This is a genomic window from Acinetobacter sp. TSRC1-2 (genome assembly GCF_049895885.1).
Classification (GTDB): Bacteria; Pseudomonadota; Gammaproteobacteria; order Pseudomonadales; family Moraxellaceae; genus Acinetobacter.
Genome location: NZ_JAFCTF010000001.1, coordinates 115,344 through 173,014, shown reverse-complemented (window position 1 = coordinate 173,014; position 57,671 = coordinate 115,344). Strand labels below are relative to the sequence as shown.

Genomic DNA, 57,671 nt, shown 5'->3' with positions numbered 1-57,671 from the left:
AAGCGCAGGTGAGAAATGGGAAATATTACCAAATTTTTGAGCCTGTTCCGCAATCGCATGTTCAATAGAGGTGGCAATCCCTAAACCAATCTGTTTGGTCCTTAAAAAATAGGCTGCACTTAAATATAAGCCAACGCCTCCGACTTCTCCGCGACGAACGCTGTTGGATAAATTTTCTGGCAAAAGCAAAATACCATCTGCTTGCTGGGTCTTCACTATCATTTCCGCTTCAGCAAAATTACCTGTGACGGCCTTGATTTTCACATTCGGGCTTTTAGAAACTTCGCCAATGATTTTTGATGTGATCAGACTTTGTTCCTCATCCACAATCACAATTGGTAAGGACTCGGCATGTTCGGCTTTATAGGCGGTGGGATAGAAGAAGCTATACAAAATGACCGATAAAACCAAGGTAGTAAAGATCGAGCTATTACCCACAATATTTTTAAAGGTTTTGAAATAAAAGTATAGGAAGTCTTTGATGCTATTTTTCATGCTTTAACTCCCTTTACATATTTAGTCAGGAAGAAATAGGCAATGCCAAAATAGAACAGACAATAGATAGCCAATACTGCAAGCGGTAACAATGAAATGGATACAGGACTGCCAATCACCCATTGTTGTGTTTGTAATTTTGCATAAGGGGTGTAGGGAATGATATTGGCCCAGAATTGGGTAAAAAGCGGCGCATTATTTAAAGGTAAAGTGACTCCGGCAAAACTTAAGGAAGAGCCACCATATACTGCAATGAAACCGAAAGATTTGGCTAAGTCACGAGTGGCTAAAACCACCGTACTACTCATAAAAGCATAAGCGCTATAAAAGAGAAACTGTCCGAGTAGCATTACCCACAAATAACCTGCAACAAACCAGCCGCGGATTTCAATCAGCCAGAACATCCATGCCCAAGTCCATGCGGTAAAAATCAGTACATAGGTTAAATTTTTGGATAGCAATGCCTTAAAAATACGGGATTGGCTGAGCCATTGTGCTGTGGTGTTAAATTTCAGTTCTTGTCCAACTGCAAAAGCTACACAGCAACACAGCAATAAATGCAAAATCGCAGGAATCATAAACGGTTCTAGGTAGAACTCGTAACTTAAACCCGGATTATATAAAGGTGATATTTTGACATTTGGTGTCGGGGCATCCACATAAGGAATTTTATTTTCCAGATAATTGTGTCCGGTAAAATCGGTCATTGCCTCTACGGTACTGACCAGCATCGCAGAGGAAATTGAATTTCCTACACTAAAATAGCTTTGATTGAAGGCAATACTAATTTCGGCGTCTTTGGCTTGAACCAGTCGTTGTTCAGCACCAGCCGGGATAGAAATATAGCCCCAAATTTTAGTTTGATTGAGTAGCTTTTCGACGTCATCGGGGCTTTGCGAAATGACTGCAATTTCTAAAGCGGTATTGTGACTGACATATTTTTCAATATTCCGGCTGAGTTCACTTTGGTCTTGGTCAATGATTGCAATGGGTAAATGTTCAGGCTTTCCTTGAGAAAACATGCTGCTGAACAACATAATCATACATAAAGGGGCCAGTGTGACTAAGCACAAGTCCCACCTATTGTTCAGTAAATAGCGCAGTTCACGCAGCATGCCAGACCACATTATTTCGGCTCTTTAATTTTAAACAGCACACTCATACCCACTTTTAAATCTGCAATCGGTTGTGTTGGTGCTAAATGAACTTTAAAGCTGCGAATGTCATAACCACCGGTTTGGCGTGTGGTTTTAATGGTGGCAAATTCACCTTCAGCATCAATATTTTTAATTTTAAAAGTGGCTGTTTGATTTAAGGCCGGAATAAAGCCCTCTATACTTTTGCTTTTATAAATTTGGGCATATAAATCTTCACGGACATTCACGCTCACCCATAAATCATCATCCTGAATAATGCTGACTACGGGTACACCCATCGCCACCAATTCAGAGACTTTGCCGTAGGTTTTAGAAACCGTGCCATTAATTGGGGAAAGCAATTGGGTTTCAGCTTCCAAGGCATTGGCTTCGCTAACTGCTGCTTTGGCAATATCGACCTGGGCATTGGCTGAAGATTTTTGTTCAGGTGTGCTGCCACGTTTTGCACGTGCATATTGTTGATATGCTGCTTCAGTCATTTGACTGGCTGAAACTGCTGCGGCCTGCATTTCGTCACGACGCTGTCGGGAAATCACGCCTTCTTTAAACAAATTTGCCCCACGTTGATATGTGGTTTGAGCCAAAGCCTGTTGCGCTTTCAGGCTTTGCCAGTTGGCATACAACGTGTCAATATTTTCCTGCTGCGAACCCCGATCAGCAGTGGATTGCAAGGCAAGGGCAGATTGCAAAGAAGCGAGAGCCTGCTGTTTTTTTGCTTCAATTTCAGGGCTAAATAGACGCACCAATTGCTGACCTTTTTTGACTTTATCGCCATCGTGAACATAGACGTCTTCAATGCGGCTCGGCACTTTGGTACTGACATGAATGGTTTCCGCTTCAACCCGACCTTGCAGTTCAACTTGTTTCGGTTGATAGCTTTTCCATAAACCGAAAGCAATCAAGCCTAATAGTAGAATCAGACCGATAATGCCTACAACTTTAATACCCGCTGACTTTTTTGAATTTGGCGCAGGATCTTCACGGGTCGGAGCTTGTTCTGAATAACTGAAAAATTCATGATCTGTATTGCTTTGCTGTTCAGCGATTTTTTGCGTATCTACCTTGCTGCTTTGAGCTGACGTATCTGTAGAGCTTCCGTCCGATGAGGTGTTTTCTACATCTTGATCAGACTTTTTTTGATCTTGATTCATGTTTTTCCCCATCAAAAATTAACGGATATAGTAAGTTTGAGCTTGATTGACATAGCTTTGGAATTGATTAATTGAGCCATGACTTTGTAATAAAGTTGCCAGAGACATCACATATTTATAAGCATTCAGCGCCATTTCACTTTTCAATCCGCTCAAAGTATTTTGTGCATCAATGACTTGGGTGGCTGTACCCATATCTTCTTTAAAAGACAGGGTTTGAATACGCAGGTTTTCTTGAGCAGCTTTCATATTTTGCTGTAGCAACTGGTGACTTTGCTGTGCGGTGGTCACTTCGCTATACGATTTATAAATAATATTTTCAATTTCCTGCTTGCTGCGTTCAGTCATCAGTTCAGAAGCATAGCGTTGTAATTCGGCAGCCTGAATATTTTTATTTTTATCGACCCCTGAAAACAGGTTGTAACGTGCCACCACACCAATAATCCAGTTTTGCTTTTCATCCAGACTATATTCACCAAAGGCAAAAAGATTGGGCTTTTTCGCTGCACTTTGTGCTTTGACGTTGGCATTGGCCAGTTGAGTATCTATTTGCATTTTACGAATCAGGGAAGATTGATCCTGATAGGTTTTCAGCAAGGTACTTAATGATTGGCTTTGTGTAGAATTTACAAAGAGAGGGGTGCTCAAGTCTGTGATTTGACTGCTTTGCAAAAGATTATTCAGTTGAAAAAGACTCGATCTGAGACTGGCTTCAGCATTTTGGTAAGTCCGCTGCGCATTATTTTTTGCCACTTCAAACTGCATCCGTTGCCCTTTGCTAATAAAACCCTGATTTTCCAGTTTTAGCGCATTGTTATAGTGGGTTTGCATGGCATTAAAGTTGGAATGGCTTGAATCGAGTAATTGCTTTTGCAATTGAGTATTAAAATAAGCCTGAATCAGTTCAAAACGTTGTAGATCTTGTTGCTGTTGGGTGTTGAGCTGACTACGTTGTGCTTTAATATTGGCCACTTCTTTGGCACTTGAAGTGAGTCCGCCAGTATAAAGCGGCATTAATACTGAAATTGTGGGACGAATCACTTGATCTTCTAAGATCACATTGGCTGAATCAGGAAATAGACCCACACCGCTATGAATGGTTTGATTAAGACCTTGTTTTAAAGGATCAGCTATTCCTGAAGGAAGGTTTTCTTGATTAATACGATCATTAATGCCTTGAGAGAGCGTTTGTTCCAAATTTTTTTTAAATGAATCGAGCGGAATATCTACTTCATTATGAAATGCATAAGCCCGTACATTTAAATCGACACGTGGCAACCCCAAACCTCTTACTGCTTCTGCTTCAAGTTTTGAAGCCTGTTGTAAGGCTTGATTGGCTTGGGTGCTATATGAATCCGTTAAAACCAATTGTTCAGCTTGTGCATAACTGATGTTTTGAGCCAATACCGTTGTCGTATAAAAAGTTGAACTAGAAAATAAAGTAATTTTAATAAGCGTTTTGATGGTCTGGTCTAGATTTTTTTGTGCCCATGTCAAATTCAGTAACATAGATTCGGCTCTCAACATCGTTGTAATAAATTATACATCGCTTAAAAATAGGATGTCTTTAAAGTTGGTCAATATATTGTTTAATATGCATTTGTATATTAAGCACTATTTATTTTTCAGATCAGACTGGTTTCGCATAATAATGCGATAAAAATATAGTTATCGCATAAAAAGAAATCTAAATATAGACAAAACAGAATGTTCTGAATTGATTTTTTGCTTGCGTGCTTTTAGTAAAATCCTTTAAGTTTTCTATACACAGTCAATATTTTGAAATATTAAAATAACGAGCAGATTGACTTGGACTAATCAAGTATTTGCAAACTGGTCATAGACGTCAGGTTTCATCAGTCAATTTAAGATGAAGCAATTTGGTTACACGCTCGACTGATTGAGTTGTAACACTCAAAGTTATCCTTTGGAAATCTTCAAATTGCCAAGACGATTGATTTAATTTTTAGCTACATTTATTTAGGTTGTGATTCTGAGTCCAGCTTTAATTGGGCATAAAGTCAGTTATTTAATCGCGGGTGAAACGTTTTTTGAAATCACTAAAGCAAAAACAACAACAGCTCTTTATTGAACTTTTGACTTTAAATGTCCGACAGCATTGAAATATTTTCAGGATAATTTACTGCAAGCACAGGCTATCTGTGGTTAAATGCCGTTATTTTATTGTGTTTCACTTTGAAAGGAAAAATCATGCGCGCGTACAATTTCTGTGCTGGCCCTGCTGCATTACCGACTGCCGTTTTAGAAAAAGCCCAAGCTGAAATGCTCGATTGGCATGGCAAAGGTCTTTCGATCATGGAAATGAGTCACCGTAGTAGTGACTATGTGGCTGTGGCAGAAAAAGCAGAAGCAGATTTACGCAAATTGATGAACATCCCAGAGAACTATAAGGTATTGTTCTTGCAGGGTGGTGCTTCACTTCAATTCTCTGCAATTCCTTTAAACCTGTTAGGTAAAAATAATAAAGCAGATTATATCCATACCGGGATCTGGTCTGAAAAAGCGCTCAAAGAAGCACAACGCTATGGCGACATCAATGTCGTGGAAGCGGGCACAAGCATTAATGGTAAATTAGCGATTACGGATCAAAGCCAGTGGAACTTGTCTGATAATGCGGCTTATGTGCATTATGCAGATAACGAAACCATTGGCGGTATTCAATTTGCAGGCATTCCTGAAGTAAAGGCTCCATTGGTATCTGATTTATCTTCAAGCATTCTTTCAGCACCGATTGATGTGTCCAAGTTTGGTTTAATCTATGCAGGTGCTCAAAAGAACATTGGTCCTGCTGGCTTAACTCTAGTGATTATTCGTGAAGATTTGCTTGATCAAGCCAAACCTGAAATTCCAAGCATTCTGAAATATTCTGCCCAGGCGAAAAATGATTCAATGGTAAATACACCATCAACTTATGCTTGGTATTTGTCAGGCTTGGTATTTGAATGGTTACTTGAAAATGGTGGTGTTGAAGCCATTCATAAAGTAAACCTTGAAAAAGCCAAATTGCTTTATGGTTATATTGATGCAAGTGATTTCTACGCGAACCCGATTGCGGAACAAAATCGTTCAATCATGAACATACCATTTACTTTGGCTAATGCTGATCTAGATAAATTATTCTTGAAAGAAGCTGAACAAAATCATCTTCTTAATTTGGCAGGTCACCGTTCAGTCGGTGGTATGCGTGCCAGTATTTATAACGCCGTACCTTTAGAAGGCGTACAAGCCCTAGTGAACTTTATGGATGACTTTGCAAAACGCAATGGTTAAAGCATATAGCTTAAAAAGCCCATCACATGATGTAATGCCAGTCAGTTAAGAAATTGACTGGCATTTTTTATGTTGAATTCATCATTTTTTGATACGCGGAACGTCATTCGTAACTTGAGCAAGAACAAAGCCATACTTTGTTTACAGCGCAAAGCAAAACTAAATTTAAAAAATACAGTTTTTGCAATTTTTCTTAATTTACGCAGTGGACGAGTTTTGCGATGAAAAGACTTTAAATAAATTACTTAGAGTCTTTGCAAGATGCTTTTCTTGTGAACACAAAATATATTTTAAGGCTTATCATTTGGCTAATGAGAAGCAAAGCTTCGCAGGGAACAAACGAGCTCCAAATATTAGATTTGAAAAGATAAAACTCCGCTGTGAATGAGCCAGAAGCTAAGGAGTTTATGGTAAAACCCCTTAACTGATTAGTATTAATTACATGATGGGCTTTATATTGATTAAAAAGAATTTTGTTAAAAATAAGGCATTAAAATGAGCATAAAGAATAATAAGCTTAAAGAATAAAGTGATGTAAAAGATAGGCAGACATAAACATGCCTAATACAAAAAATAAGCATGAGTTGGTGTCTAACTGGAAGCGTTTTCCAAGTTGATGTTCAACTTGTTGTATATTTTCTTCTTGCACGATTTTCATGGAAAGCTCTATTCCGATTTATTTATCGTTAATTCCTATTTGTAATTTGCATTTTTAGCATAAAAAATTGATTAAATAAAGTACTAAATAAAAATATGCAATTAAAATATTTATTTTATCGAAAGAAATATCTCATTTATTCTCAGCTTCTTCTTAATCAAAGGGGGAATTGGATAAAAAGCTTAAAAATTAATCACTAAAATATAATGGAGAACGTATTTTTTAAATATAAAAATTTGAATTTAAATTGTGGATAACTGTGTTTTTAATTGAATTTAAAAAGGTTAAATATAATGTCGAGCTGTGAGTAAATCAAAAGTTAATAGTTGATGAGATAATAAAAAATGACATAAAACAGCAGCTAAACCATGATATTGATCATCACAATATTGAGCTGCTGTTTATAGCTGATTATTTTTTAGAATAAATATTCACTTGAATCCACAAATTGCCTCGAATAAATTGACCAATCTGAAAATCTTTATAGGCGGCATTCTTGGTCGCAATACGGATTAAAGTGGCTTCCTGATTTTCATCATGAATTAAGGCAACGTCATAAAGGGTGTAATCTTGATCCATAAATGACATTGAAGTTTTACCGACAATATTGCCCTGGAACCAGGCTTCATCTTCTTGCCCCATATTTTCGCCATACAGATAGGCCACCATTTTTGAAAAATCGACGGTGACAGGTTCTATATCATCTTCCGATTTAGGTTCCCAAGCATCAATTTGCTCTTGTAAATTCGGTGGGGCAACGCCGTCATTGGCTGCTAAAATATCGTTTAAAGCCCGGTGGTGTTTGATTGAGGCAGGATCATCGACCACCAGTTGTTCGTGGTCTGAAACCACTTCCAGTTCATAAGCCCAAGCATTTAACTGGGCAAGATAAGTCTGACCTTTTTCATAGTGTGCATGGTTAACGCTATAGAGCGTATCAAAAGCATAAACAATGGTATTGTCGCCTAGGTTTAAGCGTAAAACAGCCTGGGTATTTGATTTACAGCTAATAATTCGTTCAATTGTGGCATCGACTTTATAGGGGCCTTCGAAACTTGGAAAAGCAGTTTTCACCGCTTGTGGCTTGTTATTTTCAACTGCAATAACCTGATTCATTTGCACTGCGGCTTTTTGGGGTCCTTGAATTAGCCATGCCGTTTCGTCCATATCACATTCTTCGGCACATAAACCCATAGGCATAACCGGTGCATTTAATGCTAAACCAAGCCATTTCGGTACGTCTGTAGTGGGATTGTCTGTGAGTAAATTCCAGTGTTCGACATGACTGCCAAAGTTTTGATCTTCAATGGTGATAATTTCTGGTCTATTTTGATTTTTCATATTCACAATTGATGTTGGGTTGTATTTGTATATTAAATCGAGGGTTATTTTAAAATTTCAAGTCATGTGGCTAAATTTAACCATTAAACCATGAGAAATGGCCTAAATATTCAGTGAAAGAGAGAACTGCTAATAGAAACTAAGCTTAAAAATGAGTTCATCTTATTCAAATTCAAAGTGGGCAATTCACTAAATGGATTTATCCATCATCTTGTCACACGAATTTGTTAAACTAGTTCTTCATATTTTCTTGCTATGGATGCTTTGTGCTGCCATTTAAACTTTGGGTCGATGCCGATGCATTACCTAAAATTCTACGTGAAGTCATTATTCGCGCTTCAGATCGTTATCAGTTAGAAGTTACCTTTGTTGCCAATCAAAATGTAGGCATTACCCCTTCAGTTCGAATCAATTCCATTCAGGTGATGAGCGGGGCCGATGCGGCTGATAAAGAAATCATAGATCGCATGAAAGAGCATGATATTGTGATGACCCAAGACATTCCGCTTGCGGCTCTGGTGATTGAAAAGGGTGGAATTGCGATTCATCCACGGGGTGAAGTGTATACCACGGCCAATGTCAAAGCCCGTCTGCATTTACGCGATTTTATGGATTCTTTACGTGGAGCAGGAGTTAACACGGGTGGTCCTCCACCAATTTCCGAACGCGATAAACGTGAATTTTCTAGCTCACTCGATCAAACCATCCAAAAACAAAAACGTAAAACTGCCCACTAAGCCGAGCTTGATATGCCTTCTAAAGCCAATATTGTTTCAACCTATGTTTTATTGGTGTTTATTTGGGCCACGACACCACTGGCAATTGTCTGGAGTGTTTCAGATTTAAATAATATGTGGGCATTAGCATTGAGGTTTCTGATTGCGTTACCCTTAGCATTCAGCTTGTTGCTATTACTTAAGGTGAAATTACCAACAGATAAAATTTCAGTCCACAGTTATATCGCCGGTGCCTGTAGTTTTATTGGATCGCAATTTTTTACCTATTTGGCAGCTGCATATTTAAGTTCAGGGATTATAGCTTTAATGTTCGGTTTGGCTCCGATCATGGCGGGCTTAATTGGACATTTTGGCTTTCAAATTCATTTGAATCGTTTGCAATGGGTAGGCATGTTCATTGCAGTAGCGGGATTAGCGATTATTTGCTTGGGTGGGAGTGATCATCATATCCAACCGATAGGAATCGGGCTAATGTTGATCAGTGTATTCGTCTATTGCTCTTCAATTTACTGGGTCAAAAAAGTTAATGCACCGCTAGAACCTATGGCCCAAGCTACCGGTTCAATTTTAGTCTCTGCACTGTTTGCTTTGGGAATGTTGCCGTTTATCTGGCAGCATGCGCCTACACATATTCCAGATACCAAAGCTTTGGTAGGCCTGTTTTATGCAGTAATCATGGCCTCGGTAGTCGCCATGATCTGTTATTTTAAACTCATACAGAATATTAAGGCGACGACATTATCGCTGACGACTGTATTGACTCCAATGTTGGCACTGTTATTTGGTGCCTTACTAAATGATGAAAAATTATCGGTGATGATTTTTGTCGGTGCATTTGTCTTAATCTTTGGTTTATTTATCTATTTTTACCGTGACATTAAGGCGAGTCGAAACCTCGCCCACAAGATTAAATCTGGCTCTTAAGTTATCAATCTTTATTTTTGGTCAACGATACGCATTCAGAAAGTTTCACCCGATCTTGTGGATGCAAGGTAATGAAATAGGCACCGGTACGGAATTTGCCATTGTCTTCTTCACGGCTATACACCACTTGTGCGGTTGCCGCGATATGAAAGAAATTTTCAGGATGGCTTAAGGTCACGTGAATATAAGTTCCTTCCTGAATAGCGCGATCACCAAAGAAACTGAAACCGGTTTCTGAAAAATTGACATTTTCCGGAACAGGTAACATGGATTGTACAATTGCGTCGTACAAAGAACCGGTAATAAGGTTTAATTTTTGATTGAATAAGGATAAGATTCGAGCAATTTGTTGATCTCTTTCATTTAATTGTTCTAATTCGTAGTTTATTGCGTGATCAAATTGATCTAATTCTGCGAGTAGTAGAAAATAGCGTGGCAAAACAAAGTTAGGATCGTAAGGGTCATTAAGTGCGACATCATCAGAAATAATCTGATAATTAATTCGCAAGGCAGCATCTATACGCGACATAACGCGACGTTCCATATTGCCGCTTTGATGCTGTGAATTTTCCATAATTATTCCTCGGACTAAATGGTATGTTTAAACCAATCTCGCTGTACATAGGGTTGAGATATACTCGCGCACGGCGTAGTAACCACTTTATTTCTTTTATTGCTTTGGTTTCTATGATCGGTCTCACATTAGGTGTGGCTGTACTCATTACGGTGTTATCTGTGATGAATGGCTTTGACCGAGAACTGAAAAACCGCGTCTTAGGAATGATACCTCAAGCTACTGTTTCTTCAACACAAATTTTAACAAATTGGCCAGAACTTGCAAAAAAAGTTGAACAACATGAGCATGTCAAAGGCGTAGCACCCTTTACCCAATTACAAGGGATGCTGACAGCACAAGGGCAGGTGGCTGGCATCATGGTCACAGGGATCGAACCTGAATATGAAAAGAAAGTTTCGATTATCCAGAACCATATGATCGAAGGTAGTATTGATAGCCTGAAAAAAGGTGAATTTGGCATTGTTTTAGGTAAACAAATGACGGATTCGCTTGGTCTAGGCTTGAATGACAATATCACTTTAGTACTTCCTGAAGCAACGCCTTCACCTGCCGGTGTAGTGCCACGTTTCAAGCGTTTTAAAATTGTCGGGATTTTTAGTATTGGGGCAGAAGTAGATTCAATGATGGGCTATATCGCCTTAAATGATGCTTCGACCTTGTTACGCTTACCTGATGGCGCGCAAGGTGTTCGTCTAAAACTGGATGATATCTTCCTTGCACCAGAAGTGGCGGATGATATTGTCAAAGACTTACCAAGCAATTTCTATGCATCCAACTGGACTTTTACCCACGGGAATTTGTTTAGTGCGATTCAGATGGAAAAAGCCATGGTGAGCTTGCTTTTATTCCTTATTGTTTTGGTCGCGGCATTTAACATTGTGTCCTCACTAGTAATGGTAGTGACAGACAAAAAATCCGATATCGCGATTTTGCGTACCCTAGGTGCTTCACCTTCAACCATTACTCGAATTTTTATGGTGCAAGGAACCATCATTGGGGTAATTGGTACCGTATCTGGTGCCATTCTCGGAATTATCTTTGCCTCAAGTATTAGTAATGTGATTGGCTGGCTGAATACCACATTTGGTTTGAACCTGTTTGATGCCTATTTCATTAATTACCTGCCATCTTATTTACGTTGGCAAGATGTAGTGGTGATTGTGTGTTTATCATTGCTTTTAAGCTTCCTTGCGACAATTTATCCAGCTTTCCGTGCTGCGAAAACGCAACCTGCAGAGGCCTTACGTTATGAGTAATATTGTCCTCGAAGCGAAAAATATCTCGAAAAGTTTTACTGATGGAAAAACCACGGTTGAAGTGATTAAAGACTTGTCTTTACAAGTCAAAGCCGGTGAGTTTGTCTCGATTGTAGGTTCAAGTGGCTCAGGTAAAAGTACCTTGTTACATGTGTTGGGTGGACTGGATTGCCCGACAGAAGGACAAGTGTTTTTAAATGGCAAGCGCTTTGATACTTTAGGTGAAGCTGAACGGGGGTATTTACGGAACCAGCATTTGGGTTTTGTGTATCAGTTCCATCATCTATTGCCTGAATTTACCGCCTTGGAAAATGTCGCAATGCCACTGATGCTGCGCGCAGGAACGACCTACAAACAATCTAAGGAGCAGGCAGAATACTTGCTAAATCGCGTAGGATTGTCGCATCGGATGACTCATAAACCGGGCGAGTTGTCTGGTGGTGAACGTCAGCGTGTGGCTTTGGCGCGTGCTTTGGTGGCGAAGCCTGAACTGATGCTGGCCGATGAGCCGACTGGGAACTTAGACCGTAAAACCGCAGTGAAAATTTTTGAACTGCTGAGTGAATTACGTAGCGAGTTCAATATGGCGATGCTGATTGTGACCCATGATGAACAACTGGCTCAGGCAGGCGATTCTATTTTGCATATGCAAGATGGAATCTGGATTGATGCCTAGACGCTGATCGAGAAGTTTAAAAAATGATTGAAGCTCACTGCGGTGGGCTTTAATATGGCGGAAAATAAAAAAACTTATAAAAATAATGATTCAATTAATGTGTTTGGGTTGGGTAATCGGTATTGCGACTATGGGAAAAACTTTCCCGATCTTACAGTCGTTGCTGATTCCGTGTCTTGCTGTTTTCATTCTGTCTTGGTTTTTAAAGCTGTCTGTATTAAAACAAGTTCATTCTTTGTGGTTCAAATTTTTACAGCTCTGTGTAGGATTCAGCCTGGGCGTCACGCTGGGCTATAGCTATGCCTACCATCAACTGAATGACCGTTTACAGTTTCGAGAAAAGCAGCCTGAACAAATTGAAGTGGTTGTTCATGTTAAAAACTTAAATGAATTGGGTGAACAATCCATCCAGCAAAAAATACAGGTACTGAATCGACATGCCGAAGTGGTGCAATGGCAGGCATTTTTAAAAAATAAAATAGATACTGGTTCAGAATCTGTAATTGAACTGGGTCAATATTATCGCTTGCAAGGAAAAACTCTGCCAGCGCATAGTTATGCAACGCCAGGTGTCTTTGATCAAGAGCAATGGTATCTCCAGCAAAATATTATGTCGGGCTTTAAGGTGACCTCGGTGCAAAAGCTGTCTGAACAGGATATTTATGCCTTGGGTTATGGCCGATATTTAAGGCAACAGCATTCTTTTTCGAATCAAATCCAGCTGTGGATGGAACAGCAACGTTTAGCGTTACGCAATTTTATTCAGAAACACCCGCTGCAACATAAAGGGCTACTTCTAGCGTTGTTAACAGGAGATAAAAGTTTACTCCAGCCGGAAACTGAACAATTATTTCAGCGTTTTGGCATGAGTCATTTACTAGCCATATCAGGGCCGCATGTGCTGATTTTTGCTTTACTCTTCTGTTGGACTTTACATCAACTTATTCGCCGTTATTGTCCGCAAGTTTATTTAAAGTGGCCGAAACAATATTTATTGATTGTACCTTTTTGTATTTGTGTCCTGCTGTATTGTGCTTTTGTCGGTTTTGAAATTCCCGCCTTAAGAACCTTGCTTACGTGTTTGTTGATCAGTGGATTTCTACTGTTCAAACAGAAGGTTCAACCTTTAAGTATTCTATTATTAAGTGCTTCAATTTTATTAATATTCGATCCATTCAGTATTTTATCGGCTGCTTTCTGGTTGTCCTATGGTGCCTGCTTTGTGTTGCTGCGTATTTATCAAACCGTGCAACAGCAAAGTCATGCTGAAAAAATCAAGACCAAGACTCAAGCAATTAAAATCCAACTTAAAATTTTAATCGAATCACAATGGAAAATATTTTTGGCGTTATTTCCCTTGATGCTGATTTTCTTTAAACAGGTGGCATGGATTACGCCATTGAGCAATTTATTTGCCATTCCGTGGATTGGTGTCGTGATTGTTCCTTTAGATGTTATCGCTGCGTTGTGCTATTTCATTTTTGAACCTTTGGGAAGTCTGATTTTTCAAATCAATGATTTGTGTGTTTCAGCTTTACTTATCTTCATGCACAGTTTAGATCAACTTTTTTCACCCGTATTACAACCGATTGCCATGAATATTTGGGTCTGGCTAATTTTATGTTTGGGTTTAATGATTCTGTTTTTACCACGTGGGGTGGTGCCAAAAACCTGGTCGGTATTATGTTTCGTGCCTCTAATCATGATCGACTCCAATAGGAATGAGTTTGAATTAACGGTATTGGATGTTGGGCAAGGACAAGCGATTTTTATCCGGGATCAGGACCAGACAATGATGGTTGATATGGGCGGAAATTATGATGAAGGCAAATTCAGTGTCGGCAAGCAAATCATTTTGCCCTTTTTATCGGTAAATGGGGTTAATGAGTTGAATCAATTGATTTTGACCCATTTAGATCAGGATCATAAAGGTGGTTATGAGTCGATCAAACATGCTTTGCCGATCAAGCAAGTCTATTCAAATGAACAGGTTGAAGTCGCTGATTCCAGTCAGTTTGATTATTGTCATCAAGGTCAAAAGTGGCAATGGAGTGATCGAGTAAAAATGACCATTTTGTCACCAAAAACAGAGCAGTTGGTCAATGCCAAAGATGAAAGAAATGAGATGTCCTGTGTGGTTTATTTACAGGTGTCAAATGCACAACCTTATCAAAATTTTCTACTGATGGGAGATGCCGGCTGGCCAACTGAATATCAGATTTTACAGCAATACCCTGATTTAAAAGTCGATGTTTTGGTTTTGGGCCACCATGGCAGCCGGCATAGTTCAGCCTATCATTTTTTAAAGCAATTAAATCCAAAAGTGGTTGTTGCATCGGCAGGTTTTAATAACCGATATGGACATCCAAGTCCAAGGGTTGAGTCGCGCTTAAAAGAATTAAAAATTCCTTTATTGACTACTGTAGAGCAAGGCAGTATTCGGTTTTCAACACATAAAAACATTATGGCCACTGAGTTCGAACGTGACTCACAGCAATGGTTAAAGCATTAAACTATTTCAGCTTGAATTGCTTTCGCTCGAACTTCAGCAACCACTTTTAGTGCTTCATCTGTTTTTAAATGATAAACCTTGTCTAGTTCTGGATTGGCTTTAAAGCGCTTATAACTCCAATGATAATGTTCTGGATAACGACGAATTAAATTTTCGATGGCTTCGAAAATAACACCAGTACCCTCATTGGCATTCCCTTGGTAAATGCGCTCATCAATAGGCTCAATGTGCATATCAAAACCTTGATTGTCATTACGAAGTGCATACAGAAATAAAGTTTTAGCTTTGGTTTTTTGAATCAGTTTGGCACTTAAATTACTGGTGGCCAGAGGAATCCCAAAATAAGGAATCATATCTCCACCCACATTCGGGGTATGATCGGGCAGAATTACCGTGGTACCGCCTTGTTTTAACGCTTTAAAAATTTGTCTTACCCCCGATTCATCGGTAGGCACCAAATTGGCTTGTTCACGACTCCGGGCTTCACGGACAAATTGGTCGGCAGATTCATTTTTGACTGGTTTATATAGAATGGTCATTTGTGCGAATTGAGCCAAGTAAGCATTCATGATTTCCCATGTACCAAAATGCGGGACAATCAGTACCAGCCCTTTAGGTGCTTTAAGCGCATCTTGAAGTATCTGCTCACCGGTAATTGAATGAATGCGTGCAATATTTTTATGGTTGTCTGCACCCCAAATACTAAAAAATTCGAAATATGAAGTCAGCTCATTATGAATCGCCTTTGGAATGATCTTTTCATGTTGCGCGGCGGTCAATTCTGGCAAAGCAATTTGAAGATTAAGACGAATCGTATTTGAGGTTTTTGACATTTTTAAAAAATTGACGAACCCAGCTAACATCCGAGCGATAAATCTAGAAACTTGAATCGGTTGTCGACTTAGAAATTTCAATAAGCGGTATGTTGTATCCGTTGGGGTATGATCAGTCATTGCCTATCGTCAATGTATGTAAAGAGTCAAAAAGAGCAAATATTATAGGCGAAAATAGAGGGTTTAGGCAGATTTCTCTGATGCAGTGTATATAATGAGTTCAATTTAACTGATCCTTGGATTATTTTGTATGTCCGATTGGCCACCAAAACCAGAAAATGAAATTCAGAATACGCCACATAATTCGCAAAATATAACTGGCAAAGAATGGCATATTTTGGAAAAAGCCGTTTTAGCTTCTGTAGAAGAGCAGCGCCGTGCACGTCGTTGGAGCATCTTTTTCAAATTGTTAACTTTCGCTTATATCCTTTTTATTTTAGTGGTCATGGCAAAAAGTTGTAGTACCTCATCTACCGATCCAACTGCAACGACAAGTTCGCATATTGCGGTAGTGGATATTATCGGAACCATTGCTGCAGACAAGCAGAGTGTCAATAGCACTGATACTGTTAAAGCGTTAAAGAAGGCCTTTGAAAACAAACAAAGTAAGGCCGTAGTTTTAAATATTAATTCACCAGGCGGATCACCGGTTCAGTCCGATGAAATCTGGCAAGAAATCCAGTATTTGAAAAAAACACATGCCGATAAAAAACTGTATGCCGTAATTGGTGATACCGGTGCTTCAGGTGCGTATTACATCGCTTCTGCTGCTGATGAAATTATTGTCAATCCATCCAGTCTGGTCGGGTCTATTGGCGTGATTATGCCGAACTATGGGGTGAATGGCTTAATGCAAAAGTTAGGCGTAGAAGACCGCACCATGACTTCAGGTGAAAATAAAGCTTTGCTTTCAATGACCCAACCGGTTGATACTGCACAAAAAGCGCATGTACAAGGTGTCCTTGATAATGTCCATGACCATTTTATCAAGGCAGTCAAACAGGGGCGTGGCAAGAAGCTGAAATCTCAAGATCCGGCAATATTCTCTGGTTTATTCTGGACTGGCGAACAAGCGGTAAAATTGGGGATTGCAGACCGTACCGGTAGTCTCAATACGCTGAAGCGTGAATTGAAACTGGAAAAAGCGGTTAATTACACCATTGAATATAGTCCTTTTGATTCTGTACTTGGACGCATGGGAAGTTCTATTGGGCAGGGTTTCGCAACCTCACTTTCACAACAAGTACAATCTGAACAAACGACGAAGTTACAATGAAACCATTGATCCATTTTGCGCACGCCAATGGCGTGCCATCAAAAGTTTATCGAAAGCTGTTTGATTTGCTGAAAGATGAATATGACGTTATTTATGTACCCTTACTGGGACCAGACAAACGCTATCCTATTGATAATCATTGGCAAAGTCTAACCCAACAAGTAATTGATAGTATTGTTCGTCAAGCCAAAGGCCGTCCCGTAATCGGTTTGGGGCACTCTTTGGGTTCCGTGCTGACCTTTCAAGCAGCCTTAAAGCGTCCTGAATTATTTAATCAAGTGATCATGCTTGATCCGCCTCTTATCATGGGCAAAGAAGCTTTTGCCTTACATGTGGCGAAACTGCTTAAACTCAAAGTCTTAGATAAAATGTCTCCGGCAGGTTTATCCAAGCGCCGTCGGGATCATTGGCAATCTCGTGAACAGGCGGCAGAATTGTTAAGACCAAAAGGTTTTTATCAGAACTTTGAAGCAGACTGTTTTCAGGCCTATATCGATCATGCCTTGATGGAGGATCCATTGCGTGGTGGCGTAGAACTAACCATTCCAAAAATGGATGAGGTGGAAATTTTTAGAACCAATCCATCTCTTTGGTGGCTACCTCAAGTTAAGCCACAGGTGCCTGTACATTTAGTGGTAGCTGAGAAAGGACCTTTTATAGCACGTAAGTTTCCACAACAAGTTCAGAAGAAATTTGATATTCCTTTTAAAGTATTTAAAGGTGGACATATGTTCCCGTTGGAGCATCCGGATGAAGTGGTGAAATTAGTGAAAGAACTCATTAAGACACAAACCGGCTAATTAAAAGACTTTTAGTTTAGTTACCAGTGCCTTAAATTTCTTCCTAGGAAGGAATGAGTAAGTGGTAATCACAGTTTTGCAGGAAATAAAAAACGCATCCGAGGATGCGTTTTTTATTGCATAAAATTCAGTTTAAAACTTACAAAATTGAACGGGGTCCTGCATCACTTGATCACGGTACAACACACCTTGTTCAGTATGTTGAATTGTACCTGTGCAAATCCATTCCACCACTTGCGGGTAGATTAAATGTTCAAGCACATGAACGCGATGAGCTAAAGAATTTACATCATCATGCAAATTGACTTTAAGCACAGCTTGAGCCAAAGCCTGACCGGCATCTAATTCAGCAGTAACATAATGTACGGTACAACCATGCAAAACATCACCTGTGTTTAAAACACGTTGATGGGTATGCATGCCTTTGTAATTCGGCAAGAGAGAAGGGTGGATGTTGAGCATTTTCCCTTCCCATGCTTTGACAAACTTGGCACTTAAAATGCGCATAAAGCCTGCAAGAACAACCAAGTCAACATTCCAATCGAGTAATTGCTGATGCATCACATCATCAAAAGCTTCACGATTCGGATATTGCTTGTGTTCAATCACAGCAGTTTGAATTCCTGCTTTTTCAGCACGCTGTAAAGCATATGCTTCAGGTTTATTGGAAAGGACCCCAACAATTTGACCTGACAGATTGGCATCTATCAGGGCTTGTAAGTTACTTCCACTGCCTGAAACGAGGACAGCAATTTTGATCATGTGCGGTTCTTTATGCAAAAATTACGCGAATTTTTTCATCAGCGCCGGCAACAGATTCAGCATTTTCAACAATGTGACCCATGTTCCATGCTTTTTCGCCAAGGCTTATTAGCAATTCTAAAGTTTTATCAGCATCTGCTGCATCAACAACAATGACCATACCTACGCCACAGTTGAATGTGCGGTACATCTCGAACTGTTCCACACCACCTTCACGTTGAAGAAGTTTGAACAACTCCGGCCATTCCCAAGAAGACTCATTGACCACTGCTTGAGCACCATTTGGAAGTACGCGAGGTAAGTTACCAGGTAAGCCACCACCCGTAATGTGTGCCATCGCATGAACATCAACTTGTTTGCAAAGTTCAAGCAATGGTTTTACGTAAATGCGTGTCGGTTCCATTGCAACATCGGCAAGTGGGCGACCGTCTACGATTTGTGTAAGATCGACGTTTTTCACGTCTAAAATTTTACGAAGTAAAGAGTAACCGTTTGAGTGTGCACCTGAAGACGCCACACCAATTAATACGTCACCAGCTTTAACTTTGGTTCCATCAATAATTTTGCTTTGCTCAACTACACCTACACAGAAACCTGCAAGGTCATAATCTTCACCTTCATACATGCCAGGCATTTCAGCAGTTTCACCGCCTACCAATGCACAGCCTGCAAGCTCACAACCTGCACCAATACCGGTTACGACATTTGCAGCTACGTCCACATTTAAGTGTCCAGTTGCATAATAATCGAGGAAAAATAATGGTTCAGCACCACATACAAGAAGATCGTTTACACACATTGCCACCAAGTCTTGACCAATCGTGTCATGACGGTTTAAGTTGAGTGCTAAACGTAATTTTGTACCCACACCGTCTGTGCCAGATACGAGAACAGGTTCTTCATAACCTTTAGGGATTTTACAAAGAGCGCCGAAGCCGCCTAATCCGCCCATAACTTCAGGACGTGAGGTACGCTTAGCCACAGATTTGATTCGATCGACAAGTGCGTCGCCCGCTTCAATGTCGACACCCGCATCTTTATAGCTTAAACCAGTGTTTGGGGAAGTTGAGTTGCTCATAATGAAGTCTCCGCATTCGCGCCGCGATTATACCCGAATATACGAAACTCTTATGTTATTTATGCACTAAAATGCTATCTTTATTAAAATATTTTACTTTCTATAATGAATAAATCGAGAAAAGGCGAATTTGCATGGTGGATCGTACCTTACGTCGCATTTTTATACTCTCAGGAATTGCATTAATCCTTTGGGTTTTGTATCTGCTTAAACCCGTGGTATTGCCTTTTGTAGCAGCATTTTTGGTGGCTTATTTATTTAGTCCGTTGGTAGAGAAGCTTCATAAGATTGGCTTACCGCGTTGGTTAGCGATTAGTTTTGTCTTTGTAGGCATTGGTGTGGTTCTCACCTTGGCGATGTGGTATTTGGTTCCCCTAGTTTGGCAACAGCTGATGTATGCGCGAGACAGTATTCCAGCAGGAATTCATTGGCTAAATTACACCTTTTTACCCTGGGTGTCGCAAACTTTTAGCGTCGAGCAGATGGAAATCGATACGCAGCAAATGTCGACTGTGGTCATGGAGTATATTCAGACCAATTATAGTGCTGATAGTATTCAGGCAATGGTGTTAAAAGTCGCGCAATCAGGTCTGAATTTCATACAAATTGGCGGAACGGTGGTTCTGATTCCAATTATTGCATTCTATTTCCTGTTGGATTGGGATCGTATGCTCGACAGTTTCCGTCGTTTAATCCCTCGTCCTTATGAGAAAAGTACTTTACACATTGTCGGTGAATGTCACCAAGTCTTAGGTGCCTTTGTTAAAGGTCAGTTTTTGGTGATGTTCTTGCTGGGTACGGTCTATGCAGTCGGCTTACAAGTCATTGGTCTTGAGGTCGGTCTGATTATTGGAATGGTTGCGGGTCTGGCCAGTATTATTCCCTATTTGGGCTTTGCAGTGGGAATTATTGCAGCTGTGATTGCAACACTATTCCAGTTTGGTATTGATTGGATGCATTTAGCATTGGTGCTGGTTGTATTTATGATTGGCCAAGCCGTGGAGGGTTATATTCTTCAACCTTTCTTGCTCGGAGATAAAATTGGCTTATCTCCTGTAGCCGTGGTATTTGCTGTATTGGCCGGCGCTCAACTTGCCGGTTTTCTGGGAATGCTGATTGCTTTACCGGTTGCGGCAGTTATTGTAGTGCTGCTACGGCATGCGCGAGATTGTTACGAGAAGAGCCGTATATATAGGCACTCCTCTGTAATCATACAAGAGCCGGGAGCAGGATCAATTTCAATTGAATCGGATCAAGTAGATGTAGATATCGAATTGAGAAATACAGAATCAAAAATTCTGCAAGATGCTGAAAAATCGAGTAAGATTGAATTGATAGACAATAAAGAACCCTAAGGGCAAAACACATATATGCGTCAACTGCAATTAGATATAGAACCTCAACTGGATGCCCGAATTAGTGATTTTTCGGGTCCAAGTTGGGGGCATGTCATTGATGCAGTGCGGCAGCTTCATGCTGGTTTAATAAATCGCTTTTATATATATGGTGGAGCTGGTTCAGGTAAAAGCCATTTACTTTCTGCTATTTGCGATTCCTATTTAGAAGTCGGTAAATCTGCAATTCAAGTCTCATTACTGGAGTTGCTCGATGCACCAACTGAAGCGATTACATCATTAGATCAATATGACCTTGTGGCATTAGATGATATCGAAGCCATTAGCGGTGTTCCACATTGGCAAAAAGCAGTATTTCATTTAATTAATTATAATAATGAAGGTGGAGGACAGTTAGTTTTCTCTTCTCGTGTTGCCCCCATTGAATTGAAACTTGAACTTCCCGATTTACAGTCACGTTTGACTCAGGCGGTGAGCGTTAAAGTGCCGACAGGAAGTTTATATGCGGATCGTTATGCGCTAGTAACATCGGTATTAACACGTCGGGGAATTCATATTGATCAACAAATTATAGATTATTTGTTGCTGCACGGACCTCATCAAACCTCTATTTTATTACAAACTTTAGAACAGTTAATCCAGCTGTTAAAAGGTGAAAAAACAAAAATTAGTCATGCCAATTTAAGACAAATTTATGCGCTGATTGACGAGTATCGGTAAACAATAAAAAATCTTGAGAAATTATTCAAGCTGTGACAAAGTACAGCAAAATAGTTCAATGTTGCAGGGAATGTGCAACTTAAGAATAAAAATATATAGAAGAATACAAGGAGAAAGGTATGCTCAAACGGAGCATAGGTATAGGGGTGTTATGCTTTGCAGGACATGCTTATAGTGCGGATATTATCGTAAATACGACTGAAGATGCTAAAAAAGATGACAAGGAATGCTCATTACGTGAAGCAATAGAATACGTTAATTTAGGATTGCCTGAAGAAGGGCATTTGGGCTGTGGAGGTAAAGGTTCGAGTTCAATCATTACGCTTGAAAAAACAAACATCTATAAGTTAGATAGCCAAATTAAAATTACGGCAGCGCTTACTTTAAAAACTGTTTACGATAGCAATTTTTCAAATGATATTAAGCCCGGTTTAAATAATGCCACTATTAAAATGGTGGGTAAGGATAATATCTTTTATATTGATGATGCAAAAAAAGGTCTAGTTCAAGTTAATATCAGTGAAGTGAATTTGCAGGGATGTGGTCAAAGTGTTTGTGCTACTCAAGGCGGTTTAATTTTCAACAATGAATATTTAGTTTTAGATCATGTGAAATTGACAGATGGTATCGCGACGCAAGGGGGTGCCATTTACAATGTAGGTGTACCGACTGAACCAGAATCAATATTACGTAGTCTGGTGGAAATTAAATATAGCCTAATTGAAAACAATAAAGCTGATGAAGGCGCCATTATTTACAGTCAGGTTCCACAATTTAGAATATCAAACTCAGTTTTTCGAGAAAATGAGACTAATTCAGCAAACGCTGCAAATATTTATTCGTCTGCCGATTTAGACAGTACATTATTAGCCGCCTTTCCCTATATGTCCTATAAAATTGCCAATAGTACCTTTTACAAAAATAAAGGCTGGGTAATTAATGTCCGAGACGGTATAGGCTTAAATAATCTGACAGTTGTAGGTAATACTTCTGGAATTAAATTTAATGCGCCTGCCCAAAAAGCTTATCTTGCCAATAGTATTATTATGGGAAATCCATATCCTATCAATCAGGATGATAATTGTTCCTTTGTAAATACGGATAAGACTTATAACCAAAACAATATCGTAGCAAGTAGTTGTACGACGGGTGATAGTTTATATCCGAATGATATCTGGACAGGCGAGCAGCTTATTGCAGGTGATACATTAGATGGAAAATGTAAAACCTTGAGTGAAGATCCGAATTCGCTATTGTGTCCATATTTCCAGTCAGAGAAGAATTTTTTAGGATATTTCCGGCCGCGTATTTTGATGAGCTATAACAAATTGGCTGAATCATTAATTGTAAACAAAGGCAGGTTTCAAGTAAATTCAACGTCAAAAGTAATGGGATGTGAACGTATAGATCAACGCGATAATGCACGTGATGATGATAATGATTTATGTGATCGTGGTGCAATTGAGATTGTTGTGCCAAGCACAACTGGACTTGTTGGGGAAGATTTGCTTATAGGTCAAACTGCCCAAATTTCTGTAGTTGATCATCTGAGTGATAGTGATTTAGTACCAAAAGAGGAATGCGATGCCATCCTGGGGAAAAAACCTACAGGTGAAGCATGGCAGGCAGGTTGTTTGCAAGTGATTCAGACACAAACACCTTCCAAAGGTAAGCTGACTATTAATGAAGATGGAACCTTGGTTTATACACCTCAAGGGGACTGGCATGGTGCAGATATTTTTAGAATTCGCCTAGTCACCTCATCTACGCGTTTTAATAAAACCCAGCCATATATGGAAGTAAATGTAAATGTTGTACAGGCACCTCAAAATACTATGGAAAGTAAGAGTGTAAACACTTCCGGTGGTTCTGTCGGATTCTTCAGTCTATTTGGCATATTGGGTCTTGTTGGGTTACGCCGATATAAAAAATAATTAAGGACGATCTATGAAAAATTATAAAAAGGGATTGCTCACAGCCCTGGTATTGTCTGCCATGTCACTCATGGCGGCAGAACAAAAAACAATTTATGTGAATACCTTTGATGATGAAGATAATTCCAATAATAAATGTTCATTGCGTGAAGCAATTAAAGCAGCCAGTTTAAATAAGGCTTATGGTGGTTGTATTGCAGGTAATACTGCGAGAGGGCAGAAAGATTATATTCAGCTTGAGGAGGGGGAATATATCCTTAACAGCGAATTAACACCTGAATCAGAAATTTATGTTTATGGGAAATTGCCAGTTGATTATTCAACAAAGGATGTTTTAACCAATGAATATCCAGCACGCCAAAATTTAAAGACTAAAATCAGTACAAAAGGTGTATCACGAATTTTTAATACCGTTGACCAATCGCCAACACTGTCTTTATATAATGTTGCTTTAGAGGGTGGGGCTTCAAGCGAAGTGGGTGGGGCATTGTTGATTGGTGGTTCTTTAAATATGACCAATAGTGCTATTTTAAATTCAGTCTCAGCTAAAGATGGTGGGGCAATTTATTTCGTAGCGCACAAGTCAGAAAATCAAATAACTTTAAGCAATACCCTGATACAAGGCAATAACGCAAATGAAGGTAGTGTTATTGCTATGGACTGTATGGTAGATCTGGGTAAAACAAATGCGCTTATTAGTATTAATAACAGTAGTATTGTGGAAAATGGCTCAGCAACTAGCCAGAGTGCAATAGATTTATGTGGTAGTTCCAATGTACAGATCACTGCAAGCACCATTGCAAAAAATACGGCGAATAGCAGTAATGGCAGTATTTTTCGTGTTGTAAATACTGCCGATCATCGTTTAAGTCCAGGTTCTGAATTATCTCTGATCAGTAATACTATTGTTGAGAATAATGCACATAGTACTTTGTATTATGATGATACCGGAAGTATTTCTTTAAATTTCAATGTATTGGCTTATAATAGCGGTAAGTCTTGCCGTTATGCATTAAAAAATGGCGATTTGACAGACACTAAACGTGTTATTGGTGCTTATCAAAATGCTTTACAGCTTGATTCTGGAATAGGACAGTGTGATTTACCGGCAACATCTACGGCTGGGAATACTGCTTTAAATACCAATATCAATTTAGGTTCCATCGGTATGTTGACTGTTTTGTCGCCATATCAATCGGCATCTAAATATAATTTATTTCTACCAATGTATTATCCAATCGATAATCAGAATGCTACTGATTTGGTAAATGCTGGTCAGTCGGAATGTAGTCGCACCGATCAACGTAATTTGGCGCGCATTACCGATACCACTCATATATTAGATCCAGATCTGAACAACACCTGTGATATTGGCTCGATTGAACGTATGCGTTTAACTGCAGCGGATACAACGATATTAACAAATCGCTCTTACACCACTCTTATTGCCGAGTATCAAGCGAAAATTGATAAATTTAAAGGATATCTTGCAGATTCTGAAGCAGATAAAGAGCTTAAAACAAAAGATCAGGAAGATTTAAAAAAATATGAAACCTTAAAACAATTTACTGAACAATATGCCCAGTATCGTGCCATATATTTTGATCCTTTCTTAAATACTTTACCAAGCGAAGAGCCTGCTTCGGATGTGAGTGGCGCAATTCAACTTAAAGCGCTAAATACGAATAACTATACGATAACGATCCATAACTATGGTGTAGGTAAGTTTGTTGAAAAGAATGGGGGGTACGAGTTTGTAGGAAATGCTGATCCTAACTTTAAGTGTGAATGGAAGGAAGATCTAAAACAGATCATCATTTATCGTACAGATGGGAGAGTGGTAGATGGTCAATCTTACTGTTCATATAGCATTACTTCTAAACTAGGTAGCTCAGTCACGTCTACTGGACTTATAACCGCAAATTTTATTAATATTGCACCTATTGCAAAAGATGATACCTACTCTATTACTCCTAGCTCAAATTCGGCACTGAGCGTTAATCCGTTAGCTAATGATAGTGATGATGGGGATGGACCGACAACGCATTTAACAACGAATAAGAGTACATTTTACAAGAATGAACAGGGGGTGGAGTTACCGATACGGATAGAAACCATTCCTGCTGGTTTAATTATAAAGGCGGATCGGCAAGGCCCATGTCCAGGTAACAATATCAAAGACACCTGTTATGGCGGGCAGCTTTATTTTGAAGTGAAAAATACTTTTAGTCAGTTTGATTATGATCTTAAATATAATATTTATGATGCAGAGGGTATACCATCAAATAATGCGAAAATTAATTTAGTCAATACTGAGAAGAATACCAATAATCAAGCATCAGGCGGTGGTGGAAGTCTTGGAGTATATAGTGTTATAGGCTTGCTAGGACTTGGCTTGTATAGAAGTCGTAGAAAGAAATAGTGAACTTGAAATTTAAAAATGCCTCATATAATGAGGCATTTTTTATGAGGAATTCAAGATTTTATGAACATGAAAATATCATTTATCTAGGGCGTTTCATCAATTAAGCCAAATTATAGTTGAAGCAAGATAGATTGCTGACAAGAAGTTCTGAGCCAATTTGTCATAGCGCGTTGCAATACCTCGATACTGCTTGAGCTTGGCAAAGAAGTTCTCGATTAAATGTCTGGCCTTTTAAAGATGATGGTCATAAGCACGCTGCTCAATCGCATTACTTTTGGACGGCATCACAACTTGACCATTGTCTTTATGAATCGGATCGATCACCCGATCCTGAGAATTGTAAGCTTTATCCATAAGCCAAGTCTGGCTTATGGATAAGTCCAGTAGCACATCAGCACCACTTAAGTCATGGGTCTGTCCAGCAGTGAGATGGAATCCTGTAGGATTGCCTAAAGCATCAGTACGGGCATGAATTTTGGTGCTTAAGCCACCTTTACTACGTCCGATTGCCTGATCTTTTTTTTCCAGCATTGTGTTGATGAGCACGCACAATGGTTGAGTGCAGCATGGCATATTCATTATCACTATTATGTGATAGTACTTCAAAAACTCTCTGCCACACACCTGTTTTAGCCCAACGGCTAAAACGAGTATGTATGACTCTAAAATCAGCAAAGCGTTCTGGTAAGTCTCGCCATGGGATACCTGAACGGTACCGATAAAGTACTGCTTCAACAAATAATCGGTTGTCTTTTGCGGTTACTCCAACAGTGCCTTTCCGTCCAGGTAACAGATCTTTAATCTGTTCCCATTGATCATCTCGTAATGCATAGCGTTTCGTCATAAAAATGATAATAAGGAATCGTCAGATTTTATCAACCTAATTGATGACAGACCCTAATTTAATTAAGAATATTCTTATTCGTACAAAGTTTATCGTAATGATCAAAGGGAGGGGTAAGAAATGGTGCTACTAAGTAAAACTCAAAATAATGACTATCTTCTTTGATAGCCATTATTATTAATTTAGTGATTTGCAGATTGAGGTTGTAAATATTTGCTGATGTACTCATCCCGAATAGCCGGTCTTTCTTCAGGTGTTGCTTTTTGCATGCGTGTGCCTAACTCTCTACGCTCTTGACTACTCATTTTCTGCCAGGTTTCTCGCATTTTTTGCTTTTCTTGCTCTGGCAGTTGGGTAAACCAATCCATACGCTGGTGTAAAGCTGTACCTTGTGAGTCAGGTAGTTCTTTCAGCGATTTATAACGTTGAATAAGTGCACGTTGTTCAGCATCTGACAGAGTTTCCCATGTTTCTGCCACTTGAGTGTCAGCATCTTTAGAAAAAATCCAAAAACGTTCAAAACCAGCGAAACTGGTTTGTAGAAATCCGAGTGCACAAAAAGCAAATGCTAATCTTTTAGCTGCCATGGGGAACTTTGTCCTCGCCTAAAACCATTAACATCTCTAAATCTTCAACCATTTGTGGGGATAATTTTGGAGTAACTACAACTTGATTCTGAGGCTTTGCAGCTATTTCAATAGAATTTGGGAATACTACAAAACCTGCAATTGCAGCAGCAAGTGCAAATCCTGACATTTTCCAAAGTCCGTAACGGGAGGTGTCCCGGTCTTGAATTTCTTCAATAACATGGTTCATCACAACAGCTTTATCTTTATGACGTTGTGCGAGTCCATCGAGTTTGGAAGTAACTTTTTTTAAGTAATCATCTTGTTTCATTCGGATGACCCTCCACGATATGGATTCAAATGTGCCAACGAGTTCTTAAGACCTTGAATAGCACGGTGATAATGCGTTTTTACACTACCTTCACTGCATTGCATAATTTGCGCAGTGGTGTGTGTATCAAAACCTTCCCAAGCACGCAGCATGAACGCTTGTTGCTGTCGAACGGGAAGCTGAGAAATGGCTTCCTGTATTTCGTTGGCAGTCACGGCTTGATCAAGGAAATCTAATGGGCTGGGCGTACTTTCATCGACAATATCGTTCAGTTCAATATCATCGTCATCGAGACTGACCTTTTTAAAAAAAGAAAAAGGTTGTGCTCGACGAACTTCTTTTCTACGCCAATCTTGTAATTTATGGTTCAAAATAGTGTAAAACAGGGGATACCATTCATCAGTCGGCTTTTCGGCATATTTTTTATGCAAGGAAATAAATGCTTCTTGCACTAAATCCATTGCAATGCCTTGTTGACCTTGAGTCGCACTTTCCATCATCACTAAGGCACGCCCCGTCACATCCTGCATAAAAATTTTCAGGCGCTGTTCAGCCGTACTCTTCAGAATACTCAAATTTTCCGCTTGAGACTGTTTCGGTGCTGAATCCATAGAGATGGAAAATCCTGTCATTGGACACCCACCATTATTCCGATTGTCATACATATATAACGTTAGGAATAATGGTTTGGTTGACAACAAATTTATTATTTTTCTAGTGTAGTCTATTTTTAAACATCAACACGGGATGTTTAAAATAAAGTAACGAAACAACAGGCTTATAAGCGTTGACGAACCATCTCAAAGAAACAAATTGAGCCTGCAACGGCAACATTCAATGATTCTTGTCCACCAGGCTGTGGAATAGAAACGGCTTCAGCATGCTTAAGTGCATAATCAGATACACCTTGACCTTCATTACCCAGAATCCAAACACACTGTTTTCTTAAGTTCTTTGAGTAAAGGCTTTCAGATTGATGCGAGCTGGTAACATAGACCGGTATGGTAAATTTTTCTAAAAGGTCTTCTAATGCAATATTTTCATAGGTTTGTAGAGAAAAATGTGCACCCATACCTGCACGTAAAACGCGCGGTGACCAGATCGAGGCTGAACCTTTGGTGCATACAACTTGCTCAATACCGGCAGCAGCAGCTGAACGTAGCAAAGTTCCCACATTACCCGGATCCTGGATATTATCTAGGATTAGGGTATCTTCTTTAAAATTTAACGCTTGATTTGAACTAGGTAAATCAACAATTGCTAAACATGCCAGAGAGGTGCCCAAGGTACTTAGGTCGTTGTATAAAGCTTCACTGAGTATAAAAACATTACCGTCGTACAAGGAGACGATTTTTTCTAAATCAGGATGACTATAGGCAGCTTCAGTGGTGAATATAGAATTAATGCTTCGATTCTGTTCTAACCAGGCAAGGCTTAAATGGGTACCTTCGAGTACCGTTTGACGATTCTTTTTACGGAATGAGCTTTGTTCAATCAATCCACGTAGGTGTTTGATTTTTGGATTGTCTTTTGATTCAAGAAAAAAAGCTGGCATGGGAGAGTTATCCGTGGAAGTAAGCGACAAATACACTTACGTCCATTTTTAAAATTAATGGTGGTAGTGAGTAACTAAGTCAACTTCATTTTTAGAGCCAATCACAACAGGAACACGCTGATGCAATTCAGTCGGTTGAATTTCTAAAATACGAACACGGCCCGTAGTAGATGCACCACCCGCTTGTTCCATCAACATACTCATTGGATTTGCTTCATACATTAAGCGAAGACGACCGGCTTTTTGAGGATCCTTCGTGTCGTATGGATATAAGAAAATACCGCTACGGCAAAGAATACGGTGTATATCACCCACCATACAAGCCACCCAGCGCATGTTGAAGTCTTTACCACGTACTGACGTTTTACCATCTTGAAGTTCAGCAATATAGCGTTTTACCGGTTCTTCCCAATGACGTTGATTTGATGCATTGATGGCATATTCTTTGGTATCGGCAGCAACCTGAATATTTTCAGAAGTTAAAAGGAACTCTTGAGTTTCAGGATCGAAAGTGAAGAATGCAACACCTGCACCTACGGTAAGCGCCATCATAGTAGAAGGGCCATATAATACATAACCCGCAGCAGCCTGGTTTGTACCTGGCTGCATGAAATCCTCAGCTTTGGTCACAGCATTTTTAGCCGGCAAAATAGAGAAAATTGTGCCGACACACATATTAATGTCGATGTTGCTTGAACCATCGAGTGGGTCGAACAATACCAGGAACTCACCATTTTCTTGAGCAGGAGTGAAATCATCGAGTTCTTCTGAAGCCAAACCCCCTACATGTGGATGAACTTTTAAAGCGTCGATCAAGTAATCATTCGAAATAACGTCAAGTTTCTTTTGTTCTTCACCTTGTACGTTTTCGTGTTGTGCGCTACCCAATACACCTGCCAAAGCTCCTTTTTGTAATAACTGATCAATGGCTTTACATGTATTACCAATTGTTTCAATTACTTGAGCAAGTTCAGATGTTAAGTTCCCTGATTGTTGTTCTAGAAATTGGGAAAGGGTGAGGTATGACATGTCAGGAAAACTCCAATTAGAAAATGATAAAAAATTATCAAAAGAATATAGGCAGTCATTTTAGATGAGAACGCGGCAAAAGAACAATTAAACTCGACTATTTGTCGTGATTTTACTCTTGTAAGTTCTGTGGAAAATGCTATGTTGAGGAACAAAGGGTATTAAAAATCGTGATAGGAGCCCAGTTATGACAACGCAAAAGTTTGATGCGACTCCAACGCCAAATGAAGCTATGAATTTAGACGGTATTTCTGAGGAAAAAGTGAAAGAAGCCTGGAAAGCTTATGAAGCAAAACCAGAATATAAAAAATTCAATAAGCATGATCTGATTGAATCCATGCAAAGCTCGAATGATGAAGCTGAAAATTCTGAAAAAGTTTAAAGTATAAAAAAGCGCTCAATCAACAGATTCAGCGCTTTTTTATTTAAGTCATTATTTTAATAATGGTGGAACAGCTTCGTAGTTCAGTTCTACGCGGCGGTTTTCTTTCCATGCATTTTCATCATGGCCAGCATTAATTGGCATTTCTTTACCATAGCTTACGGCTTCTAATTGTGTAGCAGCAACGCCATTGGTGATTAGGAAGCTTTCTACTGCTTTCGCACGACGTTCACCCAAAGCCATATTGTATTCACGTGTACCACGTTCATCGGTATGACCAGTTAAAGCTACTTTTGAATTTGCATTGGCAACAAGAAATTGTGCATGTGCTTGAAGGGTTTGATAATCTTCGTTAGAAAGGTCAGTGCTGTCATAGTCAAAATGAACCACACGTTTCGCCAAGAATGCCTTGTTTGCCGCAGTCACACCTTTAGAAGAAGCACCTGCTAAGTTTTGCGCATTTAGTGCAGCATCTTCACTTAAGCCTTCAGTGCTTACTGTACCTGCTTCAGATGGATTTTGTCCCGCTTGAATGTCTGCTGCAGGTTTACGGCTGGCACAACCAGTCATCACTAACGCTGTTGCAAGAACAGGCAGGACCAATAATTTAATTGCTTTCATCTTCATCTCCATGATCATCATTGCTTTAAATTAAATTGTTATTTAGGTGCCCAGGCAGGTTCACGAACCTCACCTTGCTCACTTGGTAAATTCACGCGGAAACGGCCATCAAGCGACATGATAGACAATAAACCACGGTTTCCTTCACGTGTTGCATAAACCACCATCTGACCGTTTGGCGAGAAACTTGGTGATTCATCCAAACTGGTGGGAGTCAGAATGTTGGTAATACCGGTGCTGATGTCCTGAATAGCAACTTTGTAATTGCTGCCACTTGGACGATGGACTAATGCAATTTTTTTGCCATCCGCACTTAAAGTACCGCGTGCGTTAAATGCACCGCGGAAAGTCAGGCGCTTAGTTGAAGTATTGGCAAAGTTATAGGTATAAATTTGCGGTGAACCGCCTCGGTCAGAGGTAAAAATAAAGGATTTACCGTCTGGGGCATAACGTGCTTCTGTATCAATGGCACTGTCATTGGTCATACGTTGTAACTGTCGTGTTTCCAAGCTCATTTGATAAATTTCAGGGTTGCCATGCATAGATGCAGTAAACAACATATTTTTACCATCTGGTGAGAAGCTTGGTGCACCATTTAAACCACGGAAACTCGCCAGTTTTTCACGCTGACCTGTGGCTAAGTCTTGTACATAAATCGCAGGACGTTTAGTTTCAAATGAAACGTAGGCAATTTTTTTCGCATCGGGTGTCCAAGCCGGTGACAAGATTGGATCACGAGAGGTGAGAATGGTTTTTGGCTGTTCGCCATCTGTATCTGCAATTTGTAGGGTATAGCGTTGTTCAGGAGTCGCCGGGTTGCGCAGTACATAAGCAATACGTCCACTAAAGTCACCTGCAATACCGGTCAATGCCTGATAAATTGCGTCACTAATCATGTGGCCCGCTTGGCGAATACGTGAAGCAGGAACAGTCAGTAATTCATTTAATAAATACTGCTGTTTTTCGATATCGTAGAGTTGATAATGAACCTCAAAACTACCATTTTCTGTTGTTTTTACTGTACCTGTGACCACATAAGGAACACCAGCAGATTTCCAAGCCTCTGTATTTGGAGTGTTCATGCTCGCTGTTGCAGGCAGATTTTTTGAAGCACTTGAAAATTTGCCTGAACGGTTTAAGTCATTTTCGACAATAGGATAAATGCTTTGATCATTATTAAACGGAATAATGGCAATCTTTGGTGCTTCTTCTGGTGCTTTAGCAATTTCTAAATGCAGTTGTGCATAAGACTGTGTCGCTAAAACAGGACTTAAAGCTGTCAAAATGGTTAGGCAAAGTAGATGTTTACGCGTCATTTCCATCATCCGCTACGTACTCTAAAAAATGTAAATTATTGTGAATTCGGTTGTGTCACATAATGGCATGATTTCGAATGATTGAAAGCACATCATAATGACTAAACTGTTATAAGACTGTGAAAAATGAATAAAATTTTACCAGTTTTAGCAACAGTTAAGTTCAAATGTCAAAAAAACCACATCAATCAAGTTTGATGTAGTTTTTTTATTATTTCGCAGTAAAACTTGAAGTAAAGGTTCTCGCTTCACGTCGTGCATCTGGATCGGAAGGCATCGGGTAAGGCGCTGCTGCACGTACAGCGGCTTCTACACTGGCTTTCATGTCTGGATCACTTGAGTTCACAATGACCGATTGAACAGCACCACTATCACTTAAAGTCACACGAGCAGTGGCTTTTTGACCAGATGAACCGCTCGGAATATCCCACGCACGTCTAACTTTATTTTCAAAGTCACGTTTTGCAGTTGAGGCAATTTTCTTTGCTTCCGCTTTTTTGGTCGCGGCTTCTTCAGCGGCTTGTTTGGCAGCGGATGCTTTGGCTTCTTCAGCTGCACGTTCACGCGCTTCTGCATCAGCTTTAGCTTTATTCGCAGCGTCCGCTTTAGCTTTTTCAGCGGCATCCGCCTTAGCTTTATTTGCGGCATCCGCCTTGGCTTTGTTAGCGGCATCAGTTTTAGCTTTATTTGCGGCATCCGCCTTGGCTTTATTTGCAGCATCAGCTTTAGCTTTATTTGCCGCATCAGCTTTAGCTTTATTTGCCGCATCTGCCTTGGCTTTATTTGCCGCATCCGCTTTGGCTTTTTCGGCCGCATCTACCTTGGCTTTATTGGCTGCATCCGCTTTCGCTTTATTCGCTGCATCAATTTTAGCTTTTGCAGCAGCATCTGCCTTGGCTTTGTTAGCGGCATCAGCTTTCGCTTTATTCGCTGCATCAATTTTAGCTTTTGCAGCAGCATCTGCCTTGGCTTTGTTAGCGGCATCAGCTTTCGCTTTATTCGCTGCATCAATTTTAGCTTTTGCAGCAGCATCTGCCTTGGCTTTGTTAGCGGCATCAGCTTTGGCTTTTTCGGCCGCATCTACCTTGGCTTTATTTGCAGCATCAGCTTTAGCTTTATTTGCCGCATCCGCTTTAGCTTTATTCGTGGTATCCGCTTTAGCTTTTTCAGCCGCATCAGCCTTGGCTTTATTCGCAGCATCCGCCTTGGCTTTATTTGCAGCATCAGCTTTAATTTTTTCAGCCGCATCTGCCTTAGCTTGAGCATCAGCTTGGGCTTTTAGTTTATTGACTTTAGCTACTTTTGCCTGTTCGGTAGCTTGTTGCTCAGCTTTTTTCAGAGCTTCAGCTGCAGCTTTAGTTTCCTGTGCTGCTTTATTTACATCAGGCTTTGCTGGTGCTGGTGTCGGTGCGGGTGTCGGTGTCGGAGTAGGAGGGGTAGGCTGCGTAACAGGAATAACCGGTGCATCTTCAACACTCGGTTTTGCGGTTTGTTGAACCTGTTCTGCCACCTTTTCATGTGCTGTTTCAGCAGAGTCGGTCTGTTCTAAAGGCATAGGCTCAGGTGGTAATAAATCTTCAGGTTTGACCAAAACCATTTTAATCTGTTTAGGTGGCTCAACCGGTTTACTCATGCCTAAAAAAAGTAAGCCAGTCATTGCCACAACATGGATTCCAAGAGTAAATCCAAGCGCAATTGTTTTTTCTTTAGATTGTGGCTTTTTGAAATCTTTCATACTTTATTCTAGAGGCTTAGTTAGTAAACTAACTTGTGTTAAACCAGCATCCTGAAGACCTGACATTAAAGCCATGACATCTCCATAAGGACGTGTGGTAGCACCATTAATAACTACATTCATTTCCTTGTTGTCATTTTTGGCTTGGGTTTGTGCCTCAATTAAAACACTTGTCAACTGAGCCAAATCAACAGGACCGGTTTTCTGGTTTTTATATTCCAGATAATACAGACCGTCTTTATCCAGGGTCACAATTGTTGGTGCATCTTTAGATTCGATGGGATTGCCATTGGCCTGAGGTAAATCGACTTTAATCCCACTGGTGATCATGGGTGCAGTGACCATAAAAATCACCAAAAGTACCAGCATGACGTCAATATAAGGGACGACATTCATCTCACTTTTTAAGGGCTTTTTGACACGCTCAAAGCGTCCAGAACGCTGAATTGCCATTAGTCATTTTCCTGTGTAGAACTCACAGTTTGACGTTGTAATAGCGCCACCATTTCTTCAGCAAATAATGCGCGGTCTGAATAGACAGTTTCACCTTTCGCTGTGTAATGGTTAAAGGCCAATACAGCAGGAATTGCAGCAAAAAGACCAATCGCTGTTGCAATCAGGGCTTCCGCAATACCTGGAGCAACGGTTGCCAAAGTGACCTGATCAACATCTGCCAGACCAATAAAGGCATTCATAATGCCCCAAACCGTACCAAACAGACCGACATAAGGTGCAACAGAACCAATACTGGCAAGCGCGCCCAAGCCTTGTTCAAGGAAGCCTTGATCACGGCTTAACCCGACACGTAGAATACGTTCTGTGCCTTCAATCGTTTGGCTAGTCGGAGCCTGAAATTTTTTAAGTTTAAAGAATTCGCCGATACCGTGATAGAAGATATCTTCCAAACCGGTACGTTTGGAGTTGAGCTGGGCATTGTTGTATAAGGTATTAAGTTCAGCGCCAGACCAGAAGATTTTTTGAAAATGTTCATCTTCAGCCTGGGCTTTTTTATAACTCATATGTAACTTGGCAATCAGATACCAACTGTATACAGATGCTAGCAGGAGCACCAGCATGACCAGTTGAACGATGGGACTTGCTTGTAAAATAAGATCTGATATGTGTAAAGATGATTCTAGTTGTGTTGCCATAGTTACAATGTGCCAATAAATTTTTTAGTCTTGTCCTAACTCTTTTAGAATTAGATTACGGATTTCCTCAGGAAGCCGTGTTGGACGCATGCCGTCTACACTAATACATGCCAATTCGACTTCTCCAGATGCAAGCATGATTTCACCACGATAAATATTTTGTTGCAATACAAAAGATGTTGCTTTACATGAAACAACACTCGCTGTAACCGTAATCAGATCATCCATAAGAATGGGACGTGAATATTTCACATTTATTTTATGTACCACAAAGTGATAATCTTTTTGATGCCAGTAATGCTCAACGCCTGCCGCACGTAACCATTCGGTGCGGGTGCGTTCCATAAAACGAATATGGTTTGCATGATAGACAATGCCACCTGCGTCAGTGTCTTCAATATATACACGAATGTTAAATTCGAATTTATTCGCCATGATTGGGTCCCATTTTTCAATTCAGTTTTATGGTTTTAGCTGCACTTTTAGCAAATTAAAAAAAACTGTGGAAATGACGGTTTTTGCGCTAAGAGTCAAGCTATGTAACGCATTGCAGTTTATCATCATGAGAGTTGAGTCCAATGGCACAAGGTTTCAAATGAAATCTATTCTGTATCAGTCAGCAAAACCTTTAGCTATAAAAAAAGTGAGCAAAGGATGCTCACTTTTTGAAAAAATGTACTTTATTTTTTTGCAGCTTGCATCTTTTTCCAGTCTGCCTGTACCTGTTCGGCAACTTTTGGATAATCCAGGATGAAGCGCACATGGCTTTCTACTCCGGTTTTTAAAGTCGCATTATCGACTATAAATAACGGGTTATGGTTAGGTGCGGCTTTCGCCATGTCTTGATCGGCAGGGGTTGCGCCGACAAAGACAAACAAAGACGGCATCAGCTGACCATAATAGGCAAAATCTTCACTGGCACTGGCATTGTTGTCCAGTACATGCAGTTTATCTTCGCCGTTCACTTGAGCAAGTGTGGGTTGCATCAGCTTGGTTAAGGTTTTGTCATTGGTGGTCACAGGCGCGTATGGGGCAATTTCTACTTTTGCAGTGACATCATTGGCTGCGGCATTATGTTCGACCATTTTCGGTAAGTCTTTTAAAATGCCCTGGCGAACATTTTCACTGTTGGAACGAATAGTGCCGACCATATTCACCTGATCGGGGATGACATTACCTGTTGTACCGCCGTGAATACTGCCAATACTGACTACGCCCATGCCTTGGGTTAAATCTGCATTACGACTGATTAAACTTTGCATGTTGTTGATGATTTGTGAAGAAGCATAAATTGGATCACGACCGAGCCAAGGCATAGAGCCATGTACTTGTTTCCCATTGACTTGAATGCGCAAGTGATCGGCACTATTCAAAATCGCGCCATCTTTATACAGGATATTGCCACTTGGCATACCTGCCATCACGTGCATACCGAAAATCACTTCCGGTTTTGGATTATTCAACGCACCATCGGCAATCATTTTACGTGAACCAATTAAATGACCTTGGGTAAAGTTATCAATATCGGCACCGCCTTCTTCAGCCGGCTGGAATACAAATACCACCGTGCCTGCAATTTTATCTTTATTCGCGGCTAAGGCTTTAGCGGCACCCAGTAACATTGCGGTATGGGCATCATGACCACAGCCGTGCATCACATGAGTTTCTGCCCCTTGATAAATGGCTTTGGTTTTACTGGCGTAAGGAAGTCCAGTTTTTTCTTCAATCGGCAGAGCATCCATATCCGCACGTAATGCCATGACAGGCCCTGGTTTAGCACCTTTAAGTACACCAATTACACCTGTTTTGGCATAACCTTTACGCACTTCAATTCCATAAGATTTCAACTCTTTTTGTACTAGCTCAGACGTTTTGAATTCCATATTTCCAAGTTCAGGGTGTTGATGAATATGTTGTCGAAGTTTAATGGTATGGGCTTCTACATTTTTAACGGAATCATCAATCCAGTCTGCGAAGCTCAGCTGGCTGCAAAGGATAAGTGGAAGACAAAGGGAGATCTGCTTGTACATGTTCATATCTTGGGAGAATCCTTAAGAGTTTGAAATGAGTAAAGTGATTCTCTAGAATTGCATAGTGCTTTAAATTTAACCAAAACTCTGTAGGTATCTTAAATATACTTTTAAGGTATAGTGTGCTTTAGTGATTGGAATATAAAGTTTTTATTTATATTTTTACTTTGTAAATTTATGTATTTTAATCTGAAGTTAGCTTCTATAAATTGTAGTTATAATAGTTGATTTTCGGATCCGTTACCCAGAGATTTAATTTGATTCAATTTATTATTAAGTTATTACAATATAGTTAAACATTAGAGATTTAAATGAGTCATTTTTTGAAATATATAATTATTTTCGCCTTGGGGTTTGCACTGTGGAATTATTGGCTGAAACCAGATAAAGGCATTTCCGATGCTGCTGATTATCAAACCATAGAGGGAGTACAGCAGTTCAATGGTTATAGCATGACGAATTTGCAGCCCTATATGGGAGAGTTTCGGGTTTTATCGAGAGAAAATTATAACTTTGGACGTGAATCTGAGATTAGCCCAGTTGATTTTGCTCTGGGATGGGGCAGCATGACCAACCCTGCTGTTTATAAGCAGTTGTCTATCCGTCAGAGCAATCGCTGGTATTACTGGCGTTATGAAAATGCTCCGCCCATTCCAGTACGTGAAATTGAAACGCAAAGTGCCAATACTCATTTAATTCCGGCAACCAAAGCAATCGCCAAACAACTGGCTCAAATTGATCAAGACAATTTGATTTATTTAAAAGGGCACTTGATAGAAGTGAAGTCTCCGGATGGATGGACGTGGCGGAGTTCTTTAAGTCGTGAAGATACAGGCGATGGTGCATGTGAGTTGATGCTGGTTGAAGAGGTGAGGGTGATTTCTAAGTCTTAGGTCTTTTATTTGTTGAATTAAGCAAGAATATGATTTTGTAGAGAGGATAAGCTAATTGAACTTGGTTCTAAGCATTCCTTCAAATGTTGGATATGATTAATTTTCTATGTGGTTCGGTTTATTTACTTTTTACGGGACAAAAGTAACAAAACCCCTCTGTTGGATTGAGGGTATATCCTGAGCAAGCTTTAAGCATTGCTTTAAAGCGTAGCGCAAGTCAATCCAACTAGCGACATCCATGTCGCCTGTCATGTGATTTTCTAAAGTGATGATTTTCAAAAATAAAGATATAAATTTATGATTTAGAGTAAAATGTTATTTGATGATATTTTGATTTTTAAAGGATAAGAATTGGCGGACCACCTAGAAAATTCAGATTTAATCATTCAGCTTCCGTGGACTGTACTACAACAAGAAAACACGCAGGCAGTAGTTTTAGAGCAGCCGAATGATCAGAAATTATTTTTAGATATTCAACATTCTACAGATTGGGTTGTTGCAACCTCAATTTTTGTATCGGGGATGATCAGTTTTATTGGATTTTTAATTACGATTTATGTGGTACGAAAATCTACATATCAAAATATTGAAATAAATAAAGACTTAATAGATGAACAAAATAAATTGAAGATAACTGGACTCGAAATTATTTATCAAAACCAAGAACTAGACAAATTGAAGGTTTTAAATGAAACAGTTTCCCAGTCAGGAATTATTTTAATAAGTAGCCTTAATTTTTTTGAGGAAGTTAGAAAAAGAGATATTAACTCAATATTACCTATGTATAATTATATGAATTTTCAAAGAGCTATATCTACTATTATTGCTTATATTCGTCCTGGAGTGGAAATGGATGAAGACCTGAGAATTCAAATTTTTAATTTAATTTCTATATCCCAACTCATTATGCTGGACTCTGAATTAAGAAAAACAATTATTCCTCATTTAAGTGAATTGGAAGAGAAATTTGGTTATTTTCAAGCTAGTTTAAATTTTTACATTCTCCAGAAATATAAAAAAGCAGCCTAAGCTGCTTTTAGAAATCATTTATCCTTCGGCTCAGGCGGTGTCATCCCAAACTGCAAATAGGCCATATTAGTGGCAATACGCCCACGAGCAGTACGCATCGCATAACCTTGCTGAATCAAATACGGTTCAATCACATCTTCCAAAGTACCTGAATCTTCTGCCATTGCTGCGGCCAAAGCTTCTACACCGGCAGGACCGCCATCAAAACGCTCTAACAACATACTTAAATAACGACGGTCTAAAGTGTCCAAACCATCTTTATCGACTTTCAACATATCCAGTGCGCGTTGCGCCATATCCTGATTAACTTCACCGGTGCCTTTGACTTGTGCATAGTCACGTACACGACGCAGTAAACGGTTAGCAATACGCGGCGTACCACGCGCACGACGGGCAATTTCTTTTGCGCCATCACCGGTCATTCGAACTTCCATTAACAATGCTGAACGCGACACAATATGGGTCAAATCTTCAACCGAATAAAATTCTAAACGCTGCACAATACCAAAACGGTCACGTAGTGGAGAGGTAAGTAAGCCTGCACGTGTCGTTGCTGCAACTAAAGTAAATGGTGGTAAATCCAGTTTAATCGAACGTGCACCCGGTCCTTCACCAATCATGATATCAAGTTGGTAATCTTCCATGGCTGGATACAGAATTTCTTCAATCACTGGAGAAAGTCGATGAATTTCGTCAATAAAGAGAACATCACCTTCTTCAAGATTAGTCAGCATAGCTGCCAAATCGCCAGCACGTTCCAGTACAGGACCAGAAGTAGATTTTAAATTACCTCCCATTTCCCGCGCGATAATATTGGCAAGCGTAGTTTTACCCAAACCCGGTGGACCAAAAATGAGGGTATGGTCGAGTGCTTCACCACGACCACGAGCTGCGCCAATAAAAATCTCCATTTGCTCACGTACCACTGGCTGACCAATATAGTCATCCAGTGAAGTGGGGCGAATGGCACGATCAAAATGATCTTCGGGTTTTTCAGAACCACTGATGAGACGGTCTTGCATATTAAGTCAGTTCTATTTTCGTGAATTCGATTGTCGCGTTATGGTCATAAATACCACGTTTAGTTGCACGGCCGCGAATGATGAAAGATATTCACTGCTTTCGCGTAGGCGATGCCTTACTTTTGACAGGGCAAAAGTAACAAAACCCTTTTGTTAAACAGAGGATACGTCCTGTATCCCTGTTTAACTGGCGACATCCATGTCGCCTATACGTATCAAAATCTGTTTTTAGATTTATTAGAAAAATATATCTAATTCTAACGATTCATCGACTTTAATGCTGCACGGATAATATCACCCGCTTCGGTATAATCACCTTTCACCGCATTAATCAGTTTTTGTGCTTCAGCAGGTTTATAGCCTAAAGACTGTAAAGCCGCTTCCGCTTCTGCCACAGCCGAATTACCGGTAAACTGAATTTGTGCTGCTGTTGAGTTGGTCGGCACATTGCCTGAGGACATGGCTTTAAAACGGTCACGAAGTTCGATCATCAAACGTTCAGCAGTTTTTTTCCCAACACCCGGAACTTTAATCAGCGTATTCAGGTCTTCATTTTCAACGGTATGAATCAATAAATTGATACTTAAAGTCGATAAAATACCAAGTGCCATTTTTGGGCCAACGCCGTTTACTTTAAGTAAGGTACGGAAAATAGTTTTCTCTTGCGCATCTAAAAAGCCGTAAAGCAATTGTGCATCTTCACGAACCGTTAAATGTGTCCATAAAGTCACTTTTTGCCCTTTGTGTAATTGGCAAAATGTAGAAAGCGGGGTATCCACTTCATAGCCCACGCCATTTACATTTAAAAGTACTGTCGGTGCTTCTAAAGCAAACACTTCACCAATGAGACATCCAATCATTTTAATTTGTCACTTATCTGTCATGGGTTGCATAGTAGTGAGCATTTGCAGGAAAGGCAAAATGCTCACGCATAATTTATTAAAAATAATTTGTTAAAATTTGCAGAAATATACCCTGCATATCTTTAAAAACTTAGATTAAACCGGCTTTGTTGCCTTGTAACTCTTGCGACAGGTTATAAGCCTGATGGTCGGAAAATTTAGATATAATGTCCAACACCTGCATAATATTCTCATAATGATTACTTTCAAAATTCACACCGGCACGTTGCAGCATGGACATCAATCGCTGTTCCTTAAAACTTAAAGTTTTATGCGGCGTGGTCAGAGGAATAAAGGCATCCAAAATATTTTGCAGACTTTGATGCGCAATAATTTCCAGACCGGCTTTTTGCGGATGTTCAAAAATTTTGTCACGCGCCAAATTCTTGGCTCGGTCAATGCCACGTTCAATATCTTCAGCGCAATACTGCAATAAGCTGCCCTTGAGTTGTCCCGACAAAATTTCATAGTGATGTTTGGCAAATGCCGTGGTGACTTCATCCACCAGTCGTTTCATGACTCGCCCACGTAAAGCGGCAATTTTTTGCTGCCATGTGGTGGTGGGCATGGACAGCTCGGCAGGCTTGCCATAGTCTGCAATTAAGTCGAGGAAAATCGGTTCCACTTCTTCATAAGACAGCATGTTTAAAATAATGCCATCTTCCAGATCAATCAGGGCATAACAAATATCATCTGCAGCTTCTAATAAATAAGTCAGTGGATGACGGCAATAGTGATTTTCCCCCAGCTGAATTAAACCAAGCTGTTCTGCAATTTGCTTTAGAATTTCTTTTTCAGACTGATAACAACCAAACTTTGCCCGCTGACTGGCAGGGCGGTCACCTTGTGAGGCAATGGTTTTAGACAGCCATGGGTACTTTAAGTAAGCGCCTAATGTTGCGTAAGTCAGGCGCATGCCACCATCATTCGGGTGATAGTCAATTTTAGTCAATAAACGTAAACCTTGGGCATTACCTTCAAATTGGCGTACATCGGCTTGTTCTTCGGGCGTGAGTTTTGCTAAAAAGTTACCATGTGAAGCATCATCAAACCATTCGCGAATGGCATATTCACCGGCATGTCCAAAAGGTGGATTGCCAATATCATGTGCCAGACAGGCTGCCTGAATAATGGCACCGACATCGGCAGGGGAAATCCAGACGGGCAGTTGGTTTTTAATTTTTTCAGCTGCGAGCATGCCGAGAGAGCGACCAATACAGGACACTTCTAAAGAATGGGTTAAACGGGTATGAATGCCATCATGTTGGGTCAGCGGGTGAACCTGAGTTTTACGGTTTAATTGTCGAAAACTTTGCGAAAAAATAATACGGTCATAATCTTTATGGAAGGGGCTACGTGCCTGTTCTGTACTCTGCTTTTTACTACCAATGCGAACTGTCGAAAGCAGTTCTAACCAACGCATTTGTTCCATTTATCATTATTCAGTGACGACCCGAATTCATCATGCCAAAAAAAACTCCAACAGACTAGAGTAGTGCGACATGAATTGTCGGGAAAATATTTTTGAGTGAAAGTACTTATTCTAGAGTTGTAGAAAAAAAACAGATCAATAGATCTGTTTTTTAAGTGAGTCCAATAATTATACCAAATCTTCACCATTCGCTTTTGCTTCTTGTGTATCGCGATAGACCGCTGTGCACAAGGTAAAAAGAATACAAGTTGCAACGAGTGGCCAAAATAAAACATACAAGGTTAGAAATTGGGTACTCATATAAAACTCCTTATTTGTTTTTGTTAGGTAATTGATGAAATTCAATCACCATCTGATTGATTGTTTTAAAATCAAAATGATCTTTTCGATTTAACAACGTGATGAAAGTGCACACCAGAGCGCTCGTGCCATAAGCGGTGAGAGAGCTTAATAAAGTGGTGTAGTCACGTAAAAATCCGATGGTCCAAGGCAATAAAGCGAGAGTGGCCAAAATACCCACCCATAAACCGACTTTTTTGCCAAAAAAACCGAAGCTCATCAGACCGAAAACTACGCCAGCGCCTAAAGTTGCAATAAACTCAAAAGCATAAGCAGTTAGACCCTGAATCGTAATCCAGTCAAAGCGCACAATCAGGAAACTGATAAATGCCAGCACTACTGCCCAGTTAAAGGCACGTGCTGTGACTTTACTCCAATACAGACTGACAATGACGGGGAAAACAATCGCTCCCCATAATGCACCGACAAAAATTAACATTGATAAAATATCGAATTTTAAGGTCGCAATCAGGATGCCGAGCATGGTGGCTACAATCATGGTCATACGGCCAATAAACAGCATTTTCTTAGGATCAGGGCGGTTTTTAGCAATTTGTTTGCCATAAATATCGGTCATGACCAAGGCCGCAAGAGCAGATAAATCAGAATCTGCTGTGGACGACAGTGCACCAATCACCATAATAAACAGCAATACCACCATAAAAGGTGAAAGATAGGTTGCGGCCATTTGTGGAATCAGGTTATTTAAATTGCCATCAATCGGTTGTACCCCAGCAAACAAGGCCAATAATCCAAGCATTCCTAATCCAATGACAATCGCTGCGTAACCAATCGTTGCAGTAATGAAACTCGGTTTGATCAAATCTTCGCGAACGGCAAATAAACGCTGAGCAATAGTTTGGTTACCAATAGCATAGGCCAGAACGGCAACAAAAAAAGGCGCACCTTGTTCTAGAAAAGCAGCTTTAGAAAAGAAATTCAGTTGATCGGCGCTTAAGTTGTGTACTCCAGTTTGGAATAAAGTCGGCCCACCTAAAGTATAAAAAATGACAGGAATAATAATCACAGCAGCTACAATCATCGCCACCAACTGACCAAAATCTGTAAACACAGAAGAGCGGAAACCTGACCAGAGTGTGTAGGATAAAACCCCAATACCCGTAATGAGAACACCGTGAATAAAGCTTAAAGGTGAAAGAATTTCAACCAGTGCGCCCGCCGCAGTAAAGTTCACCATCAAACTAATAATGCTACCCACAATATTTGAACCCGCTAAAATGAGCTGGCTTTGAGTGCCATGACGGGCATGCATAATTTCGGCTAGCGTATGGGCATTCGGTGCAAGTTCCCTAAAACGCTTACCAAAAGGATAAATAAATAGAATCATCAGCGCACCCCAAAAACCATAGTGCAGTGCGCCTGAAACGCCGTATTTATAGCCCGAGGAAGCTGCTGCATAGAATGAAGCAGCCCATATCCAGGTGGCGGTCATGCTTGCGGCTGACATACCAAATCCGATGGAACCATTCGATACCATGTAACCATCGACATTTTCATTTTTTCGTTTAATCCGTAACGAAAGTAAAAAAGTTATGCCGTAAAAAAGCACCATCAATAGTACAGTGGTTGTACTAGTGAATTGAAACATAATGACTCCTTAAGCGCGTCACAGTCTTGTTTAAACAAGCTAAGAACTGAGTGACAGATTAAGGCTCTAATTCAGGAAGAGCAGAAATATTGAGATAGATATAAGTATGTAAGTCTATGAATATAATATTGATATATTCCTGCTTACAATAAAGATGAACATCTGCAAGTTGTTCTGATGACAAGAACAACTGTATGTATCGGGAAGGCGAGTGTAACATAAGTTCATCAAATTAACTGATGAACTCCATCATTGTAAAAATTTTTTACTTATATAGATGATTTGCATGATTTAGCTTTCCTTGTTAAAGACTTCTGCAACCTCAAATTTTTAATAAAATACATAAGCTTATTTGTTATTTCCTGCTCGAATAATAGAATTTTTTTCATAAATAATTAAAATGTAACATTTTTTTAAATTATGCTTGATATACGTCATCTAGATGTAAGTTTAAAGTGTTAATGACATGCTTCAACAGGTTAAAGCATAAGAATATTAAGGATTTGAAATCATTTAGAAATAGCACAAGTAGGAATTATTCAAAGATATATGGCATTTTTTGACTGATAATTAAGGTGTTTTTGTCAGAAATTGTCCGGCATACCTCACACTTTCATGAATTTCTATCTAGCTGATTTGGTCAATACGCAGTAGAATATGCGCTCTCTCTAAGTCACATTGGCGGTATGGTTCAAAAGACCTGCCCGTGGAGCCAAAATCAGCATGTTTATCGTGGCCGGTGCACCAGCACACTCTTCTTTTAAGAAAACTCAACTCTTAAACCGTTTAGCGTCAATGAGTTCTGTTCAATCAATTGAAAGTCAATGGATTTATCTGTTTGATCAAGCGCTCAACGAGCAGCAGCATCAATCTGCATTACAACTATTAAATGACGGTGCGTCTTTTGAAGTTCGCCAAGCGGCAAGTGATGAAATTCAAGTTCTTGTAACACCGCGTTTAGGGACTATCTCTCCATGGTCGTCTAAAGCGACTGATATTTTTGCTAATTGTAATACTCCTATACACCGCCTTGAACGCGGTGTTTTGTTTACTTTAAAGGGTATTTCTGAAATATCGAATGAAGTGAAACTGGCATTGCATGACCGCATGACTGAAAGCGTTTTTAATCAAATTGATGATGCAGTTGCTTTATTTAACGAGACTGAACCAAAACCTTTAAACTCAATTGATATTTTAGGTCAAGGTAAAGAAGCACTGGTCAAAGCCAACTCTGAATTTGGTTTTGCATTGTCCGATGAAGAAATTGATTACTTAACTGAAGCCTTTATCAAGATGGGTCGTAACCCGCACGACATCGAGCTGATGATGTTTGCTCAAGCAAACTCTGAGCATTGCCGTCATAAAATTTTTGGTTCAGAATGGACCATTGATGGTGAAAAACAACCACTGTCATTGTTCCAAATGATTAAAAATACCTATAAAGAATCTCCTGCCGATGTATTGTCAGCCTATAAAGATAACGCTTCTGTAATTGTGGGTTATGACACACAACGTTTCTATCCAAAACCGGATGAAAACGGTCACCACGTTTATAAATACAAGAGCCAAGCGGCTCACATCCTCATGAAAGTGGAAACCCACAACCATCCAACAGCGATTGCGCCATTTGCCGGTGCTGCGACAGGTTCGGGCGGTGAAATTCGTGACGAAGGCGCGACAGGTCGTGGTGGTAAACCAAAAGCGGGTTTAACCGGTTTTACCGTGTCTAACTTGAATATTCCTGGTTTTGAACAACCTTGGGAAGAAAACTACGGCAAACCATCGCGTATGGCGTCTCCACTCCAGATCATGATTGATGGTCCTTTAGGTGGTGCTGCGTTTAATAACGAATTTGGTCGTCCTGCATTAAATGGTTACTTCCGTACTTTCGAACAAAATGTAAATGGCGATGTAAAAGGTTTCCACAAGCCAATTATGATTGCCGGTGGTTACGGTAACATCCGTCCTGACCATGTAGAAAAAGATCCAATTCAACCGGGCGACTTATTGATCGTTCTCGGTGGTCCTGCAATGCTGATCGGCTTAGGCGGTGGTGCAGCATCTTCTGTAGATAGCGGTAAATTCGGTGAAAACCTGGACTTCGCTTCTGTACAACGTGAAAACCCAGAAATGGAACGCCGTTGCCAAGAAGTGATTGATACGTGCTGGCGCTTTGAAGATAACAACCCAATTGTATCTGTACATGACGTCGGTGCGGGCGGTGTATCGAATGCAATGCCTGAACTTGTCAATGATCATGAACTTGGTGCGGTATTGAATCTCCGTAAGATTCCTTCATTAGAACCAGGCATGTCTCCAATGGAAATCTGGTCGAATGAAGCGCAAGAACGTTATGTATTGGCCATTCGTCCATCTTCATTAGAATTGTTTGAATCAATCTGTGCGCGTGAACGTTGCTCGTTTGCAGTGTTGGGTGAAGCGACTGAAGCACGTCATTTAACAGTTGAAGATCCATTGTTTGATAACAAAGCTGTGGATATGCCAATGCAAGTGATGCTGGGTGGTACACCTCGCATGAGCCGTTCATACGAGACCATCGAACGTAAAGGCGATAACTTCACTGCTGCAAATATTGATTTAAAAGATGCGATTTACCGTGTTCTTAAGAACCCAACAGTTGCATCTAAATCGTTCTTGATCACCATTGGTGACCGTTCGATTACCGGTATGGTTGCACGTGACCAAATGGTGGGTCGTTGGCAAGTTCCTGTAGCGGATGCTGCAGTGACAACCACAAGCCTGGTAGGTTACACAGGCGAAGCAATGGCGATGGGTGAACGTCCTCCTGTTGCATTGTTAAATCCTGCTGCTTCTGCACGTTTGGCTGTGGCTGAATCGATTTCAAACATCATGTGTGCCAACATCGAACAGATCAGTGACATTAAATTGTCTGCGAACTGGATGGCAGCTGCAGGTCAAAAAGGTGAAGATCAAGCGCTATTTGAAGGTGTTAAAGCCATCGGTATGGAAATGTGTCCAGCCTTGGGTATCGCAATTCCAGTGGGTAAAGACTCATTGTCTATGCGTACCACCTGGAACGATGAAGGCGCAGACAAATCTGTAACCTCTCCAATGACAGGTGTGATTACTGCATTTGCACCCGTTGGTGATGTGCGTAAAACATTAACACCTGAATTGAAAAATGAAGATTCAGTATTGGTGCGCATTGACTTGTCTAAAGGTCAGTTCCGTTTAGGTGGTTCGATCCTTGCTCAGGTTTATAAAGCCATTGGTTCCGTGACCCCTGACGTAGACAGCTTCGATGACTTCAAAGCATTCTTCGCTTTGGTTCAAGACTGGAACAACCGCGGCTTAGTGAAGGCTTACCATGACATCGGTGATGGTGGTTTGTTAGCTACTGTTGCAGAGATGATGTTCGCGTCACGTTTGGGTGTAGCGCTTGAAGATCAATCGACTGAAGCTTTATTTGCGGAAGAAATTGGTGCGGTACTTCAAATCGCGACAAGCGATTGGGAAGCGTTACAAGCTGAAGTTGCTGAATCGGTATTAAAAGATGCAATTAGCGTTGTTGGTCGTGTAAACAATACCGATCAATTGTCTATCAATGGTTTGGTACTTGAACGTAGCGACTTGCAAGTGGCTTGGACTGAAGTGTCTCACCAAATCCAGCGCTTACGTGACAACGTCGAAACTGCGGATTCTGAGTTTGCTTTAATTACAGACAAGAACCACAAAGGCATCATTGCACAGCCGACATTTGACTTGAATGAACCTGTTGAAGCGCCGTTTATTCATTCACGTCGTCCAAATATGGTGATCTTGCGTGAACAAGGCGTAAACGGTCATATTGAAATGGCTGCAGCATTCGACAAAGTTGGTTTCAATACTGTTGATGTTCACATGAGTGATTTGATTGCGGGTCGTATTGATCTTGATGACTTTGAAGGTTTAGTGACTTGTGGCGGTTTCTCTTACGGTGACGTCATGGGCGCAGGGGGGGGGTGGGCTAAATCGGTTCTATTCAACCCTAAACTTCGTGATCAATTTGAAAAATTCTTTAACCGTGATGAAACTTTCTCATTGGGTATCTGTAATGGTTGTCAAATGTTATCTCAATTGGCTCCACTGATTCCGGGTGCTGATGCTTGGCCACGTTTCCATCGCAATACTTCTGAAATGTTTGAAGCGCGTGCTGTGAACGTACGTGTTGAAAAGTCTAACTCGATTTTGTTAGACGGTATGGAAGGTTCGATTTTGCCAATCGCAGTTGCACATGGTGAAGGTCGTGTCGTTGCAAGTAGTGACAAAATTGCTGCGCTAAATGCAGGTAATCAAGTTAGCTTGCGTTATGTAGACAGCTTCGGTAATCCTACACAGCAATATCCATTGAACCCGAATGGTTCACCGGAAGCGATTACGGGTGTGACCTCGCAAGATGGTCGTGCAACGATTATGATGCCGCACCCTGAACGTAATTTCCGTGCAGTTCAGCATTCTTGGAAACCTGAAGAATGGACTGAAGATGGTGCATGGTTACGCATGTTCCGCAATGCACGTAAGTTCATTGGTTAATCTTCCCTAAGATGCTGAAAAAGCCACCTTCGGGTGGCTTTTTTATTTTGTACATATTTTTAATTTATTTTTTATTTCTCCCGCTGGACTTGGTTTGGATTTTGCTTTTATATTGGAGTGAAAGGTAATTAGTGTGTTTTATGCACAATTTTGATGCAATATAGAAGAAAGATGGTTCACTACATATAAGTTCAGGATTGAATCTCTAAGTGAGGTGACACAATGCTAAAAACTGTGACATATACAAATGTTGATAAAGCGACTTTACGTAAGAAAGGCTGGATGTTTTTTATGGCAGTTGTTGGGCTACAAATGTTGTTCTTGATCAGTAACTATTTACTCCAAAGCTCTTAATTTTTAGATTGAAAAAGCCACCGTGAGGTGGTTTTTCTTATAACGGGATTTACTTTTGACAGGGAAAACGTAACAAAACCCTTTTATTTGGCAGAAGATACATTCTTGTATCTTTGCCAAATGTGCGACATCCATGTCGCTAGTCATTTGATTTAATCTTTGAAAATTTTTTCGTAAAAATAATAAAAACTATTTGTCCTTTTAAATCGAGCAATTTGAGTAGATCCAAGATAAAGAGGAGAGGATACTTCCTTTAAAAAATCAAAACTTACGAATTGCATATTTGGATTTTCAATATCAAACTCGAAGTTTGGGGTATCTTGATTGGTTTTTATTGCGTAAAGGTCATCTATTAGATGAGGAAGATGGCTGTTTACCCTAGTCACTATCTAAGTAAATTTATCAAAATTTTGCTTTGAAATTTATAGGCTTTTAAACAGTACCGCGGTTCGACCTATCATTCGTGCCTATTTTTATAGTAATTATGAAAAAACGGCTTCTCAGCCGTTTTTTATTTCCGAAATTCTTAAGGTGCTAACGGTTCTTGCTGCTTGGGATCAGGCATAGGCGCGGATTCCTCCTCATCATTATAAGGATTCTCCAGTTCCAAAGCTTGATCAAGTTCAGAATCAAAAACATCGGTCAGCATGCTATCGTAACGTTTTGCATTATAGGTCAGTAGACTGGATGCTTCCTGTTGAGTGATAAAACCTGTTTCTACCGCATTTGCAAGACGTTCATCAAAGGTTAAACCTATAAATTGACCTTTAGATTCCGCTTTCTTGAACTTGTCCCACAGCGGTTCTAACTCAAGCAGCATGTTAAAGGTCGACTCCATGCGACCCGTGACATCATCTTCGACTGTGTTATAGAACACATGCTTTTTCAGTGCATTTCGGAAAGCATTATCCTGCATAATGATATTGCCAGCCTGTTGTTTCAAAGCATCGCTTGGTTTTTTAACAGGGCGACCTAGCGGGAAACAGATAAACTTGACTAGGCCAGCCGCAATGCCGACAGGGAAGTTATCAAACAGACCATAAAAGGCTTCTTGAGCATTAAACAGGGATTTTTCCAGTGCCAGTTTTGCATGAACCTGTTCAGCCTCAGTTTTTTTACCATGTTCATAATATTTAAGAATGGCGGTACTAATAAACAGGTTGGCATGAATATCTGCCAAACGTCCGGAAAGCATTTCTTTGCGTTTAATGTCACCTGCAAGTAGACCCAAACACATGTCGGCAGTCAGTGAAAAGTTGGCACTTAAACGATTAATAATTTTGTAATAGGGACGGGTAAATTCATCGGCACTTTTGGGTGCATCGGACGATCCACCAATATATCCATAAGCAAACGAACGCGCGGTACGGTTAAAGGTATAGCCTAAGTGTTTAAATAGCATCTCGTTAAAGGTATTCAGGGCTGTGTTTTTATCTTCCGCTTGAAGCAGTTGTAATTCCTCAAATAAATAAGGATGACAACGCATAGAACCCTGACCAAAAATCATTAAGGAACGACTTAAAATATTGGCGCCTTCAACGGTAATGGAGACGGGAATAGCCTGATAGTACAAGGCTAGGAAATTACGTGGCCCCATTTGCACGGCACGACCGCCAACCACATCCATCCCGTGATTCACCACGCGGCGCATGGTTTCAGTGGCATAGTATTTTGCCATTGCCGTCATCACAGCAGGTTTGCCGCCTTGGTTTAAACCACAGGTGACCAAATAACGGAAAGCTTCCAACATGTAAGTATCACTGGCAATATCACTAGTGGCTTCTTGCACACCTTCAAATTTACCCACTGAAATTTTGAATTGCTGGCGGATTTTGGCAAAAGCACCCACAGATAGATAAGTCATTTCACTGACCGCAGTCGATAAGGCAGGCAAGGAAATACCCCGACCCACTGCCAGACATTCCATCAGCATTCGCCAACCTTTACCAATATTTTTTGAACCGCCAATAATCCAGTCCAAGGGGATAAAGACATCTTTACCATCCACCGTTCCATTCATAAACGGAGATCCGGGATTATGCCGCGCTCCGACTTTTACGCCGTGATGTTTGGCAGGAATCAGGGCACAGGTAAGGATATTAAATATTAAGTTGCCACAGAAGAATATTCTGATACGCGAAAGGGTGACATGGACGTCACCCGTTAGACAGAGATTCAGGGATAAGCCTTCTGTCTAGCAAAGGGTTTTGGTTACTTTGAGCCTTCAAAGTAATATCTATGCCTACGCAAATTTAAAGTGAGTTATGGCAAGCGTATCAGGCTGTGCCAATTCTAAATTAAAATCAAATCTTCTGAATAAATAAATCACGGTCAAAACGGTATTGCGGGAAGAACACACCATCAACAGCGCGTTCACCTGCAGCAATGACCATTACAGGATATTGCTGATCATTCAGATTTAAAATTTTATTGACCATCGGTTCATCAAAACCTTCCATCATGCAACTGTCAAAACCATAAGCTCTTAAAGCCAAAACCAGATTTTCACAAGCCAAAGCTGTGGTTTTGCTTGCCCAAAGTTTTGCATCTGCCGGGTTAAAAGCAGTCACTGGCAATTGCTTATCCAGTGTACGTGCAACTTTGAAAGCAACTTTCTTAAAGTTACCCAAGGCATTGAAATAACCCGTTTTATAATTATACGGAATAAACTTGTAATATTTCTGCACAGCAGCAGGCGCTTCAGGAAATGGAAACTCAGAAATGTTCATTTTCGCCATTTCATCAATACGGTCGGTACGTGCCACACAAACAATCAGTTCTGAAGCTGTTTTTGCCGCCAATTGACTTAAACAGGCCTTCACCAGCTGTTTCTTTTTGGCAGGGTTTTGCACCACATAAAAGGTCCACGGCTGCAGATTTGATGAGTTTGGTGCAAGCAAGGCAAGGTCTAAACAATCATCCAGTACTTCGGCAGGAATGGTTTTTTTAGTAAATTTACGTACAGAACGACGGCTCTGCACAACTTTCTTAAAGTTTTCAACATCAATATCTGTTGGGGCTGGCTCAAAATAACGTTTCTTTTCAGTTTGGTTTTCGTTTGAATCAGTCATTTTTATTTACTCAAATTTTAAAGCTTGAAATTTAGATCTATTAAAAAACATAAAACCACTGAACAATGTCACCATGCAGTGGTTGTGTATTTAAAGATGGAAAACAATTAATTAAATTGTGCAAAATCCGGTTTACGCTTTTGCATAAATGCAGCCACCGCTTCAGCCATTTCTGGTGAAGAGACACGCTTCATAAAGATTTCAGCTTCATCATCCACACAGTCTAAAATTTCTTGCAGATTATGTTTCATTAAAACTTTGGTTTGCTTAATCGAAGCCAATGGCAGTGCAGCTAAAGTCTGCGCCTGTTTCAATGCAGTCGCATACACATCTTCTTCGATGCTATTCACTAAACCTGCACTCAGTGCTTTTTCACTGTTAAATTTTTGTGCCGTAAATAGCAACTCTGCTGCTTTGTGGTAACCCGCCTGTTGAATAAGTAACTTGCTCGAAGCCCCTTCAGGAGAAAGACCCAAGCTTACAAATGGAATCTGGAATAGGGCAGTGTTATCACTATAGACAAGGTCGGCATGAAGTAAAAGTGTGACCCCAATACCAATGGCGACACCACGAACCGCTGCAATCAATGGCTTGGAAAATTTCGCAGCAGATTTTAATACTACAAATGGAGGTGCATCACCAGCTTTCCCGGCAAGTGGAGTCTGAATAAACTGCATGAAGTCCTGCATGTCATTACCCGCGCTGAAATCTGCATCCGCACCGCGTAAAATCACCACACGCACATCTTTCTCTTGATCAGCTTCATCTAAAGCTTTGGCAATCCAGAGATACAATTCGCCATATAATGCATTTTTTGCTTTTGGTCGATTAATGGCTAAAGTTAGTACGCCATTTTCTAAATTCGCATCCAAATGTTCATGAGGTTGTTGAATACAGCTCAGTGTCATCGTACTATCCTTGCTTTAAAACTTAATTTAATTTTATGGCGTTTATTATGTCGCATATTTATTTGTGCGACACAACTCACGAGTCATAAAAAATTTGATCTGTTATGAACTATACATTTGATTATCTTGTTTTCATTGGTCGCTTTCAGCCTTTTCATCTGGCACATATGCAAACGATTAAAATTGCCTTGGAACAAAGTCAGTATGTGATTTTGGCACTCGGATCTGCACAGAATGAACGTAATATTAAAAATCCGTTTAGTGCTTCTGAACGTGAACAGATGATTTTGTCCAACTTTTCAGCAGCAGACCAAAAGCGAATTAAGTTTGTTTATGTGGCTGATGTGTATGACGATGAAAAGTGGCAAAAACTGGTTAAAACCCTGGTAGCTGAAGTGGTTCAACCGAACGACAAAGTCGGTTTAATTGGTCATTTTAAGGATGAATCCTCATACTATCTACAACTTTTCCCCGAGTGGGAGATGGTAGAACTTGCCAGCTTGGTTGGGGCAATTTCAGCGACCCCGTTGCGTGAAGCCTATTATCGTGGCGAAATTATTGAATCTGCTTTTCCATGGGGAACCAGCGAGTTTTTACAGAAATTTCAGAACACGTCTACTTACCAACAATTGCAGCACAAATACCTCACACAAGATAAAACCAATCTGGAACAATCTTAAGTAAGCTTTTAAGTCGGGGCAAGAAATTGCAACGATCTAGGAGTGGATAAGATGAATATCCAGACCACAATCAAAAGTCTCTTAATTGCTGGGACATTAAGTTTAAATATCGTAGCTCAAACAAATGCACAGCAATGGAGGCTGACATCACAAACTTATGTCGGTTTTGACATCCGCTCGATGGGTTTTTCTATCGTGAAAGGAAAATTTGAGCAGGTTCAATCCAGTATGAGCTTTGATCCCCAAGTCCTAGAAAATGCCTCGGCACAGTTTGTATTGGACATAAATAGCCTAAGTTTTAGCAAGCCTTCACTGAGAAACATGATTTTGGGTGAGGATTTGTTTTATGCAGAAAAATATCCAACAGCGACTTTTAATAGTCATGAATTTATAGCCTTAGGCAACAATCATTACAGTATAAAAGGCGATTTAACCTTGCGCGGTATTACCCAGCCTGTAACTCTAAATACGGTTTTAAAACCAAATACAGCCGATCCACAGCTTTTGGATGTCGAATCTAAAGCCGTAGTGAACCGCAGTGATTTTGGAATGAAAAAAGCATTTGGTGGGATAGGGGAAAAAGTGAATATTGAAGTAAATGGGCAATGGCAAATAAGATAATTCATGCATTTAAACAACCGGTTTAAAGTCTTTTTTAATTCCTGGTATTTTACGTTTTTGCGTAATCGTTTTATTGTTAGAGTGATATAGATTACTATACTTTCAAGCTAATGACAGGTTTTAAACTTCTTAGTCAGCTTAAAATGAAAGGTGGCGTTTTAGAGTTAAAGTTTTTAAAAATAAAAAGTTTCTACAGTACTCTTAGATTAACAATACTATATTGAGCCAATTCTTATAGAGAAATAATGTCGAGTATTTTTTCCATTAGTCATTAATGATTTTACAAAAACCCCAATAAACTGATATAAAAATAACTAAAATACAAATTCGAAAATTTAAAACAAATTTAATCTAAGGATGGACCACATGTCTAAATCCGATCAATAAGCAATCAGAAAAGGTGGATTTAAATTTGAAAACAACAATAAAAAATGGACTTGTTATCGTAGCAATGGGTTCAGCTTTGATCAGTCAGTCCTTTGCACAATCCTGGGTTTTAACACCTCAAAGTAATGTTGGTTTCGAGATCAAGTCGATGGGGCTTACGGTGGTCAAAGCTAAATTTAATCAAGTTCAATCGAGCATGGAGTTTGATGCTAAAGCACCGCAAAATGCTTCGACACATCTGATTATGGATGTCGATAGTTTGAGCTTTAATAAACCCTTGCTGAAACAGATGATTTTGGGCGAAGACCTTTTTTATGCAGCAAAATATAAAACTGTAAGATTTAAGAGTATCCAATTTAAAGAATTGGGAAATGGTAAATATAATGTTTTAGGACATTTAACCTTGCGTGGTGTGACCAAGCCAGTGACTTTTGTAACGACGTTTAAACCTAATCTCTCTAATGTCAACTTACTCGATGTTCAAGCATCTGCAGTGATTAACCGTAGTGATTTTGGTATGAGAAAAGGTATTGGAGGCGTAGGGGAAAAAGTAAATCTTCAGCTTTCGGGTCAATGTGAAGTGAACTAAAATTGCATTTTCTGGTGTTTAAAAAGATCTTTTTATAGGTCTTTTTTTAATTTATCTGCTGTGGTGCACGCTTGTTATTATCTGCATTTAAAAACCTGAGCAAAAGGTAAATTAAGATTTTTGGTTATAAAAGACCGCAAAAAAAGAAGTGAGATAAAAGCCCAAAGCTTTGGGCTTTTATAAATTCAGTAATAAGGCTATTAAGCTGCTTGTAGGGCTTTTAAGTCTTCTAATACTTGTTCTGCATGACCTGCAGCTTTAACTTTACGGTATTCTTTGACTAATTTGCCATTATGGAAAATAAAGGTTGAGCGTTCAATACCCATCACTTGTTTGCCATACATGTTTTTTTCTTTAATCACGTCAAAGTGCTTACACAGTACTTCTTCTTTGTCGCTAATGAGATTGATGCTCAGATTCTGCTTTTCGGTAAAGTTCTGATGCGCTTTAACAGAGTCGCGTGAAATACCCAGAATAGTCGTGTTTAATGCATCAAATTGATCTTTTAGACATGAAAAACCTATCGCTTGCGTGGTACAGCCCGGGGTTGAATCCTTCGGATAAAAATACACAATTAGCCATTCATTCAGAATTTCAGTCAGATTAATTTCACCCGTGGTCGTAGGGAAGCTTTGATTGAGTAGGCTAATATCAGACATGTCTTGATCCTTATTAAGTCGAATTTGTCATATTGATCTTGAATTTATGCTGCCATGATAGCGAATTTATGCATACTTATGCTGAAGTCCGCGATGTAAATTTTCAATAATAAAAAGCCTGCAATTGCAGGCTTTTATTGAATCTAAATGAAGTTACTTTTTAGGTTGTTGAGCAGATTTCATTGCTTCTTCAGTTAAGCTTTTAAGCTTGCCTGTAAGTTGTGGACCAAAACAAGCTTGAAGATCTTTATTTTGTTTTTGAACAAAAGCTAAAGTTGCAGGGCTTTTCTTTTGGTTCACGGTACTTTGAATTTCCCATTTTTGAGCATTGGTCAATTTACCGTCCGCTTCAACCGCACAAGTACAGTATTTACTTACTTCTGCAGCTGATAATTTTTTGCTTTTGCCTGTTTCATCTTTACAAACATTAATTAAAGCAGATTTTACATTAGTGCTTTTATAAGCTTCTTGGAGCTTGTTTGTTTCTGCAGCATTTGAAGCAGTTGCCATGAATGCTACAGCAGAAACTAATGTAGAAAGAATAATGTTTGATTTCAAATTTTTCATGTATTGTTACCCTGTTATGACGGTATATAACGTGTTGAATCTGCGATACCTGCATCAGCAAAACCTTGTTTGCGTAAACGGCAACTATCGCATTTGCCACAAGCACGTCCTTGGTCGTCTGCTTGGTAGCAAGACACCGTTTGACTGTAGTCTACGCCATGTTCTATACCTAAGCGAATAATATTTGCTTTGGATAAATGTAACAGAGGTGTTTCAAATTTTAGAGGTTTGCCTTCCACACCAACCTTGGTTGCAAGACGGGCCATGCGTTCAAAAGCATCAATAAATTCAGGTCGACAGTCAGGATATCCTGAATAATCAACGGCATTGATACCAATTACAATCGCTTCTGCACCAAACACTTCTGCGGCAGCGAGCGCATAAGACAGAAATATTGTGTTACGTGCTGGAACATAAGTTACAGGAATACCTTCTTGTTCATGATCTGGAACATCAATGCTATGGTCTGTTAACGCAGAGCCACCGAGGTTACCTAAATCAATATTAATGACACGATGTTCTACTCCCGCACGCTGT

General features: G+C 40.0%; 52 protein-coding genes and 2 pseudogenes (2 of these 54 cut by a window edge). 20 read left to right on the top strand and 34 right to left on the bottom strand.

The genetic code is table 11. From position 1 onward, the window contains the following. The 4 genes in view from ACP69Y_RS00845 to ACP69Y_RS00830 are tightly spaced (at most 18 nt apart) and all read right to left on the bottom strand, a layout consistent with a single transcriptional unit that may run on beyond the window. Nucleotides 1-495 carry the 5' portion of an ABC transporter permease gene (locus tag ACP69Y_RS00845; RefSeq protein WP_425915315.1) on the bottom strand. It extends 618 nt beyond the left edge of the window, so only the first 495 of its 1,113 coding nucleotides appear in the window; it begins with the start codon at nucleotides 493-495; the stop codon falls past the left edge of the window. Beyond that, the gene (locus ACP69Y_RS00840) at nucleotides 492-1,622 is read right to left on the bottom strand and encodes an ABC transporter permease (protein ID WP_425915313.1); all 1,131 of its coding nucleotides are present in this window, start codon (nucleotides 1,620-1,622) and stop codon (nucleotides 492-494) included. Before ACP69Y_RS00840 ends, ACP69Y_RS00845 begins: the two co-directional genes overlap by 4 nt. Continuing rightward, on the bottom strand, nucleotides 1,622-2,803 hold the full coding sequence (locus ACP69Y_RS00835; protein WP_425915311.1) for an HlyD family secretion protein: 1,182 nt from the start codon (nucleotides 2,801-2,803) through the stop codon (nucleotides 1,622-1,624). Before ACP69Y_RS00835 ends, ACP69Y_RS00840 begins: the two co-directional genes overlap by 1 nt. Nucleotides 2,804-2,821: 18 nt before the next feature. After that, nucleotides 2,822-4,312: a TolC family protein gene (locus tag ACP69Y_RS00830; protein WP_425915309.1), complete on the bottom strand. Its 1,491-nt coding sequence runs from the start codon at nucleotides 4,310-4,312 to the stop codon at nucleotides 2,822-2,824. Nucleotides 4,313-5,014: 702 nt separating this feature from the next. Between ACP69Y_RS00830 and serC the strand changes: the two genes are divergently transcribed. After that, nucleotides 5,015-6,094 (top strand): 3-phosphoserine/phosphohydroxythreonine transaminase, encoded by a 1,080-nt coding sequence (gene serC, locus ACP69Y_RS00825; protein ID WP_425915307.1) that lies wholly within the window; start codon nucleotides 5,015-5,017, stop codon nucleotides 6,092-6,094. Between the two features lie 517 nt (nucleotides 6,095-6,611). Here the strand turns inward: serC and ACP69Y_RS00820 are convergent. After that, nucleotides 6,612-6,752, bottom strand: a complete 141-nt coding sequence (locus ACP69Y_RS00820) for a hypothetical protein (protein ID WP_425915305.1) — start codon at nucleotides 6,750-6,752, stop codon at nucleotides 6,612-6,614. Nucleotides 6,753-7,163: 411 nt separating this feature from the next. Further along, a complete protein-coding gene (locus ACP69Y_RS00815) occupies nucleotides 7,164-8,093 on the bottom strand; it encodes a hypothetical protein (protein ID WP_425915303.1) in 930 nt (309 codons plus the stop codon). A gap of 266 nt (nucleotides 8,094-8,359) precedes the next feature. Here ACP69Y_RS00815 and ACP69Y_RS00810 point away from each other — a divergent pair, with 266 nt between their 5' ends. Together ACP69Y_RS00810 and ACP69Y_RS00805 are read left to right on the top strand one after the other, a co-directional pair. Further along, nucleotides 8,360-8,830, top strand: a complete 471-nt coding sequence (locus ACP69Y_RS00810) for a YaiI/YqxD family protein (RefSeq protein ID WP_425915301.1) — start codon at nucleotides 8,360-8,362, stop codon at nucleotides 8,828-8,830. Between the two features lie 12 nt (nucleotides 8,831-8,842). Continuing rightward, nucleotides 8,843-9,754 carry a DMT family transporter gene (locus ACP69Y_RS00805; protein WP_425915299.1) on the top strand — a complete coding sequence of 304 codons (912 nt, stop codon included), beginning with the start codon at nucleotides 8,843-8,845 and terminating at the stop codon, nucleotides 9,752-9,754. A gap of 4 nt (nucleotides 9,755-9,758) precedes the next feature. Here ACP69Y_RS00805 and ACP69Y_RS00800 read toward each other — a convergent pair whose 3' ends face one another. After that, a complete protein-coding gene (locus ACP69Y_RS00800) occupies nucleotides 9,759-10,328 on the bottom strand; it encodes a PilZ domain-containing protein (RefSeq protein ID WP_425915297.1) in 570 nt (189 codons plus the stop codon). Between the two features lie 23 nt (nucleotides 10,329-10,351). On the opposite strand from ACP69Y_RS00800, the gene ACP69Y_RS00795 reads away from it, so the two are divergent. The 3 genes from ACP69Y_RS00795 (at nucleotide 10,352) to ACP69Y_RS00785 (ending at nucleotide 14,775) form a co-directional block, all read left to right on the top strand. Beyond that, entirely contained in the window at nucleotides 10,352-11,587 is a 1,236-nt protein-coding gene (locus tag ACP69Y_RS00795; protein ID WP_425915295.1) for a lipoprotein-releasing ABC transporter permease subunit, read from the top strand. Beyond that, nucleotides 11,580-12,263 (top strand): lipoprotein-releasing ABC transporter ATP-binding protein LolD, encoded by a 684-nt coding sequence (lolD, locus tag ACP69Y_RS00790; protein ID WP_425915293.1) that lies wholly within the window; start codon nucleotides 11,580-11,582, stop codon nucleotides 12,261-12,263. The genes ACP69Y_RS00795 and lolD overlap by 8 nt, the downstream gene beginning before the upstream one ends. Before the next feature lie 85 nt (nucleotides 12,264-12,348). Continuing rightward, nucleotides 12,349-14,775: a DNA internalization-related competence protein ComEC/Rec2 gene (locus tag ACP69Y_RS00785; protein ID WP_425915291.1), complete on the top strand. Its 2,427-nt coding sequence runs from the start codon at nucleotides 12,349-12,351 to the stop codon at nucleotides 14,773-14,775. Here ACP69Y_RS00785 and ACP69Y_RS00780 read toward each other — a convergent pair. After that, complete coding sequence (locus tag ACP69Y_RS00780; protein ID WP_425915289.1) at nucleotides 14,772-15,728, bottom strand: lysophospholipid acyltransferase family protein; 957 nt, start codon at nucleotides 15,726-15,728, stop codon at nucleotides 14,772-14,774. The two genes, ACP69Y_RS00785 and ACP69Y_RS00780, sit on opposite strands and share 4 nt — an antisense overlap. Before the next feature lie 130 nt (nucleotides 15,729-15,858). Here ACP69Y_RS00780 and sppA point away from each other — a divergent pair, with 130 nt between their 5' ends. Both sppA and ACP69Y_RS00770 read left to right on the top strand, forming a co-directional pair. Next, complete coding sequence (gene sppA, locus ACP69Y_RS00775; RefSeq protein ID WP_425915287.1) at nucleotides 15,859-16,884, top strand: signal peptide peptidase SppA; 1,026 nt, start codon at nucleotides 15,859-15,861, stop codon at nucleotides 16,882-16,884. After that, nucleotides 16,881-17,684, top strand: coding sequence for an alpha/beta fold hydrolase (locus ACP69Y_RS00770; RefSeq protein WP_425915285.1), 804 nt, complete (start codon nucleotides 16,881-16,883; stop codon nucleotides 17,682-17,684). Before sppA ends, ACP69Y_RS00770 begins: the two co-directional genes overlap by 4 nt. A gap of 132 nt (nucleotides 17,685-17,816) precedes the next feature. On the opposite strand, the gene purN is transcribed toward ACP69Y_RS00770, so the two are convergent. Together purN and purM are read right to left on the bottom strand one after the other, a co-directional pair. Then, entirely contained in the window at nucleotides 17,817-18,446 is a 630-nt protein-coding gene (gene purN, locus ACP69Y_RS00765; protein ID WP_425915283.1) for a phosphoribosylglycinamide formyltransferase, read from the bottom strand. Nucleotides 18,447-18,456: 10 nt separating this feature from the next. Beyond that, complete coding sequence (purM, locus tag ACP69Y_RS00760; RefSeq protein WP_425915281.1) at nucleotides 18,457-19,524, bottom strand: phosphoribosylformylglycinamidine cyclo-ligase; 1,068 nt, start codon at nucleotides 19,522-19,524, stop codon at nucleotides 18,457-18,459. A 134-nt stretch (nucleotides 19,525-19,658) separates the two neighbouring features. On the opposite strand from purM, the gene cxpE reads away from it, so the two are divergent. From cxpE to ACP69Y_RS00740, 4 genes are all read left to right on the top strand, one after another. Further along, nucleotides 19,659-20,879 (top strand): chloramphenicol efflux transporter CxpE, encoded by a 1,221-nt coding sequence (cxpE, locus tag ACP69Y_RS00755; RefSeq protein WP_425915279.1) that lies wholly within the window; start codon nucleotides 19,659-19,661, stop codon nucleotides 20,877-20,879. Between the two features lie 15 nt (nucleotides 20,880-20,894). Next, nucleotides 20,895-21,599 carry a DnaA regulatory inactivator Hda gene (gene hda, locus ACP69Y_RS00750; RefSeq protein ID WP_425915277.1) on the top strand — a complete coding sequence of 235 codons (705 nt, stop codon included), beginning with the start codon at nucleotides 20,895-20,897 and terminating at the stop codon, nucleotides 21,597-21,599. A 119-nt stretch (nucleotides 21,600-21,718) separates the two neighbouring features. Continuing rightward, nucleotides 21,719-23,533, top strand: a complete 1,815-nt coding sequence (gene rbtA, locus ACP69Y_RS00745; protein WP_425915275.1) for a rhombotarget A — start codon at nucleotides 21,719-21,721, stop codon at nucleotides 23,531-23,533. Nucleotides 23,534-23,546: 13 nt separating this feature from the next. After that, complete coding sequence (locus ACP69Y_RS00740) at nucleotides 23,547-25,955, top strand: CSLREA domain-containing protein (protein WP_425915273.1); 2,409 nt, start codon at nucleotides 23,547-23,549, stop codon at nucleotides 25,953-25,955. Nucleotides 25,956-26,054: 99 nt separating this feature from the next. On the opposite strand, the pseudogene ACP69Y_RS00735 reads toward ACP69Y_RS00740, so the two are convergent. The 6 genes and pseudogenes from ACP69Y_RS00735 to ACP69Y_RS00710 all read right to left on the bottom strand — a co-directional run bounded on the left by ACP69Y_RS00735 (nucleotide 26,055) and on the right by ACP69Y_RS00710 (nucleotide 30,283). Beyond that, nucleotides 26,055-26,802: pseudogene (locus ACP69Y_RS00735) on the bottom strand (IS5 family transposase). Nucleotides 26,803-26,984: 182 nt separating this feature from the next. Then, nucleotides 26,985-27,389: a DUF3106 domain-containing protein gene (locus ACP69Y_RS00730; RefSeq protein ID WP_425915271.1), complete on the bottom strand. Its 405-nt coding sequence runs from the start codon at nucleotides 27,387-27,389 to the stop codon at nucleotides 26,985-26,987. Beyond that, nucleotides 27,379-27,699 (bottom strand): hypothetical protein, encoded by a 321-nt coding sequence (locus tag ACP69Y_RS00725; RefSeq protein WP_425915269.1) that lies wholly within the window; start codon nucleotides 27,697-27,699, stop codon nucleotides 27,379-27,381. Before ACP69Y_RS00725 ends, ACP69Y_RS00730 begins: the two co-directional genes overlap by 11 nt. Beyond that, nucleotides 27,696-28,310: an RNA polymerase sigma factor gene (locus ACP69Y_RS00720; RefSeq protein ID WP_425916038.1), complete on the bottom strand. Its 615-nt coding sequence runs from the start codon at nucleotides 28,308-28,310 to the stop codon at nucleotides 27,696-27,698. Before ACP69Y_RS00720 ends, ACP69Y_RS00725 begins: the two co-directional genes overlap by 4 nt. Nucleotides 28,311-28,477: 167 nt before the next feature. Next, nucleotides 28,478-29,254, bottom strand: a complete 777-nt coding sequence (locus ACP69Y_RS00715) for a TrmH family RNA methyltransferase (protein ID WP_067724910.1) — start codon at nucleotides 29,252-29,254, stop codon at nucleotides 28,478-28,480. Between the two features lie 54 nt (nucleotides 29,255-29,308). Then, complete coding sequence (locus tag ACP69Y_RS00710) at nucleotides 29,309-30,283, bottom strand: class 1 fructose-bisphosphatase (protein WP_425915267.1); 975 nt, start codon at nucleotides 30,281-30,283, stop codon at nucleotides 29,309-29,311. A gap of 187 nt (nucleotides 30,284-30,470) precedes the next feature. Here ACP69Y_RS00710 and ACP69Y_RS00705 point away from each other — a divergent pair, with 187 nt between their 5' ends. Continuing rightward, nucleotides 30,471-30,665: an NF038105 family protein gene (locus ACP69Y_RS00705; RefSeq protein WP_425915265.1), complete on the top strand. Its 195-nt coding sequence runs from the start codon at nucleotides 30,471-30,473 to the stop codon at nucleotides 30,663-30,665. 51 nt (nucleotides 30,666-30,716) lie between these two features. On the opposite strand, the gene pal is transcribed toward ACP69Y_RS00705, so the two are convergent. From pal to ACP69Y_RS00670, 7 genes are all read right to left on the bottom strand, one after another. Continuing rightward, nucleotides 30,717-31,286 carry a peptidoglycan-associated lipoprotein Pal gene (gene pal / locus ACP69Y_RS00700; protein ID WP_425915263.1) on the bottom strand — a complete coding sequence of 190 codons (570 nt, stop codon included), beginning with the start codon at nucleotides 31,284-31,286 and terminating at the stop codon, nucleotides 30,717-30,719. 38 nt (nucleotides 31,287-31,324) lie between these two features. Then, nucleotides 31,325-32,608: a Tol-Pal system beta propeller repeat protein TolB gene (gene tolB, locus ACP69Y_RS00695; protein WP_425916036.1), complete on the bottom strand. Its 1,284-nt coding sequence runs from the start codon at nucleotides 32,606-32,608 to the stop codon at nucleotides 31,325-31,327. Between the two features lie 205 nt (nucleotides 32,609-32,813). Beyond that, nucleotides 32,814-34,337: a cell envelope integrity protein TolA gene (tolA, locus tag ACP69Y_RS00690; RefSeq protein WP_425915262.1), complete on the bottom strand. Its 1,524-nt coding sequence runs from the start codon at nucleotides 34,335-34,337 to the stop codon at nucleotides 32,814-32,816. A 3-nt stretch (nucleotides 34,338-34,340) separates the two neighbouring features. Next, a complete protein-coding gene (tolR, locus tag ACP69Y_RS00685; RefSeq protein ID WP_425915260.1) occupies nucleotides 34,341-34,790 on the bottom strand; it encodes a protein TolR in 450 nt (149 codons plus the stop codon). Further along, nucleotides 34,790-35,488 (bottom strand): protein TolQ, encoded by a 699-nt coding sequence (gene tolQ / locus ACP69Y_RS00680; RefSeq protein WP_425915258.1) that lies wholly within the window; start codon nucleotides 35,486-35,488, stop codon nucleotides 34,790-34,792. Before tolQ ends, tolR begins: the two co-directional genes overlap by 1 nt. A 24-nt stretch (nucleotides 35,489-35,512) precedes the next feature. After that, nucleotides 35,513-35,923, bottom strand: a complete 411-nt coding sequence (gene ybgC, locus ACP69Y_RS00675) for a tol-pal system-associated acyl-CoA thioesterase (protein ID WP_425915256.1) — start codon at nucleotides 35,921-35,923, stop codon at nucleotides 35,513-35,515. A 245-nt stretch (nucleotides 35,924-36,168) separates the two neighbouring features. Next, nucleotides 36,169-37,518, bottom strand: a complete 1,350-nt coding sequence (locus tag ACP69Y_RS00670; RefSeq protein ID WP_425916034.1) for an amidohydrolase — start codon at nucleotides 37,516-37,518, stop codon at nucleotides 36,169-36,171. 311 nt (nucleotides 37,519-37,829) lie between these two features. Between ACP69Y_RS00670 and ACP69Y_RS00665 the strand changes: the two genes are divergently transcribed. Then, nucleotides 37,830-38,411: a hypothetical protein gene (locus ACP69Y_RS00665; RefSeq protein WP_425915254.1), complete on the top strand. Its 582-nt coding sequence runs from the start codon at nucleotides 37,830-37,832 to the stop codon at nucleotides 38,409-38,411. Nucleotides 38,412-38,762: 351 nt separating this feature from the next. Then, on the top strand, nucleotides 38,763-39,440 hold the full coding sequence (locus tag ACP69Y_RS00660) for a hypothetical protein (protein WP_425915252.1): 678 nt from the start codon (nucleotides 38,763-38,765) through the stop codon (nucleotides 39,438-39,440). Nucleotides 39,441-39,454: 14 nt separating this feature from the next. Here the strand turns inward: ACP69Y_RS00660 and ruvB are convergent, their stop codons facing one another. The 5 genes from ruvB to ACP69Y_RS00635 all read right to left on the bottom strand — a co-directional run bounded on the left by ruvB (nucleotide 39,455) and on the right by ACP69Y_RS00635 (nucleotide 44,744). After that, nucleotides 39,455-40,462, bottom strand: coding sequence for a Holliday junction branch migration DNA helicase RuvB (gene ruvB / locus ACP69Y_RS00655; protein ID WP_425915250.1), 1,008 nt, complete (start codon nucleotides 40,460-40,462; stop codon nucleotides 39,455-39,457). Between the two features lie 257 nt (nucleotides 40,463-40,719). Further along, nucleotides 40,720-41,322: a Holliday junction branch migration protein RuvA gene (gene ruvA / locus ACP69Y_RS00650; RefSeq protein ID WP_425915248.1), complete on the bottom strand. Its 603-nt coding sequence runs from the start codon at nucleotides 41,320-41,322 to the stop codon at nucleotides 40,720-40,722. A gap of 133 nt (nucleotides 41,323-41,455) precedes the next feature. Beyond that, nucleotides 41,456-42,796, bottom strand: a complete 1,341-nt coding sequence (locus ACP69Y_RS00645) for a deoxyguanosinetriphosphate triphosphohydrolase (protein WP_425915246.1) — start codon at nucleotides 42,794-42,796, stop codon at nucleotides 41,456-41,458. A 168-nt stretch (nucleotides 42,797-42,964) separates the two neighbouring features. After that, nucleotides 42,965-43,096: a putative transporter small subunit gene (locus tag ACP69Y_RS00640; RefSeq protein WP_425915244.1), complete on the bottom strand. Its 132-nt coding sequence runs from the start codon at nucleotides 43,094-43,096 to the stop codon at nucleotides 42,965-42,967. Nucleotides 43,097-43,106: 10 nt separating this feature from the next. Continuing rightward, a complete protein-coding gene (locus ACP69Y_RS00635; RefSeq protein WP_425915242.1) occupies nucleotides 43,107-44,744 on the bottom strand; it encodes a sodium:solute symporter family transporter in 1,638 nt (545 codons plus the stop codon). Nucleotides 44,745-45,467: 723 nt separating this feature from the next. On the opposite strand from ACP69Y_RS00635, the gene purL reads away from it, so the two are divergent. Together purL and ACP69Y_RS00625 are read left to right on the top strand one after the other, a co-directional pair. Beyond that, complete coding sequence (gene purL, locus ACP69Y_RS00630) at nucleotides 45,468-49,298, top strand: phosphoribosylformylglycinamidine synthase (RefSeq protein WP_425915240.1); 3,831 nt, start codon at nucleotides 45,468-45,470, stop codon at nucleotides 49,296-49,298. Nucleotides 49,299-49,520: 222 nt separating this feature from the next. Further along, entirely contained in the window at nucleotides 49,521-49,652 is a 132-nt protein-coding gene (locus ACP69Y_RS00625; RefSeq protein ID WP_425915238.1) for a KGW motif small protein, read from the top strand. 526 nt (nucleotides 49,653-50,178) lie between these two features. Here ACP69Y_RS00625 and ACP69Y_RS00620 read toward each other — a convergent pair. From ACP69Y_RS00620 to ACP69Y_RS00610, 3 genes and pseudogenes are all read right to left on the bottom strand, one after another. Next, nucleotides 50,179-51,747, bottom strand: a pseudogene (locus ACP69Y_RS00620) (acyl-CoA dehydrogenase); the annotation flags it as partial. A gap of 208 nt (nucleotides 51,748-51,955) precedes the next feature. Continuing rightward, entirely contained in the window at nucleotides 51,956-52,723 is a 768-nt protein-coding gene (locus ACP69Y_RS00615) for a nitroreductase family protein (RefSeq protein WP_425915236.1), read from the bottom strand. A gap of 107 nt (nucleotides 52,724-52,830) precedes the next feature. Next, entirely contained in the window at nucleotides 52,831-53,631 is an 801-nt protein-coding gene (locus tag ACP69Y_RS00610) for an enoyl-CoA hydratase-related protein (protein WP_425915234.1), read from the bottom strand. Nucleotides 53,632-53,735: 104 nt separating this feature from the next. Here ACP69Y_RS00610 and ACP69Y_RS00605 point away from each other — a divergent pair, with 104 nt between their 5' ends. The 3 genes from ACP69Y_RS00605 (at nucleotide 53,736) to ACP69Y_RS00595 (ending at nucleotide 55,908) form a co-directional block, all read left to right on the top strand. Then, entirely contained in the window at nucleotides 53,736-54,311 is a 576-nt protein-coding gene (locus ACP69Y_RS00605) for a nicotinate-nicotinamide nucleotide adenylyltransferase (RefSeq protein ID WP_425915232.1), read from the top strand. 51 nt (nucleotides 54,312-54,362) lie between these two features. Then, nucleotides 54,363-54,932 (top strand): YceI family protein, encoded by a 570-nt coding sequence (locus ACP69Y_RS00600; RefSeq protein WP_425915230.1) that lies wholly within the window; start codon nucleotides 54,363-54,365, stop codon nucleotides 54,930-54,932. 412 nt (nucleotides 54,933-55,344) lie between these two features. Next, on the top strand, nucleotides 55,345-55,908 hold the full coding sequence (locus ACP69Y_RS00595) for a YceI family protein (RefSeq protein ID WP_425915228.1): 564 nt from the start codon (nucleotides 55,345-55,347) through the stop codon (nucleotides 55,906-55,908). 200 nt (nucleotides 55,909-56,108) lie between these two features. Here the strand turns inward: ACP69Y_RS00595 and ACP69Y_RS00590 are convergent, their stop codons facing one another. The 3 genes from ACP69Y_RS00590 to queC all read right to left on the bottom strand — a co-directional run. Beyond that, nucleotides 56,109-56,567 (bottom strand): peroxiredoxin, encoded by a 459-nt coding sequence (locus ACP69Y_RS00590; RefSeq protein ID WP_425915227.1) that lies wholly within the window; start codon nucleotides 56,565-56,567, stop codon nucleotides 56,109-56,111. Between the two features lie 153 nt (nucleotides 56,568-56,720). Beyond that, nucleotides 56,721-57,134 (bottom strand): hypothetical protein, encoded by a 414-nt coding sequence (locus ACP69Y_RS00585; RefSeq protein WP_131214851.1) that lies wholly within the window; start codon nucleotides 57,132-57,134, stop codon nucleotides 56,721-56,723. A 14-nt stretch (nucleotides 57,135-57,148) separates the two neighbouring features. Beyond that, nucleotides 57,149-57,671, bottom strand: partial view of a 7-cyano-7-deazaguanine synthase QueC gene (gene queC / locus ACP69Y_RS00580; RefSeq protein ID WP_425915224.1) — the 3' portion only. Its footprint extends 149 nt past the window's final position; only the last 523 of its 672 coding nucleotides appear in the window; its start codon lies off the right edge, out of view — the gene reads right to left on this strand; the stop codon is at nucleotides 57,149-57,151.

Excerpts from the sequence above, each read along its gene's own strand:
- ACP69Y_RS00840 (WP_425915313.1), bottom strand. The coding sequence starts at position 1,622 with ATGTGGTCTGGCATGCTGCGTGAACTGCGCTATTTACTGAACAATAGG.
- ACP69Y_RS00835 (WP_425915311.1), bottom strand. The coding sequence starts at position 2,803 with ATGAATCAAGATCAAAAAAAGTCTGATCAAGATGTAGAAAACACCTCA.
- ACP69Y_RS00830 (WP_425915309.1), bottom strand. The coding sequence starts at position 4,312 with ATGTTACTGAATTTGACATGGGCACAAAAAAATCTAGACCAGACCATC.
- serC (WP_425915307.1), top strand. The coding sequence starts at position 5,015 with ATGCGCGCGTACAATTTCTGTGCTGGCCCTGCTGCATTACCGACTGCC.
- ACP69Y_RS00820 (WP_425915305.1), bottom strand. The coding sequence starts at position 6,752 with ATGAAAATCGTGCAAGAAGAAAATATACAACAAGTTGAACATCAACTT.
- ACP69Y_RS00815 (WP_425915303.1), bottom strand. The coding sequence starts at position 8,093 with ATGAAAAATCAAAATAGACCAGAAATTATCACCATTGAAGATCAAAAC.
- ACP69Y_RS00805 (WP_425915299.1), top strand. The coding sequence starts at position 8,843 with ATGCCTTCTAAAGCCAATATTGTTTCAACCTATGTTTTATTGGTGTTT.
- ACP69Y_RS00800 (WP_425915297.1), bottom strand. The coding sequence starts at position 10,328 with ATGGAAAATTCACAGCATCAAAGCGGCAATATGGAACGTCGCGTTATG.
- ACP69Y_RS00795 (WP_425915295.1), top strand. The coding sequence starts at position 10,352 with ATGTTTAAACCAATCTCGCTGTACATAGGGTTGAGATATACTCGCGCA.
- lolD (WP_425915293.1), top strand. The coding sequence starts at position 11,580 with ATGAGTAATATTGTCCTCGAAGCGAAAAATATCTCGAAAAGTTTTACT.
- ACP69Y_RS00785 (WP_425915291.1), top strand. The coding sequence starts at position 12,349 with ATGATTCAATTAATGTGTTTGGGTTGGGTAATCGGTATTGCGACTATG.
- ACP69Y_RS00780 (WP_425915289.1), bottom strand. The coding sequence starts at position 15,728 with ATGACTGATCATACCCCAACGGATACAACATACCGCTTATTGAAATTT.
- sppA (WP_425915287.1), top strand. The coding sequence starts at position 15,859 with ATGTCCGATTGGCCACCAAAACCAGAAAATGAAATTCAGAATACGCCA.
- ACP69Y_RS00770 (WP_425915285.1), top strand. The coding sequence starts at position 16,881 with ATGAAACCATTGATCCATTTTGCGCACGCCAATGGCGTGCCATCAAAA.
- purN (WP_425915283.1), bottom strand. The coding sequence starts at position 18,446 with ATGATCAAAATTGCTGTCCTCGTTTCAGGCAGTGGAAGTAACTTACAA.
- purM (WP_425915281.1), bottom strand. The coding sequence starts at position 19,524 with ATGAGCAACTCAACTTCCCCAAACACTGGTTTAAGCTATAAAGATGCG.
- cxpE (WP_425915279.1), top strand. The coding sequence starts at position 19,659 with ATGGTGGATCGTACCTTACGTCGCATTTTTATACTCTCAGGAATTGCA.
- hda (WP_425915277.1), top strand. The coding sequence starts at position 20,895 with ATGCGTCAACTGCAATTAGATATAGAACCTCAACTGGATGCCCGAATT.
- rbtA (WP_425915275.1), top strand. The coding sequence starts at position 21,719 with ATGCTCAAACGGAGCATAGGTATAGGGGTGTTATGCTTTGCAGGACAT.
- ACP69Y_RS00740 (WP_425915273.1), top strand. The coding sequence starts at position 23,547 with ATGAAAAATTATAAAAAGGGATTGCTCACAGCCCTGGTATTGTCTGCC.
- ACP69Y_RS00730 (WP_425915271.1), bottom strand. The coding sequence starts at position 27,389 with ATGGCAGCTAAAAGATTAGCATTTGCTTTTTGTGCACTCGGATTTCTA.
- ACP69Y_RS00725 (WP_425915269.1), bottom strand. The coding sequence starts at position 27,699 with ATGAAACAAGATGATTACTTAAAAAAAGTTACTTCCAAACTCGATGGA.
- ACP69Y_RS00720 (WP_425916038.1), bottom strand. The coding sequence starts at position 28,310 with ATGGATTCAGCACCGAAACAGTCTCAAGCGGAAAATTTGAGTATTCTG.
- ACP69Y_RS00715 (WP_067724910.1), bottom strand. The coding sequence starts at position 29,254 with ATGCCAGCTTTTTTTCTTGAATCAAAAGACAATCCAAAAATCAAACAC.
- ACP69Y_RS00710 (WP_425915267.1), bottom strand. The coding sequence starts at position 30,283 with ATGTCATACCTCACCCTTTCCCAATTTCTAGAACAACAATCAGGGAAC.
- ACP69Y_RS00705 (WP_425915265.1), top strand. The coding sequence starts at position 30,471 with ATGACAACGCAAAAGTTTGATGCGACTCCAACGCCAAATGAAGCTATG.
- pal (WP_425915263.1), bottom strand. The coding sequence starts at position 31,286 with ATGAAAGCAATTAAATTATTGGTCCTGCCTGTTCTTGCAACAGCGTTA.
- tolB (WP_425916036.1), bottom strand. The coding sequence starts at position 32,608 with ATGGAAATGACGCGTAAACATCTACTTTGCCTAACCATTTTGACAGCT.
- tolA (WP_425915262.1), bottom strand. The coding sequence starts at position 34,337 with ATGAAAGATTTCAAAAAGCCACAATCTAAAGAAAAAACAATTGCGCTT.
- tolR (WP_425915260.1), bottom strand. The coding sequence starts at position 34,790 with ATGGCAATTCAGCGTTCTGGACGCTTTGAGCGTGTCAAAAAGCCCTTA.
- tolQ (WP_425915258.1), bottom strand. The coding sequence starts at position 35,488 with ATGGCAACACAACTAGAATCATCTTTACACATATCAGATCTTATTTTA.
- ybgC (WP_425915256.1), bottom strand. The coding sequence starts at position 35,923 with ATGGCGAATAAATTCGAATTTAACATTCGTGTATATATTGAAGACACT.
- ACP69Y_RS00670 (WP_425916034.1), bottom strand. The coding sequence starts at position 37,518 with ATGTACAAGCAGATCTCCCTTTGTCTTCCACTTATCCTTTGCAGCCAG.
- ACP69Y_RS00665 (WP_425915254.1), top strand. The coding sequence starts at position 37,830 with ATGAGTCATTTTTTGAAATATATAATTATTTTCGCCTTGGGGTTTGCA.
- ruvB (WP_425915250.1), bottom strand. The coding sequence starts at position 40,462 with ATGCAAGACCGTCTCATCAGTGGTTCTGAAAAACCCGAAGATCATTTT.
- ruvA (WP_425915248.1), bottom strand. The coding sequence starts at position 41,322 with ATGATTGGATGTCTCATTGGTGAAGTGTTTGCTTTAGAAGCACCGACA.
- ACP69Y_RS00645 (WP_425915246.1), bottom strand. The coding sequence starts at position 42,796 with ATGGAACAAATGCGTTGGTTAGAACTGCTTTCGACAGTTCGCATTGGT.
- ACP69Y_RS00640 (WP_425915244.1), bottom strand. The coding sequence starts at position 43,096 with ATGAGTACCCAATTTCTAACCTTGTATGTTTTATTTTGGCCACTCGTT.
- ACP69Y_RS00635 (WP_425915242.1), bottom strand. The coding sequence starts at position 44,744 with ATGTTTCAATTCACTAGTACAACCACTGTACTATTGATGGTGCTTTTT.
- purL (WP_425915240.1), top strand. The coding sequence starts at position 45,468 with ATGTTTATCGTGGCCGGTGCACCAGCACACTCTTCTTTTAAGAAAACT.
- ACP69Y_RS00625 (WP_425915238.1), top strand. The coding sequence starts at position 49,521 with ATGCTAAAAACTGTGACATATACAAATGTTGATAAAGCGACTTTACGT.
- ACP69Y_RS00615 (WP_425915236.1), bottom strand. The coding sequence starts at position 52,723 with ATGACTGATTCAAACGAAAACCAAACTGAAAAGAAACGTTATTTTGAG.
- ACP69Y_RS00610 (WP_425915234.1), bottom strand. The coding sequence starts at position 53,631 with ATGACACTGAGCTGTATTCAACAACCTCATGAACATTTGGATGCGAAT.
- ACP69Y_RS00605 (WP_425915232.1), top strand. The coding sequence starts at position 53,736 with ATGAACTATACATTTGATTATCTTGTTTTCATTGGTCGCTTTCAGCCT.
- ACP69Y_RS00600 (WP_425915230.1), top strand. The coding sequence starts at position 54,363 with ATGAATATCCAGACCACAATCAAAAGTCTCTTAATTGCTGGGACATTA.
- ACP69Y_RS00590 (WP_425915227.1), bottom strand. The coding sequence starts at position 56,567 with ATGTCTGATATTAGCCTACTCAATCAAAGCTTCCCTACGACCACGGGT.
- ACP69Y_RS00585 (WP_131214851.1), bottom strand. The coding sequence starts at position 57,134 with ATGAAAAATTTGAAATCAAACATTATTCTTTCTACATTAGTTTCTGCT.